Raw genomic sequence first — 43,319 nt, 5'->3', positions numbered from 1 at the left:
TTTTCTTATGTCTCATTTTGAGGGTGTAGTGCCTATTATCATAGAATTTTTATATCATTTCTTCATATATTTATTGTTTATCTTTAACAATCATATTTAGTTGTCTATTTATGACTTAACTTTCTAGTCAGAAAATCACCAGCAAACTGGATAGTAAAGATAAGAATAATGATAATCACTGTTGCTAAAATAGTGACATCATTATTATAACGATTGAAACCATAAGCAATAGCAACATTGCCAATCCCGCCGGCTCCGACAGCGCCGGCCATCGCAGTTTCACCTACGAGTGAAATGAGAGTCACAGTCGTCACACGAATCAAATCAGGCAAACCTTCACTCAGATAGACCCCAACTAGGTCACTGAAAGTCGCTCCACTAGCTTGAGCAGCTTCAATCATGCCAGCATCTAATTCGGCGAGAACAACCTGAACTTGGCGAGCAAAGAAAGCAAACACTGCAAATGAAAGAGGTACAATAGCTGCATTTGGTCCAATGCTAGTTCCTACAATCAAATGAGAAAACGGAGAAAGTACGGCTAACAAAATAATAAATGGAATTGCGCGAAAGATTGACGTGATTTTATCTAAAACCCAAAAAACTACTTTATTTTCCAAGACTCCTCCCGGAGCAGTCAAAACAAGAAAAAGCCCAGCAATTAACCCTAATAATCCACCAATAATAAAAGAAGTGACCGTCATATATAATGTCAAGTAAATAGCTGTTCCCCAGCCAGCTTGACCACTCCACCCCATTCGATAAACATTCGGCAAGTATGTTTGAATAAAGTTTTCCATTTATGCTTCTCCCTTCAATACCGTTAATTGAACACCAGCTTCACGAATAGCTGTTTTAGCTGTTACTAGATTTTTCTTTTCACCAGATAAAACAACAACCAGCTCTCCAACAGGCGTTCCACCTAAAATTTCAATATTTCCATAAAGTATGTTGGCAGTAACTTGATGATGTTTGTAAATCTCATTCAGCAAGGGTTCATCTGTAGAGGTTCCCGCGTATTTCATTTGCACCAAAAGGCTATTTGAAGCTAAATACTTTACAATCTCTTGCTGTTCAATCTTATCCATAGCGTCATCAATTCCTGTTGCAGTCGAGATAAAATCTTTGGTTAAGTCTTGCTGAGGGTTAGAAAAAATATCCAAGACAGATCCTTCTTCAATCAATTGACCATCTTGCATAACAGCAACACGATTAGCGATATCTTTGATAATTTGCATTTCATGAGTAATCAAAACAATCGTTAATCCTAGCTTTTGATTCAAATCTTGTAACAATGCTAAGATTTGTTTGGTCGTTTTGGGATCAAGTGCAGAGGTTGATTCATCCGAAATTAAGATTTTGGGATCATTGGCAAGAGCACGTGCAATTGCAACCCGTTGTTTTTGCCCTCCAGAAAGCTGAGAGGGATAATTTTCAGCGCGATCTGCTAAGCCAACGAGCTCCAACAACGTGTGTACTTTCTCTTTCTTCTCTTCTTTTGACAAACTAGAATGTTTCAACGCAAACGCAACATTTTCTTCCGCTGTTAATTGACTCATCAAATTAAAATGTTGGAAAATCATGCCAATATCTTGACGTTTACGACGCAGTTGTTCTGCTGTCAGAGTTACTTTATTGTCAAAAAGAACATTCCCATCTACAATAATTTTCCCATTCGTTGGAACTTGCAGTAGGTTAATAACACGCACCAAGGTTGATTTTCCAGCCCCAGAATAGCCAACAATTCCATAAATATCTCCTTCTTGAATATGAAGTGTCACATCTTTAACTGCTTGAATCTGACGTTTCTTTTGTTGAAAAGTTACATCAATGTGCTCTAACTGAATCATTTCTTTACTCATAACTTACAATCAGCTCCTCTACTAATTCAATATGGGTGTAATAATCTGCAATGCGTACATTCTCATCACCACCATGGTCTCGACTATTTGCATTACCAAGTCCAAAAGCGACCATCGGTACTTCAAGAGCTTCAAATACTGTATGCATGGGACCAGTTCCTGCGGTTGTAGGCAAAACAGAAACACCTTCTGGATAAAATTTCTTAGCCAGTTCAATAACCTTTAAAATTGGTGGCGCGCTCATATCACTACGATAACTCATTTCGCCCAAAGTATAGACTAATTCTACCTTATCAAAACCATTTTTATCGAGTTGTTCTCGGATTAATTCTAATACTCTATGAGGTTCTAGTCCTGGAACTAAACGAACTTCTACTTTTGCTGAGGCCTCTGCAGGAAGGATTGTCTTGACCCCTTGTCCTTGGTAACCAGAAGTAATTCCTTCAATATTAAAAGAGGGTTCAAAGAAGATTCGATTTAAAAAATCTTTTTTCTCCGTTTGTAATAAAGGTAATTTCAAACCGTAAATGGCTTCTACTTCTTCTGGACTGCGCTGAGCGTATCTCTCCACCAAAGCCAATTCTCGTTGATTGGGTGTCATTACTTGTTCATAAAGTCCCTCTACTTTAATGCGTCCATCCTTATTTCTCAAACTGGTAAGGGCATTAATCAAGTACCAAGAAGCTGAATCAATCACGCCACCAAAACTGGAGTGAATGTCCACTTCTGCACTTTTAACCTTGATATCAAATGTGACAATTCCCTTATTTCCACCAGAAATTTCAAGTTGACCTAAAGAATTTTTAATGCCTTGTTCCCAAACCAACAGGTCTGCTCCATGTAGAAGAGATTTGTGTTTCTCTAGATATTTCTCCAAATCAACTGAAGCTGATTCCTCCGCACCTTCCATGATAAAAATGACAGTAACAGGCAAGTCATCATGCGTTTGTAGGTATTTTTGAACAGCCGTCAAACGTGCAATAATATGCCCTTTGTCATCATCGACTCCACGACCATACATGCCACCATCCCGAATAGATAGAGTGAACGGATTATCTGTCCAAATTTGATCACTATCTGCCGGAACTGTATCATAATGGTTGTAAAAAATAATTGTCTTAGCTGTTGGATTCTGACTTTTAAATTTTGCTATCACAAATGGCGCTGTATAGCTTTCATCTAATTCCACCTCTGCACCGGCTTTGATAAAGATTTCTTTTAGATAAGCAGCAACTTCTTGTAGACCAACCTGTTGGGCAAAGATTGATTTTTTAGCAATCAACGCCCGTAAAACGGCAATATAGTCTTGTGCCACCATATCCTCGTCAAATCTTTTAATTTGTTCTTCTTCACTTGAAAATGTCATCTTTTTTCCTCATAGTTATGGCGACAAAACTCAGTCGGCAATTCCAACTGAGTTTTGTCAAACTGAAATACAGATAAATAGGGTGAATCTTACCAAACTGGTTGATCTAGACCATCTGATGTTTCGTCAACTACTTTTTTGACTTCATCTGTATGATAGGCTTTGATAATTTTCTTAATGGCATCTGCTTTTGGAGATTTTTCCCAATCTTTTTTAGCTGCAATGATATTAAACCATTGTTTTGAGTTTTTATCTTTTGGTTCAACAAACAGAGCTTTTTTAAAATCAATTTTTGCTTCAGTAACAAAAGTATTATTGACAACAGCTGCATCTACAGATGTCAATGAACGTGCTGTTTGACTGGCATCCAATTCTGTAATTTTCAATTTCTTTGGATTTTCTTTGATATTTGCCACAGTTGCCAATTCATTCCCAGATTTGTCTAATTTAATCAGACCTGCAGATTGCAATAGATTGAGTGCTCGACTTTCATTTGTTGCATCATTTGGAACTGCGATTTCTGCACCATTTGGAATTTGACTTACCTTCGTATATTTATTTTTCCCATTTTTTATACCAGAATAGAGGCGAATTGGGGCAATATAAGTTTCAGCTGCTGCGACTAAGTTTTGCTTGTTTTCCTTATTCCAGTTGTTCAAAAAATAGTAGTGTTGGAAAGCATTGATATCCACTTCACCATCAGCAACTGCTTTATTCGGCTGAGAGTAATCCGTAAATTCTGTAAATTGCAACTTGATGTTATCTTTTTTCAACAACTCTTGAATCTTGTTCCAACGTTTTTCTTCCGAATCACTTTTTGTCATCACACCAATTTTAACTGTCTTGGCATCAGTATTTTTATTTCCCGAACCACAAGCTGCTAAACCAATTACTGCTGTCGCTGCTAGAGCTGTTATTCCAAACCATTTTTTCAATTTCATTTTCATTCTCCTTTAAAAATCTTATGAAAATAGTATCGCACATATTTATCTGATTGACAAATTGTTATTTCATAACAAGGGTTATAGTTTTAAGCTATAACTAAATTTATTAAAAAACCAGCTGACATTTAGCATCTAGCTGGTTTTAAGTTTCTTATTTCACATCTGCTTGTGCTGGCAAGTAACTACCACCAAAGAATTTTTGAGATAATTTTTCCAGAGTCCCATCTTTGTACAAGTCCTGAATGCGCTTATTGACAAATGTTTTCAATTCATCTTGCCCCTTTGCTAAAAGTGGATAAACATAAGGTTGTTGATTGCTTGGTAAATCAATCACTTTTAGGTGATCCAGTTTCTGATTTTTAATAACTGTTTCAACACCGATTTTATCAAAAATCTTATAATCAAACTTTCCATCGTTTAAATGGTTCATAATTTGTTGAAAATCCGCTTTTGTATAGCTAATTTTCGTTGGATTGTTAGCATGTGCTTGATTGTATTTTTCTAATTGTGCAGCAGTCGTTGTTCCCTGTACTACTTCTGTTGTTTTGCCACCAATGTCATCCAGTGATTGAATACTTTTTTCACCTTTTTTCACAACTAAAACATTTGGATTTTTAGCAGTCGGAGCTGCATACAAGTATTTCCCTGCACGCTCTTTTGTATAGCTGATATTATTCACTGCCATTTGGTAGCGATCGCTATCTAGACCAGCGAAAATACCAGACCACTCTGTCGTTTCAAATTTGACCTTGTATTTATTAGAACCTTTAAAAATGGCACGAATAACTTCAATCTCATAGCCGGTTAGTTTCCCATTTTCTTCATAGTTAAATGGCTTTGGTGAAGCATTCGTTGCAACTTTGACTTCTGTTTTCCCAGATGAAGTAGGTGACTTTGAAGTAGAGCAGGCTACTAACATTCCTGCTGTTAAAAGTCCAAGAGCTGCTAAAGAAAAGTATTTCAATACTTTTTTCATATTCTTACAATACCCTCTTTCATTAAGATAAATCCTATCATATCAAATATTTTTCTTCTTGACTATTATTTGATTTTTATCCAAGTGATAGATTTTCTTTATCAAGTAGAGCTAAACGAAATCAGATTTTTACCAAACATTGATACATTTGACGAATAGTGGAAACACTCAATTACTTTTCTAAACTAGCTACGCGTGTTAAAGCGACATCAATATTAGCACAAAAGTTGTCTGCACCAACTCTTATCAATAAAGCTTGCTTTTTCCATGACATGGTAAGGTTGTTCGTTGACATTTGCCAAGGATCTCTTTAAGAACATCCAATCCCGAAATATCCATTACAGAAACACTGCGCATACGAAGAATTAAGACATTTTTACCTTGTTCAGACAAAAGAAGTCCTTGATTTGTCCAGCGATAATTCCAACGTCAATTCCAAGGGTAAAGCCAACAGTGATGGTCTTAGGAATATATTTGAACAAGTCACTGAAATGTAGCAAACCCATGCCGACGAGCATTAGACCAGCTAAGAAAGTAGCCACTGTCAGACCAGATAGACCGTACTGCGCAATAATTCCATAAATGATAACAACCAAAGCGACTGTTGGCTCACCAATATGAAAATGATTACCACGATAATCTAGCTACAAGGTCTTTGACAAATTGTGCACCCGAATAATTCTGTACCATACTAAAAACTTAGGATTGATATGCTTAAAAGCGTCCATTTTCCCCTCCCCTTTTTCCCTGTTCCCAGACGCTTGCGAGAATCTTATTACCATTGTAATATAACCACATGTAAAATCTCTAGATGACCTGAATATGAAAACTTCCCAGAAAAGGCGATAGTTATTTCACCAACGCCTTTAACAATTATTCTCATTCGTTTTTATCCTTTAGTGAGGAGATTGAAAGACTGGCTAAACCAAGTCTAAGCATTGTCAGTGCAGCCTTAGTGTCCACTTTTCCTAAAGCAGATAAAACCACTACAACAATCCCCATGCTACTCCAAGTCCTCTCAACACGGTGTCAACAATATCAGATTTTCTATTTTTCTTGTTTTCTTTCATCACTGTCTGTCCTTGCATCAGCTCATCTACCGATGTATCAAACAGGTCTGCTAATTTAGGAATGGTATTAATATCTGGATAGGATAAATCTCTTTCCCATTTTGAAACAGCCTTATCAGTGACCCCCATCTTTTCAGCCAGTTCTAATTGTGTCATCCCTTTTGCTTTCCTTAATGATGAAATCATCATACCTAGTGTTTGTTTTTTCATCAGATTTTTCCTCCCTCCATTTGCTAATTATATTGTAGCACCTTTTCTTACAAACTCAATCGACCAATAGTTTACTTCTCTCAACTTATAGTTTATCACTGATTTGTCTGCTTTTTACGCTCCTTATTTGAATTTTTAGAATAAACTAAGCTACAACAAGCAGTCTTGGAAACCAACCTCACTCTTCAACTACATATTATTAGCTAGCCACCTTTTCTACCAAACTTCATGTCTACTCTATCAAAGTAAAGAAGATACTAGCTCAACATACTTACGGTCTTATAACTAAATTTCTTAAAAAACACTGAGAGATTAGTAAGTAACAAAAAAAGAGACTGGGACAAAATTATCTCAGTCTCAATCTGTATTAGTAAAAAACTCTTGACGCAGTAGCTGTCGGACTCTTCATTTGCTTTTTAAGCTCAGAAGAGTATCTAAGCACCTCTTTCTTCACTATTAAAATCCTTCTACATTTGTATAAATCTTTTGGACATCTTCGTCATCTTCTAACACAGCATACAATTTTTCAAATGTTTCTAAGTCTTCACCTGACAAGGTCACATCAGATTGCGGAATCATTTCCAATTCGGTAACTTGGAATTCCTCCACACCAGATTCGCGGAGAGCAGTCAAGGCTTTGTGCAAATCTGTTGGTGCTGTATAAACGGTGATAGTACCGTCTTCTACTTCTACATCATCCACATCAACATCAGCTTCTAGCAGTTGTTCAAACACACTGTCCGCATCGTCTCCTGTGAATACAATCACACCTTTATTATCAAACATATAAGACACTGAGCCACTCGCTCCCATGTTTCCACCATTTTTACCAAAGGCAGAACGAACATTTGCTGCAGTACGATTGACATTTGAAGTTAGTGTATCCACAATAAGCATTGAACCATTTGGACCAAAGCCCTCATAACGTCCTTCAGTAAAGGTTTCGTCTGTATTTCCTTTTGCCTTATCTAACGCTTTGTCAATAACATGCTTCGGCACTTGCGCTTGTTTAGCACGTTCAATAACAAATTTCAAAGCTGAATTTGATTCTGGATCTGGTTCTCCTTTTTTAGCTGCTACATAGATTTCAACACCAAATTTAGCATAAACTTTTGAGTTTGCTCCATCTTTTGCTGTTTTCTTTGCCACGATATTGGCCCATTTACGTCCCATTGGATATTCTCCTTTAGATTTTCACTTTTTCAATCTTTTTTATTATAACACAAGTCAACCTGAATTTCACTAGCAAATTAGTGACAAGATGCTGGTTTATAAAACAATTTTTCATCAATCTACCATAATCGGGATTCTTCCAAAATTCTGTTCCTCTAGCTTTACATTTCCTAGTTGGTAAATACGATCAGCTTGCTGCGTTAAGGAATCCCATGGCTCTTGACCAATGCGGCTGATGACTTCGATTTCCCTTTTCATCTTTTTAAGATGTTCTTGACCTGCTTGAGTAAAACCTAATACGTGAATCCCACTAGGCAAAAGCTCATCTCTTGCACCAACCAAAATATAGGTCAAAATCCGTCTGATTCGTGCTTTCGTATATCGCTTGGTAGCCACTTGTTCAACCAACTCTTCTGTGGTATAACTGGTTTTTGCTGCTTCCCGCAAGCGCACCGCAAGTTCCTGATTAACCTGATAAAAAGTAGGCAGATCAGGATGACTAATCATCTGATAACGCAAAAAAGGATAGAGTGCTGACCAGGTTACTTTAGGAGACCGAATCAGAAGTTCATGATCTGGGGTGAATTTTGCTAGAAAACCTGAACAATTCATTCGCTTTCTCAGAGCAGTAGCCGAAGCATATTTTTCATTTTCTTCCTGCGAATGGTAGCCTGCTCCCTGACGTATGATTGGTGTCAATTGAATGTCTTTTCCAGCGCAAGCTTTGGCATAAGAAAGCCCTAAAATGTGGTTTGGCGTATCACCAGTGAAGTGCACACCAGCAAATCTCTCCCACATTTCCTGCGTTTTCTGTGGATATGACAAATCAGCTGGCAAACTTTGCAAGTAGTCCACCATGTTCTGTTGGTTATCCCCATAAATCTGTGAAAAGTGCTGATAATCCAGATTTTCTTCCGTCCCAAAAGCCAACTTATCCACACCTAGACGCTCTAAAATGTCCACCGCACCTTGTGCAAAGTAATCCGCTGACTGAACAGCCACCAAAAATGGCAATTCAACCACCAAATCAGCGCCATTTCGCAGAGCCATTTCCGCGCGTGTCCACTTATCCACAATTGCAGGCTCACCACGTTGGACAAAATTACCTGACATAGCAACAACCTTCACACCATCAGCCTGTGACAGCAAATACTTATGCCCATTATGAAAAGGATTAAATTCAGCAATAATACCTGTTACTGTCATCTCATTTCTCCGCTGCAAAAAACCAACGCTTGCTTGTTTCTATTGGCGCTTCGTCTTCAAAATCTGCATATACCTTGATATTTTTAAAACCTGCTTGCTCTAACAAAATATCATAGGTCAAAATATCATAAGTGCGTTCTTCATGAACTTCATCGTAGCGTGTGAAGCGTCCGTCCTCATCTTGTAAGAAGAAAGTCAATTCGTGCACAACAGAATGCGGTGCCTCATCAGCATAGGTATCCCAAACCATGGCAAATTCTTCTGCATTTTCATGGTAAGAATAACCAGGAAAAACGGTATCAGTTTGGTAAGTTGAGTGCACGTCAAAGATGAATACTCCGTCCTCATTCAAACAGTCGTAAACTTGTTGAAAGACATCACCAACCTCAACTTCATCAGCCATATAACAGATAGAATCTGAGTAACAAGTCACCAAATCGTATTTTCCTGCTTGCGACAAATCAAGCATATTGCCTTGTTTGAACTCGATAGCTTCGCCTGCTTCTTTAGCCCGTTTTCTTGCGATTTCAAGCATATCCTCACTCAAATCAAGTCCTGTCACATCAAAGCCAGCTTTGGCAAAACGCACTGACTGAATACCCGTTCCACAAGCTAATTCTAGCAGTTTTTTCTTATCTTTTGAAAAATGGCGGAGCGAAAAGTCAGTCCATTTATCATAAAGGGAGTCATCCATGATAGCATCATAGACTGATGCAAACGTTTCATAAGTTGTCATCTTACCTAACAGTACCAAAAACAGGTACTTTCCTTTCTCCTCGTTGAAAAGGGCTGGGACAACGTCCTCAACCCTTCATTGATATTTTTAATTACAAGGTTTGTTTCTCAAGTAATGGTGTTACATCAATACCGACCGCTTCATACCAGAGTTTTTCAAGATTGTAGTGACTCCGCATTTCCTCGGAAAAGATATGAACGACCACACCACCTAAGTCTAGAAGCACCCAGCCTCCAGCAGCATCCCCTTCTACATGACTAGCTGACAGCCCTACTTCTGTGACTTTCTCACGGATATTTTCTGCAATAGCTTCTAGTTGACGACTATTCATAGAGCTAGCAATGACAAAATAATCAGTCATCGTCGTCAATCCCTGCAAATCTAGTACGGTGATATCTTCCGCTCGTTTTTCATCTGCTGCTTTTACAACAATTTCCAATAATTCTTTTTCTTTCATTTAATCCTCTTTCAAATAGTACACATGTGCATTATAGGTCTCCAAAGTTTGGGGATAGATCGGCAAGCCCTGATGAGCCAGATATTCCACTGTACGCGCTGTTTCATAAGCCACAGCTTGGTTGAGCGAAACGTGAGCAATCTCACGCGCCCGCTCCACTCCTGGAAAGTTCCGATTAGGCTCAATATAGTCTGCTACGTAGACCACCTTATCTAAATCGGACATTTGGGCAGAACCTACGGTATGAATCTCAATAGCTCGTAGAATTTCTGGATCACTCAATCCTAAATCTTCTTGAATTTTGTAAATGCCGACCATGCCATGCCAAACATTATTTCCCCAATCTTTCAGCTTTGGATCCAGATCATACTTATCAATCAACGCCAGAAATTCTTCGTCAGAAAGCTTTTTTGCATAATCATGAAGTAGCCCTGCTAAACCAGCTTTTTCCACATCTACACCAAAACGCTCTGCCAAGTCAATCGCTGCTTGTTCCACTCCCAGACAATGTTTAAAACGTTTTTCTGGTAACAGTTGCTGCATTTTGACTAAAAGCTGATCACGAGTAATTCCCACGTAGCTTTCATATCCCATTATTGTAAAGACCTTCTTTCTCGATATAGTTTAAAACTAGCTTAGGTAAGAGAAAATTTGGTGTTCGTCCTTGAGCCAGAAAGTCCCGAACCATGCTAGAAGAAATATCCATGAGCGGCACATCTACCCAAATAACTGGATAGGACGTTCCTGCTTTATACCTAGGGCGTTGAACACCGACAAATTGAACCAAATCAACCAATTCATCAATCCGATACCATTTAGGAAGATAATCTACCATGTCCGCTCCGATAATGAAATAATAATCTGTATCTGGATGTTTCTCTGTCAAGAGCTTCATCGTATCATAGGTATAACTAATACCTTTTCTCTCAAGTTCAATGGTTTCAATTCCTAAACCTTTGATGCCTTCAATTGCCAACTCCAGCATTTTCAATCGGTGCTTCTCATCAATCGTTGTTTTCTTATCAACATGGGGCGGCTCATACTCAGGCATGAGCAAGACCTGATCTAAACATAGCTGCTGACGAACTTGATCAGCTACGACCAAATGAGCATTATGGACTGGATTGAAGTTTCCACCTAAAATCCCAACTTGCTTTCTTTTTTTTGCTTTTACTTCTGGTTCCAACTTCACCTTGGTGAAAGGAGTCAGTAATTCAATTGCCATAGGCTACTTCCTCTAAATTTCTTTTACCTTTACTGAAATTTTGCGTTTTTCCTTTTTGCTAGACTGCTTGTACAAAATCAAAATACGACCAATTTTTTGAACAGTGTCCACCCCGATTTCTTCTTCGAGAATTTCTGCTACTTCATGAATGTTCTCATCTGTATTTTGCAGAAGAGTCACTTTAATCAATTCTCTAGCATCTAGAGCTTGACGGACACTTGTTTTAATCTGGTCGTTGAGGCCGTTTTTGCCAATCTGAATAATGGGTTTGAGACTGTGAGCTTGACTATTTAAAAAAGCTCGTTGTTTGGATGTTAATGACATAGATTCCTCTTTTGTTTCTTATTTCGTTTGTCTTCTCTTTATTTTTCTAACAGCCATTTCTTCTTAGATAATGGCTTTGCGGGTCACCACTGCTACTTCCTCTGGCGCCCAAACTGCAATCTGTGCTGGTCCTATCACACGAATCCAGCCCAAACCTGAAAAGACTACATCTGTTTTGGTTTCAATTTTCAACTCATGCTTGACTAGCTGCGGAAAATCTGCCACTTCTTTTTTAGAGGGCGGTGTTAGCAAAGAACCAACATGCTTTTCATAAAATTCTCCCGCTCCTGCAAGCTTGGTGCGATGCAGCTTTAGTTCATTGTCAAAATAAGCAGTAAAACCTTGTTTGTTACCCGACACAAAATCAAAGCGTCCCAAGCCTCCTAAAAAGAGGGTTTGTTCAGGATTGAGTTGGTAAGTTTTGGGCTTGATTTCCTTTTTCGGGCTGACATATTTGAGATTTTTAGCAGATAAATAATGAGCCATTTGGTAGCGGTGGATAATTCCAGGTGTGTCGTAGATATGACTACCATCAACCAGAGGAATCTCAATCTTATCCAAAGTAGTGCCAGGAAAACGGGAAGTGGTGATAATGTCCTTATCCCCAGTAATTTCCTGAATAATAGCATTGATTAGCGTTGACTTACCAACATTAGTTACACCGACCACATAGACATCTCGGCCTTTCCGATATTGCTCAATCTTTTCAATTAGTTCTTTAATGGCTTGCTTGTTTTGAGCTGAAATCAGAACCACATCAACAGGACGCAGACCTTCCTCGTGAGCCCTCTCTGTCAACCATTGGGTCACTTTGCTAGTCTTAACAGACTTGGGAAGAATATCTTTTTTATTCCCAACTAACAGCACATCATTACCAGCCACAAAGCGTGGTAAACCTGGAATGACCGAACCATTAAAATCAAAAATATCTACGACATTGACTACGAGAGCATTACTGTCACCCACTTCGTGGAGAAGCCGAAGAAAATCATCATCTGTCAGCTGCACATCAGTAATTTCGTTGTAGTGACGGAGACGAAAACAGCGCTGGCAATACAGTTCGCCTGTCTCCATTCCCTTTTCCAAAGCAGACTGAGGAGTATAACCTAACTTGTCCTTATATTTTGTCTGAATCGATGCTCCACACCCAATACAGAAAATGTCTTCCATGTTTAAATTCCTTTTTTGTATTCAATCATTCCATATTTTTTAGTGATTTTTTTCAAAACTCTCCGCTCACGCGCCCGATTAATCTGAGTTTTTATTGAATCATGCTCAACCAGCGGCTTGACTAAAATCGAACGAATTCCGGCTCTATGAGCAGCTCGAATATCCGTCATAAGCTGATCGCCCACCATGACCACTTCGTTTTTCTCAAAACGGAATTCCTTTAACGCACGATTAATCCCCCAAGTGAATGGTTTCATGGACCAACAAACATAATCAATTCCAAATTTTTCAACTGCTCGCTTCACTCGTTTTTTGGTATTATTAGATACCACAATAATTCGAATCCCTGCATCTCGCACATCGTGAAGCCACTGCTTCATTTCTGGTGTTCCATCGGGATTGTTCCATGCGATAAGAGTATTATCTAAATCCACCAAAACAGCCTTGATACCGTGTTTTTTTAAACTTTCAACTGTCAAATCATAAACTGCCTCAATCGCAAAATCAGGCATGTAGTTTTCAATTGCCACATTTCTCTCCAAACATTATACTTCTACCTATTTTAACATAAAAAGAAAGTTTTCGCACCCTAGATCTTTTCATCGATTTTATATACAATTTGCCAAAAAATGTTTAAAAATGTTATAGTAAGAATAGAGAATTTAACACGGAGGAACTTATGGCAAATACGAGTAAGAAAATGACTGCCGTCTCCCCTCTTTTACAAAAATTTATCAACTGGGCTTCTATTGTTGGAGCAGTTGGAACAGTAATTTTCTGTATCTGGGCCTATTATACTGGCATTTTACAATCTAAAGAAACCCTGTCCGCCTTTATTAAGCAGGCTGGATTTTGGGGACCGCCACTTTTTATTTTCCTGCAAATCCTACAGACAGTTGTTCCTATTATTCCTGGAGCTTTGACTTCGGTTGCTGGTGTTTTTATTTATGGTCATATCATTGGAACCATTTATAATTATGTCGGTATCGTCATCGGCTGTGCTATTATTTTTTACCTAGCGCGTACCTACGGTTCTGCTTTTGTCCAATCGGTCGTCAGCAAACACACCTACGACAGGTATATCGGTTGGCTGGACGAGGACAATCGTTTTGAACGTTTTTTCATCTTTATGATGATTTGGCCTATCAGTCCAGCAGACTTCCTCTGTATGCTGGCTGCTCTTACGAAAATGACTTTTAAGAAATATATGATTATTATTGTCTTGTGCAAACCCATCACGCTTGTCATCTATACTTACGGTTTGACATACATCATCGACTTCTTTTGGCAATTATTTTCAAAATGAAAGACAGAGCAATGCGATTCGCTCTGCCTTTTATAAGATTCCTTTCCTTTTTTCTAATATCAAATCTTTTATAGAAATCAAGAAGACCGCCGATAAAATCATAAACATACCAGCAAAGTCTACAAGATAAAATTGCTCATGCATAATGAGAAAGGCAAAAAATACAGCCGATATGGGCTCAACAGCCGCTAACAGGCTAGATTTAACAGGTCCAACTAAACTGGTTCCTTTGAGAAATAGCGTATAAGCGAGGATTGTTCCCACTAAGATAATGCCCACCAAAGCTAGGTATACTTCCATTGACAATCGCAAATGAAAATGTAAGATACCACTAAATGGTGTTAGAGCAAGGCCTGCTAATGTCATCCCCACTCCAATCACCGGAATACTGCCCCACCTTTTTATCAATTGAATTGGGATTAAAATATATAAAGCGTAAGTGAAGGCAGCAAATAATCCCCAAAAAAGCCCTGCTGGCGTTACAGATAAGTGATCGAGCTGTCCATGAGTGGCAATCAAAAAAGTACCTCCAATAGCTAATATCATAGACAACACTTCTGTTATAGTAGGTGCAACCCAATCTTTGAAGCAAGTATAAGCAAGGATTCCAACCGGACAGACATATTGCAGAACAGTAGCTGTGCCTGCATTACTTTCATAAATAGATTTTAAATAAGCAAATTGATTGAGCAAAAGTCCTAATAAAGCAAAAAGCACTAATGACATCATCGCTTCCTGATCTTTTAGCATTTCAAATAATTTTTTGCGATTGGTTAATACCATATACGATATCAACAGAACTCCCGCAATTAAAAGTCGAACATTCGTTAAAACTAAGACGGGAAATCCATGCGCCATTAAGTATTGCCCACTCGTACCTGACAATCCCCATGCAACTCCTGCTACTAATGTTAACATTGTTCCTTTGGCTGTCTTTGACATTCCACTTCTCCCTTTCATCGTATGATTATAACACAAAAAATCAGCCGAAACGACTGATTTTTTATATTTTACAATTTTTCCAACTCTTGATTGAGCAGTTTTTGAGCTACTTGTGGATTAGCTTGGCCTTTGGTAGCTTTCATGAGCTGACCAATCAGTGACTTAGCTGCATTTTTGTTGCCGCCCTTATAGTCATTGAGAGCTTTTTCATTGTTGGCAAATACTTCTTGGATGATTGGTAATAGCTGGGCTGGGTCTGAGATTTGGACCAGACCGGCTTTTTCTACATATTCCTTAGCTGAGCCACCATTTTTCGCCAAATGAACAAAGACTTTTTTGGCAATCTTAGAAGAGATAGTGCCATCTGTAATCAGAGCAATCATTTCTGTCAGATTTTCCGGTGTCAACTCAATCTCTGCGATAGTCTTGCCCTCAGCATTGAGGTACTGAGCCACTTCACCTTGAAGCCAGTTTGACACAGATTTTGCGTCTCCGCCTGCTGCTACTGCAGCTTCAAAGAAGTCTGAGAGATTTTTCGTTGCCGTTAATTGTTTGACATCATAGTCTGATAGTCCGAAGTCAGCTTTATACTTAGCCCGACGTTCTTTTGGAAAAGCTGGTAAATCTGAGCGCACCGCCTCAATCCAGCTGTCATCAATCTCAAAGATTGGCAGGTCTGGCTCTGGGAAATAACGATAATCTGCCGAACCTTCCTTGACTCTCATCAAAAGAGTCTCACCTGTCGCTTCGTCATAACGGCGAGTTTCTTGACGAATCTGTCCACCGCTACGCAAAATCTCAGCCTGGCGTTTTTCCTCAAAAGCCAAGCCCTTGCGGACAAAGTTAAAGGAATTAAGATTTTTTAGTTCTGTCTTGGTGCCAAATTCTTCTTGGCCATAAGGTCGGATAGAAATATTTGCATCCACCCGCATGGAGCCTTCCTCCATCTTGACATCGGAAATACCCGTGTATTGGATAATTTCTTTGAGCGCTGTTAAGTAAGCGTAAGCTTCTTCTGGACTGCGCATGTCAGCTTCTGAGACAATCTCGATCAAAGGCACTCCTTGACGGTTGAGGTCCACATAAGAGTAGCCATCACTACCGTGGGTATTCTTGCCAGCATCCTCTTCCAAATGAGCCCGCTCAATGCGAATTTTCTTAGTCATGCCGTCTTCTAGCTCGATTTCAATCCAGCCATTATAGCCAATGGGCTCATCAAATTGAGAAATTTGATAGGCCTTAGGATTATCTGGATAAAAATAATTCTTGCGGTCAAAGTGCATTTTTTGATGAATGTCCATATTGAGCGCCAGAGCAGCCTTGATACCGTAATCAATAACTCCCTTATTCATTACTGGCAAGACACCTGGAAAAGACCAGTCAATGATATTGGTGTTGGTATTTGGATCTTCCCCGAAATGAGCCGGTGCTGGTGAGAAAATTTTTGAATTTGTTTTTAATTCAACATGGACTTCCAATCCAATAATCGTTTCAAAGTTCATTTAATATCCTTTCTAAATATTTATAGCCTTAACAGTTCTTTCTTTTTCAAAATAAATTCTTCATCTGTGATAATACCCTCATCTAATAACTTTTTGTATTTAAGTATCTCATCAGCAGGAGAAATAGTTGATACTGTATTTACTGGCATATGTGTTTCATTCACTTTTTCTAATATAAAGTTTTTTGCATAATTAAAACTATCTGAAACAACTTTAGATGCTATAGATATGGAATTAGGTTGTTTAGCGGCACTTTTGTCAGGATCATTAGACCAATAACTCTTTCTAGTATTTTGCATGCCTCCAGCCGAAATTTCAAAATATCCATTACCTAGAAAACCATAATTTACTTCTGCATTTGTAATATTTTTATATGGCATTGAAAATATACCGTTACCAAATGTATGTCCTGTCATATACCCTTGCTTTACTATATAAACATTTTTATCTGTACAGAAGAGAAATTCTTTAAACGTCCCCTTAAGTGCAACATAAAGTATCTCATTATCCCCTATAACTGAGTTAGCAATATTTATCAATAAATCAAGATAAGCTGGCTGATGATAAAGTTTAGACTGATAAATACGAACCATTTCTTATTCTCCAAAAATGACTGGCTTTTGCTTGTGGTAATCTGTCGTTGCCTCAAAAGCAGCTGCCACTTGGTAAATCGTTTCTTCATCAAAGTGGTTACCAATCAGCTGCAGACCAACAGGAAGACCGTCTGCAAAGCCAGCTGGGATCGAAATGCCCGGCAAGCCAGCCAGATTGACTGGAATGGTCAAAAGGTCGGCCAGATACATGGCTACCGGATCTTGGTTTTGACTGCCCAAGTCATAAGCTACCGTCGGTGCAGTTGGACCTAAGATCAAATCATATTTTTCAAAAACCTTGGCAAAATCTTGCATAATGAGCGTCCGAACTTGACCCGCCTTTTTGAAATAAGCATCATAATAACCAGACGATAAACTGAACGTTCCTAGCATAATTCGGCGCTTGACTTCCTCACCAAAACCTTGGCTGCGAGATTTGACATAGACATCCTCTAAGTTTTCAATCTCTTCTGCCCGATAGCCGTAGCGAATCCCGTCAAAACGTTGCAAGTTGGAACTGGCTTCAGAAGAAGCGATGATATAGTAGACTGCAACACCGTACTTGCTGTGCGGAAGGCTGACTTCTTCAACAATTGCTCCCAGACTTTCCAAATGCTTAGCAGCCGCTAAAATGCGTTCTTTGACTTTTTCATCAATTCCCTCACCCATGTATTCTTTGGGAAGAGCGATTTTCAATCCTTTAATCTCTTGACCAATCTTGCTAGTGAAATCAGGAACAGCTCGTTGAGAAGAAGTTGAGTCTTTTTTGTCATTACCTGCAATCACTCCCAAAAGCTGAGCATTTTCTTTAACCGTCCGAGAAAATGGTCCAATCTGATCTAGCGAGCTACCAAAAGCAATGAGACCAAACCGAGAAACTCGTCCATAAGTTGGCTTGAGACCAACCACTCCGTTAAAGGAAGCTGGCTGACGGATCGAACCTCCGGTATCAGAACCTAGAGACAGGCGAACTTGACCAGAAGCAACTGCTGTCGCTGAACCACCAGATGAACCACCTGGAACTTTTGTAGCGTCCCAAGCATTTTTCGTAGTCTTAAAATAAGAATTTTCACTGGAACCACCCATGGCAAATTCGTCCATATTGGTTTTACCAACGATAATCATGTCCTTGCTGTAGAGCTTCTCCACACTGGTCGCATCGAAAATCGGTTTGTAATTGTAGAGAATTTTTGAGGCAGCTGTCGTTAGAATCCCCTTAGTAGAAATATTGTCCTTAACAGCCAGTGGAATGCCGCTCATGAGATTATCCGCATCAATTCCCTTTGCATCTACTGCTGCTGCCTGTGCCACTGCTTCTTCTTCACTAATCGTAATAAAACTATCAACTGCACTTTCTCGACTTTTCATATCTTCCAGAGTAGCTTTCGTCAGCTCAACTGCTGAAAGTTCCTTTTTGACAAGGAGATCATGCAATTCTTCAATTGTTTTTTGGTTTAAAGTCATTAGGCATCTCCTCCGTCATCTAGGATGGCAGGAACCTTGATATAGCCCCGCTCTTTTTCAGGTACATTTTGGAAAAGTTCTTCTCGATTCCAACCTGCAACTGGTACATCTTCACGCATATAGTTGACATTTTCTGCCACGTTTGATGTAAAAGGCACTCCAGTTGTATCAACTTCGTTTAACAACTCCACCATGTCCACAATTTTTGACAAAGTTGTCGCAAATTCTGCTGTTTCTTCAGGTGAAAAAGCTAGTTTTGACAAGTGAGCAACATGCGTTACTTCCTCTTGAGTAATTTTCATCTCTGTTTCCTTTCTCTTCTTTTATTTTTCAGCATAACTGAAAAATAATCGTCTTCTTATTTTATCACAAATAGGCTTAGTTCTTCAATTCCAAATGCAGGTCTTTCAGCTGTCTTTGGTCAACCAAACTTGGACTTTCCAGCATCGGATCAAAGCCAGTACCATTCTTCGGAAAGGCGATGACTTGGCGGATATTTTCTTCCCCAGCTAAAATCATAACCAAACGATCTAAGCCTAGAGCCAAGCCGCCGTGTGGTGGGAAGCCGTATTCCAAGGCTTCCAGGAAGAAACCAAAGTCCCGCTCATAGTCTTCTCGGCTCATGCCTAATAGCTCAAACATGGCCTCCTGAGCTTTCCGGTCGTGAATACGAAGGCTTCCTCCACCAATTTCATAGCCATTCAAGACAATGTCGTAGGCATGGCTGCGAAATTGACCTGGCTCTTGCCCATCTTCAAAAATCCCCTGTGTGAAAGGATGGTGCATGGCTTGATAGCGGTTTTGGTCCTCATTCCACTCCAGCAGGGGCCAGTCCACAACCCAGAGAAAGTTCAGCAAGCTCTGGTCGATCAAATCAAGATGTTTTGCCACTTCTAAACGCAAGTACCCTAGAGCTTCTTGAGCTTGTCTTTTCTTGGCAATAACTAGCAAAAGTAAATCACCGTCTTGTGCTTTAAATCGCTCTATGAAAGCAGCTACTTCTGTTTCAAAAGTCGAAGCCAAATCCCCTTGAAGCCCACCAGCTTCTACCGTAACGCTTGCAAACCTACTAGCTCCAAATCCTTTCATTTCCTGATAGAAATGACTAAGCTGCTTTTTAGTGAATTCATTCGCAGCATTAGGAACACAGATACCCATCACTTCCTCTTGGTTATCCAAGGCTTTCTTGATGAGAAGCGATTCATTTGCTTGGCACAAATCCGTCAAACTATTCAGCTCTAAACCAAAGCGCGTATCTGGCTTATCAGAGCCGAAACGGCTCATAGCCTCTTCATAGCTAATAGTTGAAAAAGCTTCTGTTAGCTCTAAACCATGAGTTTTCTTAACAACAGCTTTGAGCATGCCTTCAACAAGTCTGCGAATGTCTTCCTCACTAACAAAACTCATTTCCATATCAACCTGAGTAAACTCAGGCTGACGATCTCCTCGTAGGTCCTCATCCCGAAAGCAGCGAACAACTTGATAGTAACGCTCCAGACCAGCTCCCATTAAGAGTTGCTTCAGCATTTGCGGACTTTGAGGCAAGGCATAAAATTGATTTTTAAAAACTCGACTAGGAACCAAAAAATCTCTAGCTCCTTCCGGTGTAGACTTTGTCAAGTAAGGAGTCTCCACTTCCATAAAATCCTTACCGTTTAAATAGTCACGAATTGTGCTGGTTACTTGATGACGAAGTTTGAGGTTCTCTGTCATCTTACTCCGACGCAAATCTAGATAGCGATATTTCTGTCGCAAGTCTTCTCCTGTATGGGCGTGCTGATCGAGTTCAAAGGGAAGAGACTTACTGTTTGCAAGGATTTGAATAGCCTCCGCTCGTAGCTCCACCTGTCCAGACTTGATAGCTTTGTTGACAAAGCGATTTTCTCGTTTGACAACCTCTCCCGTAACAGAGATAACATCTTCCTTATGTAGATGATCAATTCCCGCAAAAGCTGGGCTATCGCCTGCGACAAAAACTTGAAGTAGTCCTTCTCGGTCTCTTAGCTCTATAAAAGCTAATTTCCCATGATTTCGGATATTGGCAACCCAGCCGGTCGCTGTCATTTTCTGACCAACCTGTTCTAAACCGTAGTTTCCGATAAAAACTTCTTTCATGTTCTCTACCTCTTTCTAAATTCATGTTCAGTTTAATCACCAATTTACCACAAATTACATATAGAAATCTACGCCCATAGATCTAATGCTATAAAGCATTAAGCAATTTGGGGTTACAGATTTTGTCCAAAGGACAAAACTGCATCCACTCCTCTATGTGCTAAGAATTATAAGGAACATAGACTTTACTGCGTAAATCTATGTCCATAGCTCTAGACTCTAAAGCATTAAGAACGATGGAAAAACGGCTTTCGCCTGTAAAACAGACGAAAGCCGTGGTACCACTGTTATTCGTTGCATTGCAACCTCTGGCTCGTAACGTGAGCAGCCGTTTGTGCTTTGATTCACACAAATCATTCGCAACAATATAATAGTTTTAAACAATATTATCTTTTGTCATAAATAGCATAGAAAAAACCATTTTATCATTGACAGTATGTTCTTCGGATTTTGCTTTCTTGGTGCTGCTCTCAGCTTTCAGCACTTTCTGTGCAAGTCAGCAAGCCTACTCTACTGCTTTTTTACTTTTAAATTGTTATCTATTATAGTCGAACCTAAAACATTTTGCAAGTGATTGAGAGCAAATTTATGATTTTCTTCAGAAAGAGAAGCTACCGCAGATTCTACCACCTCAATTTGATACCCTAAATTGTAGGCATCTATTGCCGTATGCAGGACGCAAATATCCGTCAAGACTCCTGTCAGAATCACCGTGTCTACTTTTCTTTCTCGCAGACGTATATCCAAATCTGTGCCGGAAAAGGCAGAATAATGGCGCTTATCCATCCAAAAGACTCGAGAGTCCGCTTGATAGGTTTCATAAAAGTCAGCCAACGGTCCATAAAGATTGCGTCCACTAGTTCCTTTGATATTGTGTGGTGGAAAGAGTTTACTTTCTGGGTGGAAAGTATCTCCTTCGTCATGCGCATCAATTGCAAAAAAGATATAATCTCCTCGTTCAAAAGCTGCCTCGGTCACTTGGGCAATAGCTTCAGAAATTGCCTGAGCTGGATCTCCAGCTGTCAACTTGCCATCATCTGCCACAAAATCCACCGTATAATCAATCGAAATCAATGCTTTTGTCATCAGTAGTCTCTCCTTTTAATCTCTTCAAAGACATCGGGAATAAGGACTTTAAGGTAGGTTCCTTTCATTCCTAAAGAACGACTCTCAATAATGCCTGCACTCTCTAGTTTACGCAAAGCATTGACAATCACTGAGCGAGTAATCCCAATACGATCTGCAATGACCGATGCTGTCAACTGTCCTTCATTACCATTTAGTTCACCTAAAATAGCTGAAACAGCTCGTAATTCTGAATAAGATAGCGTATTTACAGCCATAGTTACGGCTGTTCGACGTCGAATATTTTTTTCATCTTCTTCTCGTTGGAAGTTGAGTAGCTGAATCCCAACTACTGTACTTGCAATTTCAACTAAGATCAAGTCATCATCATCAAATTCTTTATCATTTCGCCAAACAATCAATGTTCCTAAGCGAATCCCTGATACATGAATAGGCGAAATCGTCGTCAAGCCATCTGGAAATTCATCTTTGGTTTCGACTGGAAAAATAGATAAAGCATGATTGACAGGAAGATTAGCTTCTGTATCATACATCAAATTCGCTGTGCGAACATACTCTTCTGGGAAGATTTTTGTTTGATAAAATGCTTCCACCCGGTCATTATTCGTCTTGTAGCGCATAAAATACCCCAAAAGACGCCCCTTGCTGTTTACAATACAAGCATTGCAATCCATAATCTCAGCTAACTGCTGAGTAATAGCATTGTAGGGCAATTCTTCCTGTAAGCGCTCATCTGAACGACGCAAAATAGATGTAATTTTTCGTGTTTTTGCTAATAAGTTTGCCATAATTTACCTCGCATATAATCTTATTGATTATACCATAAAACGCTTTATTCTTCAACAATTATCTGAAAATTGTTTATTGAAACACAATTAAGTCTCATTAACTTTTTCAAAACTCCTCAATCCGCATTTCCAATACCAAAAAAGCAACCTTTCGGCTGCCTGTATGATTATCTTCGATATTGCCTTAAGAAACGCGTCATTTTTTCTTGGATCTGTGCTAATTCATCTACACGTGGCAGATAAACGATACGGAAATGATCTGGATCTTTCCAATTAAATCCGCGTCCGTGCACCAGCAAAATCTTTTCTTGCTTTAAGAAATCAAGCACGAATTGTTCGTCATCATCCACTTGATACATTTCTCTATCAATTTTTGGAAAAATATACAGTCCTGCTTTAGGTTTGGTCGCAGACAAACCTGGAATTTCATTGATAGCCTTGTAAATAAAATTCCGTTGCTCATAAATGCGACCACCAGGAAGCAACAATTCGTCTACTGACTGATAACCTCCAAGAGATGTTTGGACCACATGCTGAGATAAGACGTTTGAGCACAAACGCATATTTGACAGCATATTCAGTCCTTCGATATAATCTTTCACATGAGATTTTGGACCTGAAAGCACCATCCAGCCTACGCGAAAACCTGCGATACGGTGCGATTTAGACAAACCGTTCATGCTGACGCAGAAAAGATCCGGTGCCAGACTAGCAATCGCTGTATGTTTCTCACCATCCATCACTAAACGGTCATAAATCTCATCCGCAAAAATAATCAAGTTATTTTGTCGTGCAATTTCAACAAGGTATTCTAGAACTTCCTTAGGATACAAGGCACCAGTCGGATTGTTTGGATTGATAACGACAATAGCCTTTGTATTAGAAGTAATCTTTGATTTGATATCTTCTATATCTGGATACCAATCCGCCTGCTCATCACAAAGATAATGAACCGCATTGCCTCCTGCTAAGCTAACAGCAGCTGTCCAGAGCGGATAATCAGGCATTGGCACTAGAACTTCGTCCCCATTATCCAGCAAGCCCTGCATTGACATAACAATCAGCTCGCTAACCCCATTACCAAGATAAACGTCCTCAATATCGACATTTGGAATATTCTTCAACTGACAATACTGCATAATGGCTTTCCGAGCAGAAAAAATTCCTTTCGAGTCTGAATAGCCCTCGCTATCCCGTGCATTCATAATCAAATCATGAATCACTTCATCTGGTGCCGTAAAACCAAATTCGGCAGGATTTCCTGTATTCAAACGGAGGATCTTCTCACCATTTGCACGCATTCGCATGGCTTCTTCTAGGACTGGACCACGAATATCATAAGCTACATGTTCTAACTTTGTCGATTTATTAAATTCTTTCATCGAACTTTTCCTCATTTCAAAAGAGTCAATTTATTATAACGCAATTTTTCTAAAAAATCTAAAAAAGTTCTTGTAAAGTCTACCTGAAAATGCTTTACTTTTTTCATGTAAAGGGTTACAATATTAGTAAAGAAAGAATGGAGGTATCCCTATGCTACAAAGATATCAAAACATTATGGTCGCTGTTGATGGTTCTCACGAAGCTGAGCTTGCTTTTGAAAAAGGGGTAAATGTGGCACTAAGAAATAATTCACGTCTCACAATCGCTCACGTTATTGATACACGTGCATTGCAAAGTGTTTCCACATTCGATGCCGAAGTTTATGAAGAATTACAGGCAGATGCTAAAAAATTAATGGATGAGTATGCCCAAAAAGCAAAAGAAGCTGGCGTCACAGACGTTGTCACAATTGTTGAAATGGGTAACCCTAAAACCTTACTTGCAACAGATATTCCAGATGAACAAAAAGTCGATCTCATCATGGTCGGTGCTACTGGGCTCAATGCCTTTGAACGTTTATTGGTCGGTTCCTCATCTGAATACATCTTGCGTCATGCAAAAGTTGACTTACTTGTTGTTCGTGATAAGGAAAAAACATTATAATCCAAAGATAAAGAGAGATTGGCATAACCAGTCTCTCCTCTTTTTTTATTCTTCATTTTTTTCACAATTCCGTTGATAAGCTTGAATTTGACGTTCAAGTTCTTTTTTGATAGCAGGCTCCGGTGCATAATTTTTTTCCCAATCATCTGGTTTTAAAATTTTATGAGTAACTGGGTCAAAGTGCGCTTTACCATCTGGGAAGAGTTTCCCCATATTCGCTTGGTGTACAATTTCAAATAAGCGCTCAGGATCTACTCCCATTAAAACAAAACTACCATAAGTAAAATATAGCATATCAATCAGTGCATCTACTTGTCCAACGAGAGACATCTCTGCATTACTCTTCTGTTTAACCTTATCGGAAGCTTTATCTATCGCTTTATGCAAAGATTGAACAGACTGATTGAAAATTTCTTCTGACGGACTGGCTGCTCGTAAAAATTCCACTAGTTCTTCTACCTTGAAGCCTGCACGATGACGAGCACCTTCTGGTGTCCACAGGATGGGCTCCTCCTGCGTGCATTCATCCATTATCCCATGAAATTCTTTGACCTTATTAAAGTGGTGGTCGCTACTGACAAAGACTTTTTCACTCGCCAAAATACCAAAATGCTCCAAAGCCTTATGAATTCCGTCCTGACTATTACTGCTAGTAGTATGTTTCGCAACTTCTTTCACTCGACTAGTTCCATTTCCCATGGCGATGGACATACCAACCCCCGCTAACATTTCAACATCATTATCAGAATCACCAAAAGCCATGACTTGATTGATATCAAAGCCATATTCTTTTCCAACCAGCTTAATTCCCTCTAGCTTGGACATACCCTGATTGATAATGTCAGCCGCAAAAGGACTGCTGCGAGTAAATTTTAAATTTGGAAAATCGGCTTCTATAGATTGTGTTTCTCTCGGGGTTGCCAACATTAACACTTGATAAATCGGCTCTTGAATAGATTTAAATAAATCATTCTGTTGTTGAGGAAGCGCCTTGCTGATTACATGATTGAAACTTTTATTAACCAAGTGTGTCATCTTTTTCGGAACAAAACGACTAGTCCATTGAGAAAATTTGCTCATGCCAAAACTCATGATTTTTGAGCCAACCACTCCTGATTCTGTTCCAAATGAAATTTCTATTTTATGCTGGTGAGCATACTGAATCAAGTGACGCAAGCTAGTTTTATCAATTGGCTTAGCAGAAATGACTTTATCTTTTGAAAAAATATATTGTCCATTATAGGTCACTGCAAAATCTAAATCCAACTGTTCCATAAAGGATTGGACAAAAAAGGGGCCTCTTCCTGTTGCTAAACCAACTAAAATACCTTGCTGTTTTAAACTATGGATCGCTTGTTCTGTGGATTTCAAGACCGTCCGACTATTATTTACTAATGTCCCGTCAATATCAAAAAAGACTGCTTTGATTTCCATTCATTTCTCATCTCTTTCTTTTATGATACAATAATTATAGCATAGATTCAGGAGAAGCTCACTTATGACCAAAAGAATTCTAGTTTTACATACTGGCGGTACCATTTCCATGCAAGCTGACACCACTGGAAAAGTCGTCTCAAATGAACATAATCCCATGAACCATGTCGCAGTTCCTCTAGAAGGCATTCAAGTGACTGCTCTTGATATATTCAATATTCCTAGCCCTCACATGACACCGCAGCACATGCTACAATTGTACAAAAAAATCAAGGCAGATGGAAAGCATTTTGACGGTGTTGTGATTACTCACGGAACGGACACTCTAGAAGAAACAGCATATTTTTTGGATACGATGGAACTGCCAAATATTCCTGTTGTTTTGACTGGTGCCATGCGAAGCTCTAATGAACTAGGGAGTGATGGGGTTTACAATTACTTGTCTGCACTTCGTGTTGCAAGTGATGAAAAGGCACGCGGAAAGGGCGTTCTAGTAGTTATGAATGATGAAATCCATTCTGCAAAATACGTAACAAAAACACATACAACAAATGTCAGTACCTTTCAAACGCCAACTCATGGTCCACTTGGATTGATTATGAAAAAAGAAATTCTCTATTTTAAAACTGCCGAACCACGCGTACATTTTCATTTGAATAAGATTACTGGCTTGATTCCTATTATCCCCACCTATGCTGGAATGACAACCGAATTGCTGGATATGTTAGATTTGAAGAGAATAGACGGTCTCGTCATTGAAGCCTTCGGAGCTGGGAATCTACCACAAGAAGTGGCACAAAAGCTCAGCCGTATGACTGCTTCTGGTCTTCCAATTGCATTGGTGTCTCGTTGCTTCAATGGTATTGCAGAGCCAGTTTATGCTTATGAAGGAGGTGGCGTGATGCTTCGTGAAGCAGGAATTATGTTTGTTAAAGAATTAAATGCTCCTAAAGCTCGTATCAAACTTCTCATCGCCCTTAACGCTGGACTTCAAGGGCAGACATTAAAAAACTACATAGAAGGCTAGATTCTTATATAAATAAAAAGCCTCGATTAATTCGAAGCTTCTTAGGAGATTTATGAAAAAAAGTTTTTTAACTCGCTTGTTTTTTTAGTTATCTACCATATATTTCTAATTCCTTTCCTGTTTTTTTGAATGTCTTGTTATAATTCACTTTAATGTTTACTGTCATTGGACTTACCTCTTTCTTTTTAATGAATTTAGTATAGTCCGAAAAACTTAAAACAGGCTTATAGATTTCTTTCAGAAAACTTAATTTAAAATTTAGTTTGTAGTCTCTCCTACAAAGCTGCTCAACTGTCTCCTAGACTATTGAGGTAATGAATGAAGAAAACAAAGTTTTTGTCAACAGCACTTTTTCAAGCTTGAAAAGCAAACGAAAAGTGACTTACTTTCAAGTTTTATCTGCAACGACGCAGTGTTTTGCGTAATTAGTTACTTCGTCGTTGCTTTATTACACAGTATGCTTTGAGGCTGGATTTTGTTCCAGCCTCTTTTTCGTTTCATCTTCTAATCCAAGTAGTCCTGCTTGTCCAAATGAAGAGCTACGATATGCCAGTCTGCATGCGTTCTCCAATCAGAAATGGACACAATTTGACTAGCAACTTTTCTGGCTTCTTCTAAAATTGGATAATCCTCTACAATATCCGCCACTTGAAACTCTGGAATCCCTGATTGACGCGTGCCGAAGATTTCACCAGAGCCACGCATTTTCAAATCTTCCTCAGCCAAGACGAAACCGTTAGTCGTTTCCGTCATGATTTTCATGCGTTTCTTGCCAGATTCTATCTTAGGATTAGCCACGAGAACCGCATAAGATTGCTTGTCTCCACGTCCTACCCGACCACGTAACTGGTGGAGCTGACTGAGCCCAAATCGATCCGCATCCATGATTAGCATGACCGTAGCATTGGGGACATTGACACCGACTTCAATAACAGTCGTGGAAACCAGAATGTCAATTTTTCCTTTCTTAAAATCCTGCATAATGGTATCTTTTTCTTCGCTCTTCATTTTACCATGTAGCAGAGCTACTCGTGCTTTGTCACCGAAATAAGCCTTTAATTCCTCTTCCAAAGCAATAGCATTTTTCAGATCCAGGGCTTCCGACTCCTCAATCAAAGGAGAGATGACATAGACCTGAGCACCTCGTTGCAGCTCTTTCCTCAACCAATCCAGAACTACTTCCAGCTGCTCATGCTTGACCCAACGAGTGATAATCGGCTTACGCCCCGCTGGCATTTGGTCAATAATTGACACATCCATATCACCAAAAGCAGTAATAGCAAGCGTCCTAGGAATGGGCGTTGCAGTCATCATGAGCACATCAGGATTATTTCCTTTTTCCCGCAAAATTCGTCTCTGTCCTACTCCAAAGCGGTGCTGTTCATCAATAATCACCAAACCAAGCTGATGATATGTCACACTTTCTTGAATCAAAGCATGAGTACCGACAATCATATCTACCTGACCAGTCTCAATCGCTTCTAGTGCTTCTTTTCGTTCTGCCTGCTTCATTCCTCCTGTCAACAGAATTATCCGTAGTTCAGGAAAAAGTTGGCTCAAGCTATCAAAATGCTGCTCTGCCAAAATTTCAGTCGGTACCATAAGAGCAGATTGCAAACCAGCTGTATAGGTAGCGTACATAGCTAGACCCGCAACCACCGTCTTTCCACTACCCACATCTCCCTGCAAAAGCCGGTTCATGTGGGTTGGTGCTTGCATATCTTGTAGAATTTCATCAAGACTCCGCTTCTGGGCAGCTGTCAATTCAAAAGGTAGCAGTGTCAGCTTTTTTTCTAATAAATCACCTCGCCAAGGAATAGCTAACCCTTGACTCGCATTCTTGCTTTCGCTCTTTAGGACCTGTAACTGCATTTGAAAGTAAAAAAGCTCTTCAAACTTGACCCGACGCAAGGCTTGTTTGTATTCTGTTAAGTCTTTTGGAAAATGCATTGCTCGTACGGCCTGACTGCGTTCCACTAACTGATAGCGCTCCAGCAGAATTTGAGGCAGATTTTCTTCCAACAGAAGTTCTAAGCCTTGGTCAAAAGCTGTCTTAATGACTTTCACCAAACTAGCTTGACTAATCCCTTGTGCCACTCGATAGACAGGCTGTAAGTCATCCTCCACTTGTGCTAAGATTTTCATACCTGTCAGACTCGCTTTTGCTTTATCCCATTTCCCGAAAATAGAAATGGTTGAACCAACCTCCACTTTGTCTGCCAGATAGGGTTGGTTAAAAAAATTGACTGCAAGCACCACTTCGCCTTGTTTTATAGTAAAACGTAGACGATTACGTTTATAGCCATAATACTGCACATTGGCTGGCGTAACGACAAGTCCTGAGATAACCGCCTTTTCACCATCTTCCAGTTCTAACACATTCTTACTTTTAAAATCTTCATAGCGAAATGGAAAATAGAGTAGTAAATCCTGTAGGTTTTCAATTCCCAGCCTAGTAAACTTTTCAGCAGATTTCGGTCCTACACCCGGCAGAACCGTTAAAGGTTGGTGTAAATTCATAATTCCTCTTTCAGTTCTGTTTCTTAAGAATTTATAAAAGCAGGCTAAAACAGACACCCTCCAATAGCTCTTTGGATTGTTTCCGACTACTTTTAGATTTCAACTCATTCTTTGTAAACTCTAGGGACGCGGTCGCTGATCAAGCAAACCACCTCGTAATTGATGGTTTCCCGTTTTTCTGCCACATCTGTTGCAGAAATAACCTCTTCCCCGCTTTTTCCGATGAAAACAACTGACGTTCCAATAGGATAAAACTGAGGTAAACGAACAGTAATCTGATCCATAGATACGCGTCCAACAATGGGACAAGGATTCCCGTCAACTAAAACATTAAAGCCTTGCATATCTCGCGTCCAGCCATCAGCATAGCCCAGCGGAATCGTTCCAATAAACTGTAGACTATCACTTGTATAAGTAGCTCCGTACCCTACATCTGCCCCTACTTCTAATTGCTTGACATGAACCAATTCTGAAACCAATGAAAGAGCTGGTTTGATGTCATAAGGCAGCTCCAAAACAGTTCCACTTGGATTAAGCCCATAAATGACATCGCCCAAACGGACTGCATTCATAATCGTCTCACTATGCCACAGAGTCGTTGCCGAATTACTAGCGTGAACAATCGGTGGAATAGTTTCTAATTGCCCTAAAATTTCTTTAAAACGTGCTAACTGTGCCTCAAATTTTTGCGTATCTGCTTCATCAGCTGTCGCAAAATGGGTGAAAATTCCTTTGACCTGAGCACCTGCCTTTTCCAAACGATGAATCGCTTCTTGAGCGTCTTGGCTATTTCGAAAACCAATCCGCCCCATTCCAGAATCAATTTTTATATGAACAACCAGTCCAGTTAGGTCTATGTCTGACTTCAAAAGCAAATCAATCCATTCTAAACTAGCCACCGTATAAGTAATCTTGTATTTAATTGAAAACGGAACAGACTGGATAGTTGATACTCCCAGAACCAGAATTTTTTTTGAAATACCAGCTTCTCTCAGCTCTACCGCTTCATCAATATTGGAAACACAAAAGCCATCCACAATTGGCTCAATAGATTGCGTAACAGCAACTGCACCGTGACCATAGGCGTCTGCCTTGACAACAGCCCATTTTTCTACATTGTCTGGTATATGCTCTGCAATTTGTTTAATATTAAATTGAATAGCAGCCAAATCAACAATAGCCTTAGTAGGCCGATGATTACTCGTTTTCATGATGTTCCTCCAAAATAACACTAGCTGTGACGACATTATCTGTGTGGCTGAGTGACACCCAGACCTTGCCAGAAAAAGGTGATTTGCTAAAAATAGGCGCTCCCTTTTCATCGTTTAAAATTTCTAAATCCTGAAAAGTGACACAGCCGATACCAGTCCCCCACGCTTTAGAAAAAGCCTCTTTAGCAGACCAACGCCCCGCCAAATATTCCATTTTTCGCTTACCAGTCAGTTTTTCAAATCGGTCAAATTCTGCGGCTGTCAAAACTTTCCTAGCAAAGCGAGCATTTTTTTCATAAACTTTTTGAATAGAAGAAATTTCCTCTATATCAATACCATGTCCTTTAATCATCTTTTTAAAAAGAGTTGAGACTAGTCTCAACTCCATCCTTTTTATTTTTCATTTTTAGATAGGGTAGTGTAAATTTCCTTGACTAATCTGACTGTATTATCCCAACCCAAACAAGGGTCTGTGATGGATTTTCCGAACACCTCAGGCTCATTTTGACGGCCATCTTCTAAGTAAGACTCGATCATAAAGCCGCGTACAACTTTTTTGATTTTCTCATTCCAATCACGGTTGATTAAAGTTTGACGGACAATTCGTACCTGTTCTAAATACTGTTTTCCAGAATTATCATGGTTGGTATCAATGATGATAAAAGGATTTTCTAAGCCCATTTTTTCATATTGAGCAATCGTATCTAGTAAATTATCATAGTAATAATTTGGGATATTCTTTCCGTATTCATCAAGACCACCGCGCAAAATAGCATGCGCTAAGGGATTACCTGAAGTTTCTACTTCCTTACCAGCAAACAAGAAACTTTGTTTGTTTTGGGCTGCATAAATCCCATTAAACATAACATTAAGATTTCCAGAAGTGGGGTTTTTTAAACCAGTCGCAACGTCAGCTCCACTAGCTACAAAACGGTGTTGCTGATCTTCCACAGAACGCGCTCCAACAGCCATATAAGAAATCAAATCATCTACCAAAGGAAGATTTTCCGGATACAGCATTTCATCAGCAGTCGTCATTCCTGTTTCTGTAATCACACGATAGTGCAAATTGCGTACTGCTTTAATGCCGTTGATTAAACTTGGGGCTGCTTTCGCATTTGGTTGATGAATCAAGCCTTTATAGCCGTCACCATTGGTACGAGGTTTTGCCGTATACACACGCATCACCATAAAAATACGGTCTTTTACCTCTTCTTGAAGGGCAGATAAACGTTTTGCATATTCTAGAACAGCCGCTTCATTGTCAGAAGAACACGGACCAATGACTAGCAGAATGCGGTCATCTTCTCCGCGAATAATTGCATTTAGTTCCCGATCTCGTGCTTCTTTTTTGGCTAAAGCATCTCCTTTTAATTTCGATAGATTGCGAACCTTTGCTACGTCAATTGGCTGACTAGTTGCTTTAAATGTCATAATCTCCCCCTATACACTACTTATCTGTGGCGTCCGTGACAATTTTTGAATTTCTTCCCTGAACCACATGGACATAAGTCATTGCGCTTCACTTTTGTCAAATCGATATCACTAGGTAAGCCAGATTTTTGTGCTGCAATATTACGTGTTGCCGTTGTACTGATATGGTGTTCCGTCCGTGGACGCTCTTGCTCATGAATTTGAGCTTTCATCATCAGCCGTGTAACATCAAACTCAATCGAACCAATCATATCATTAAACATGCGGAAACTTTCTGCTTGATATTCAACAACCGGATTGTTTTGTGCATAACCTCGGAGTCCAACGGCATTACGTAATTGGTCTAAAGCATCAATATGGTCAGTCCATTTATTGTCCACTACACGCAGAATCAAAACTTTTTGGAATTCTCTGACTGATTCTTCATCTCGCAATTTTGCGACCTGATTGTCATATACTTCCAGTGCTCGTTGATACAAGTTTTCCTTTATTTCATCATCTGATAAGTCGATTAAGTCTGATATGTTGATAGAGTCTTCGGGCACCAGATTATATTTAGCAAAATTCACAATAGCTTCGATTTTTTCTTGCTGTTCGGCACGACTATTGCCATCTACAAAACGATTAATAGTCCGCTTCATCATAGCGTGAATTTCCGGTGCTAAATCACGATCAGCCGTAATGACATCATAACGTTGTGCATAGATAATCTCACGCTGCTCACGCATGACATCATCATATTGAAGGACTTGTTTACGTGTATCGTAATTGTTCCCTTCAACACGCTTTTGGGCTCCTTCCACTTGACGAGTAAACATTTTGGATTTGATAACCGACTCTTCTTCACTCATTTTGAAGCGTTCCATAACTGCTTTAATCCGCTCTGAACCAAAACGACGCATGAGCTCATCTTCAAGTGACAGATAAAATTGCGATTCCCCTGGATCTCCCTGACGTCCGGAACGACCACGAAGCTGATTATCGATACGACGACTCTCATGACGTTCTGTACCAATGACACAAAGTCCACCTAACTCGCGAACGCCTTCACCAAGTTTAATATCCGTACCACGACCAGCCATATTGGTTGCAATCGTTACAGCACCCCGCTGACCAGCATTCATAATGATTTGCGCTTCTTTATAGTGATTTTTCGCATTCAATACTTCATGAGGAACTCCAGCTTCGACTAATTTTTTAGAAATATAATCACTCGTTTCAACAGCAACCGTCCCCACAAGTACAGGTTGCCCTTTTTCATGACGAGCTTTCACATCTTGGACAACTGCTTTAAATTTTGATTCAATACTTGGATAAAGAAGGTCTGGGTGATCAATACGAGCCACCGGACGGTTTGTAGGAATCGGAATCACTCGAATATTATAAGTTTCGCGGAATTCTTCTTCTTCTGTCTTGGCCGTTCCCGTCATTCCTGACAATTTCTTATACATACGGAACAAATTTTGGTAAGTGATAGAAGCTGAGGTCTTCGTTTCATCTTGAATTGGTACACCTTCTTTAGCTTCAATTGCTTGGTGGAGTCCATCAGAATAGCGGCGACCTTCCATTGTCCGACCTGTAAATTGGTCAACAATCAAAATTTCCTGTTCTTCACTAACCACATAGTCAATGTCCAACAGCATAATATAATTTGCACGAAGAGCATTGTCAACAAAGTGAGTCAGTGCTACATTTTCAATGTCATACAGGTTTTCTAGTTTGAAATAACTTTCTGCCTTATCAATCCCCGAATCAGAAAGTCCAATAGTCTTAGACTGAACATCAATAATATAATCATCTTTGTTTAATGATTTTACAAAGCTATCCGCCATATGATAAAGCTGATTTGTATCAGACGAAGTTGGTCCGGACACAATTAAAGGGGTACGAGCTTCATCAATCAAAATGGAGTCCACTTCATCAACCAAAGCATAGTTAAGTGGGCGTTGCACCATATTTTCAGCACGCACTACCATATTGTCGCGCAAATAGTCAAACCCAATCTCTGCATTCGTTGAATAGGTAATATCACAAGCGTAGGCTTCTTTCTTTTCTGCTGATGACTTTGCGGCAAGATTAATACCAACAGAAAGTCCCAACCAAGAGTACAATTCACCCATTTCAGTTGCGTCACGTTCTGTCAGGTACTCATTTACTGTGACAACATGTACACCTTCACCAGACAAAGCATTCAGATAAACCGGCATGGTCGCAGTCAAAGTCTTTCCTTCCCCTGTGCGCATTTCTGGTACATCTCCATGGTGTAAGACAATCCCGCCCATAATCTGTACAGGATAAGGGAAGAGGCCCAACACACGTTTTGCGCCTTCGCGAACAACTGCAAAGGCCTCATAAAGCAAATCATCTAATGACTCACCATTTTGATACCGCAACTTAAATTCATCTGTCTTTGCTTTCAAAGCCTCATCTGACAAAGCAGCCATTTCATCTTCATAAGCCATGACTTTCTTCGCCATTTTTTCTAATCTTCTTAATTCGCCTTTATCATTTTCGATAATTGTTCTTAAAATATTCGCCATTTCTTTCCTTACTTGTAATAATTCTTATTTTAAAATGTTCTTTTCATTATAGCATTTTTCACTATATCTTTCAAGAAAATAAAAGGATAAAAACGGCAGTTCCATTCAAAACTACCGTTCTATGTCCTTACTCTTTTAAGTGATAAGAATAACTAGCTACAACAACATTTTCATGCCATCTGAGAAAATATTTCAATTTCAAGCTCATTTGATTGTGCAGCATATTTTGCCAGCTATGATTTGGAATGAACTGTGGCACTAATACCGTTACGGTATAACCTTTCTTCTGCGCATTACGAGCGACTTTTGTCACATACTGTACTGTTGGTCTGATGATATTACGGTAACTTGTTTCTACATTGACAAATTGGATATCTGAAAAATAGTGTTTAAATTCACTTGCTACTTCCTCATCTTTTTCTTGTGTTTCTTTAGTAGATACGTGCATAGCAATCACTTCATCACCAATACTACAAGCATAATTCATCGCACCGGCACTAACACGCGTAACATTCCCAACAAGGACCAAAACCAGATTTCCTGCATAGTCCACGCGTTCAATTTTTTCATTTAAACGCAATTGTTTAGCAACTTTGTTATAATGATTTTTAATTGTTAAGAAAATCCAAAGCAAAATAATAATAATTGGGAAGAATGGCCAGATATCTCGCAAACGGAAAAGCAACAAAATCGCCACAATCGTGTAACAAATCGCTGCACCCAGAATATTTGTTACAGAATGTTTTAAGAAATGCTTTCCGTGCTGTTTGCGCCAATGTACGACCATTCCTGTTTGAGAAAGCGCAAAAGGTACAAATACACCAATCGTATAAAGTGGAATGAGCCGCTCAGTATTTCCATTGAAAATCAACAAAAGAAAAATTGCACCAATGGCCAAGGTCAAAATCCCATTTGAATAACCAAGGCGAGCACCTTTCTCCATATACATATGTGGCATATATTTATTTTTTGCCATATTGTAAGATAGCATAGGAAAGGCCGAAAAGCCTGTATTAGCTGCTACAGCAAGAATGAGTGCTGTTGACAGTTGGAAAATATAAAAGAGAAGCCGCCCAATAGGTGAATTTCCCAAAATAGCTTGTGCCATTTGAGCAAGCGTCGTAACACCCTTTATCGGAACAATTCCAATCCAATAATTTAAAAAGGTAATACCAGCAAACATAAATCCAAGAATCGCTGCCATAATTGCCAAAGTTTTTGCCGCATTTTCAGCTTTTGGTGTTTTGAAAAATGGGACAGAATTTGAAATAGCTTCCACACCTGTCAAAGAGGCTGAACCGCTCGTAAAAGCACGTAACAGAAGCACTAAGCTAACACCTGAAATGGATTTTCCGATAGGAGCCGTTGCATGATAGGATAAATTTCCCAGCAATAATTGCAATAAGCCAAAACCAATCAAGAAAACAGTGCTTGCGATAAACAAATACACTGGAATCATAAGAGAAACTGCAGATTCCCGTAATCCGCGTAAGTTCATTAGCATTAAAGCCAGCACTAAAATAATAGAAATATGCAAATTATAAGGATGTAAAGCAGGAATTGCTGACGTAATCGCATCTGCTCCAGACGAAACAGATACCGCTACCGTCAACATATAATCAACCAGCAAACTACCACCTGAAATCAGACCAGCTTTTGGTGAAAGATTTTCCGTTGTAACCATATAAGCCCCACCACCTTGTGGATAGGCATGAATCACCTGACGATATGAAATAGTCAAACTAGCCAATAAAATCAGCACCACAATACCAATTGGCAACGACCACCAAATCGCGCCAGCAGATACAGATATCAAAACCAAAACAACTTGTTCAGGCCCATAAGCAATTGAAGACAGAGCATCACTTGATAACATGGCTAGGGCCTGTAGTTTCGTTAATAAGTTTCCTTCTTCTCCCTCATCACTTGATTTCAAAGGTCGACCAATAAAAATATTTTTCAACTTGGAAAACATATTTTTCTCCTAAATTTTTCAATATCAGCCATTATAACGCTTTTCTGAAATAGTATCAATGTTTTCTGAAAATGACATCATTTTTTAATATAACTGATAATTTCTGCATAAATAAGAGAATAAAATAGACTGCTATAATTCCTTTGAAATCATCTGTAAAAATGAGTAAACTAATGAACCACTACATCATGATGCTTTAGACTTATGCTTTTAAAGAGGTTGCGGACTTTTTCCCAACCTCTGATTTTCTATATAAAAGTTATTAAGGATGACTGACAATCATTTCAAGATCTTGTCCCTCAAAAGTCCAAGCCTCCACGTCGCTTGGTAAAATGAAATGGTCTCCTTTTGCAATCGGATAAGCTTTCTCATCTACTGTCAGCATCCCTTGTCCTGCCAACACACTCACCAATGAATAAGGGACCGTTTTCTCAATCGCAACTTTCCCTGACACTTCCCATTTGTAAACGGCAAAGAAATCACTGGCAACCAAAAGGGTTGATTGCAAATCATCTGCTTTCACAGTAACTGGTCGACTATTGGCCGGCGTACCGATATTGAGTACATCAATGGATTTTTCTAGATGAAGCTCGCGCAAATTGCCTTGAGCGTCTTTTCGGTCGAAATCATAAACACGATAGGTAGTATCACTGGACTGTTGCGTTTCTAAAATCAAGATACCTGAGCCAATGGCGTGCATGGTGCCACTTGGAACATAGAAGAAGTCCCCAGCCTTGACTGGCACCTTGGTTAAGAGCTTCTCCCATTCTTTCTTTTCAATCTGCTGGCGCAACTCTTCTCGTGACTGAGCACTGTGTCCATAGATGATTTCTGCTCCTTCATCTGCCGCGATCACATACCAGCACTCGGTCTTTCCTAATTCTCCTTCGTGCTCCATAGCATAGTGGTCATCTGGATGAACTTGAACACTAAGCCAATCATTGGCATCCAAAATTTTGGTTAAAAGCGGAAAAACAGGCTCGTTGCTATTGCCAAACAATTCACGGTGCTCAGCATAGACTTTATCCAATCCTTGTCCTGCAAATCGACCGTTTTTTATAGTAGATACTCCGTGTGGATGAGCTGAAATCGCCCAGTATTCGCCTACTTTATCACTGGGAATTTCATAGCCAAATTCATCTCGTAGCTTCGTTCCACCCCAGATTTTTTCCTGCATAACAGATTGTAAAAATAATGGTTCTGACATCATTTCCTCCTTTAATATTGTATAAACAACTTAAATATTTTTAACATCTAAAAGCGAATAGCCTCTCGTGTCAAAGCGATTGCGGCTTCTCGAGTACTCAATCGGACGCCCATTTTCGAGATAAACAACTTGTTCAACCTGCAAAAGTGGATCGTCATTTTGACAGTCCAGATACCTTTTATCATATTCATCTGGCTTTTCAGCTGTGATATGGCGATAACTTCCGGCAAATTTTAAGTTTAATTCATCCCATAAATAAGCATAGATAGACTGAAGTAAAATACTCTCATCCAATCCTGGCACCAAATCACACGGCATATAAGTGTGTTCCAACACATAAGGCTTCTCATCAAGCAGACGCAAACGTATGATTTTATAAACTGGCGTCGTCACTTCCACTTGCAGGCGCTCTGCAATCTCGGCTTCTGGGAATTCAACTGCAAACTGAATAATCTGGCTCGTTAATTTTCGGTCATCATTTTTGAAATCTTGACTCAAGCCATTGTAATTATTCAAGCGAAATTTTGAATCTTCTTTATCCCAAAAAGAGGAATTTAACACTCTTGTTCCATTTCCTTGTTTGGAAAAAATCAATCCCTCAATGGTTAGAATCTCAACAGCTTTTTTTATAGTCATTCGGCTAACACCGAACTCTTTTGATAATTCAGACTGAATAGGCAACATGGAGTCTACTGGGTAGACTCCATTTGCGATTCTATCTCGAAGTATATTTGCTATTTCTTCGTATTTAGGCATATGATAGCTCCTGCAAATCTGTCATTCATCTCATTATAATACAGAATCAGGTTGTTTGTCCAGCATACGAAGGAATGGATACCAGATAAATCCAACAATCACCATATCCACTAACTGACGGACACCACCTAAAATGGAATTGGTTGCTAGCATTCCGCTAAAGAATACGGGCACCGTCCAAGGAACTGCCACTCCTGTTGGAGCTGGAACAATTCCTACTGCCATCACAATATAGTTAAACGCAGTCACAACAATCGGTGCTAAAACCCATGGAATCAGAATAGTCGCATTCAAAACGATTGGCAAGCCAAAGATAACTGGTTCATTGACATTGAATAACCCCGCGCCAAGAGCAAGTCGTCCAACGTCCTTATACATTTTCTTTTTCAAAATAAAAGCCATAATGATAACTACAGCTAGCGTCATCCCAGAACCACCTAAACCAACAGTAAAGGTTTCCATAAATGATTTGGAAATAATGTGTGGCAAATGCTTGCCAGCCTGATAAGCCTCTAAGTTATCTAACATCAATGTATTCCAAATTGGATCCATGACAGAATTAACAAGAATTTGTCCATGAAGTCCAAAGAACCATAAAAATTGAACAAAGAAGATTGCCACTAAAGTTGCTCAGATACTACTTCCCAAGCCAACCAGCGGCGTTTGAATAACCTTATAAATAATATCATGAAGATTTGCATTGAAAAATCCTGTCAAACCAGCATTGACAAACAAGAATATGGAAAGAGTCAATACGGCAGGAATCAAAGCCGCAAACGACTTGGCTACTGCAGGCGGAACGCTGTCTGGCATTTTAATCTGCCAACCTTTTTTCGTTGCCCAGCAGTAGATTTCCGCTGCCAAAAATGCAACCAGCATTCCAAGGAACATCCCTTTTGCCCCTAAACGGTCTAAACTCAAGACGCCTGAAATTTTTTCACCTTTTTCTGACATGGTATAAAAAGGTGTCAAAAGAAGAAAACTAGAAAAGGAAACTGCTCCTCCAAAAATTCCTTCCACATCATAAGATTTTGATAAATAATAGCCAATACCAAACGTTACAAAGATTGTCATAATTGACATCGTTGCATTTTGTCCACTGCCAAACAGATTAGACAAAGTAGCTTTCGTTGCATCATGAAAAAATGGCAAATTGTTAAATACCACTACAATTGAGCCAAACATCGTTAACGGAAAGGAGAGCATAAAGGCATCTCGTAAAACAGCCAAATAACGATTGGAAGCGAGTTTGTTTGCCAATGGCAACAACTTATCACCGATTTGATCTAGAAACTTGTTCATCAATCTTCCCTCCTTTTCTTTTTTGATACTCTAACTATACTATACTTTTTATAAAATGTCTATACTTTTTATAAAAAAGATTGACTTTTTTGAAAAAAGTATAGTATTATATTGTAGACTATTTTTAAAAAGGAGAAAATATATGACATTTTTAACATTTCCAAAAGGCTTCTTTTGGGGAACTGCTTCCAGTGGACCGCAAACAGAAGGTCGATTTGACGGCGATGGAAAAGGAGAGAATATCTGGGACTATTGGTACAACAAAGAACCTGAAAAATTCTTCAACCATATTGGACCTGATAAAGCTTCCTATAATTATCAGTATTACAAAGAAGATGTGCAACTAATGAAAGCAACTGGACACAATTCTTTCCGCACTTCTATCCAATGGAGTCGGCTAATCCCAGAAGGCGTTGGTGCTGTTAATCCACAAGCCGTAGATTTTTACAATTCATTCATTGATGAACTGATTACAAATGGAATTGAACCATTTATTAACTTATACCATTTTGACATGCCAATGGCACTACAAGCAAAAGGTGGTTGGCTGAATCGGGAAACGGTTGATGCTTATGTAAACTTTGCAAAAACCTGCTTTAACCTATTTGGTGATCGCGTCAAATACTGGTTCACTCATAATGAACCTATTGTCCCTGTCGAAGGTGGTTACCTCTACAATTTCCATTATCCAAATGAAGTCAACATGAAACACGCTGTACAGGTGGCTTTTCACGAAATGCTCGCCAGCAGCTTAGCTGTCAAAGCCTATCACGAAAAGCAAGATGGTAAAATTGGGATTATCCTCAACTTAACCCCAAGCTATCCGCGTGATGAGAATAATCCTGAAGACGTCAAAGCTGCTCAAATTGCAGATGCTTTCTTTAATCGCTCTTTCTTAGATCCTGCCATCAAAGGCGAATACCCTGCTGATTTGATTGCTATCATTAAAGAATTGGATATGATTCCAGAATACACAGCTGAAGATTTGCAGACCATTAAAGAAAATACCATTGACTTGCTTGGTGTCAATTATTACCAGCCACGCCGAGTTAAAGCAAAGGAAAACCCTGCTGATAAAGACCCGCAAAATCCTATGCCAGATGATTTCTTTGACTACTACGATATGCCAGGTAAAAAAATGAACCCTTATCGCGGTTGGGAAATCTATGAAAAAGGAATCTACGACATTATGATGAATGTCCGTGATAACTATGGAAATCTTCCTTGCTATATCTCAGAAAACGGCATGGGCGTCGAAGGTGAGGAGCGCTATATCAACGCCAATGGTCAAATTGAGGACGACTACCGCATTGACTTCATCAAAGATCACCTCCGTTACCTACACCAAGCCATTGAAGAAGGAGCTAACTGCATCGGCTATCATCTTTGGACTTGTATGGACAATTGGTTCTGGTGCAATGCCTACAAAAATCGCTATGGTCTCATTGCCGTTGACCTTGATAAGAAAGGAAAACGAACCATTAAAAAATCAGGTTATTTCTTTAAAGAGTTGTCTGACAAAAACGGTTTTGAAGATTAAATGTGACAAAACTCCCCAAGGGTTCCGATACCTTGGGGAGTTTATGCTAAATAAAAGATAAAAAATAAACCTATAACATGTAACTAATTCACACAAATACTATAAGTTTATTCTTAGGAGGTTTATAAATAAATTATTTTTCTTCTAACTTTTTATATAATTCAAGCATCTCTAATGCCACTTCACGTAATGTCATTGTTGTCATCAAATGATCCTGTGCATGAACCATGATGATCTCAATCTTAATCTCAACGCCACTTGCGTAATCTTGCAACAATTTCGTCTGTGCGTGATGTGCTTCAACCAATTCTGTATTCGCGGCTTCCAATTTTTGAGAAGCTTCATCGTAGTGACCAAGTCGCATCGCTGCAAATGCTTCGTGTACTGTTGCACGCGCAGTTCCACTATGAAGAATGATTTCAAATGCTACTACTTGTAATTCTTCTGTATTCATAACATCCTCTTTATAGATTGTCTGTGACTACTTTAGCCAGAGCTGCGACTCCTGTTGGGATTGGAACATAGGCTTGAGGTGGAATTTGAACAACTGGACGTCCAACTTTTTCTCCGAGGTCAGCAAATTGTTTGAAATACATTCTTGTTTGAGGACTAATTAAATAAAGATCAAATGCGGCAGATTCAATTACTTTATTTCCTTCTGTTGCTCCAATTGCTTCAACAGTAATATCTTGTCCTTGACCTTGAAGGTATTCAGTTGTCTTTTTAGCCATGAGAGAAGAAGACATCCCTGCTGCACAGATAATTAACGCTTTTGTCATGAAATTTCTCCTTAAAATTTTGTATATGAGGTAAGTTTTTATTAACAAATTACCTATCATTGAAATTAGTATAGCACAGTTTTTATTAAATGTCTAGTCTTTTATATATAAAGATTATACTTTTTCAAAAATTTAATAACAAAAAACTCTTTCCGGTCAAAGTTTGACTAGAAAGAGTCCCTATTGTAATTTATCGTTTGTCATTTCCTTTACGCATACTCTGCCTCTTCATCGAATTGACTATTGTAAAGATCAGCATAGAAGCCATTTTCTTCCATCAATTGATCGTGATTTCCTTGTTCAATGATATTACCATTACGCATGACCAAAATCAAATCAGCATTACGAATGGTCGACAAGCGGTGAGCAATGACGAAAGAAGTCCTTCCTTCCATCAACTTATCCATCGCTTTTTGGATCAATTCTTCTGTCCGCGTATCAACAGATGAAGTCGCTTCATCCAAGATAAGTAAGGGAGCATCCTTAAGAAGTGCACGCGCGATAGTCAGCAATTGCTTTTGCCCAACAGAAAGACTGACTGTTTCATCCAACACTGTATCGTATCCTTTTGGCAAAGTCTTGATAAAGTGATGAACCCCGACAGCTTTAGTCGCTGCCACAACCGCTTCATCAGAAATATTCTTCTGATTGTAAATCAAATTTTCTTTAATCGTTCCCTCAAATAACCAAGTGTCTTGAAGGACCATTGAGAAAGCATCGTGTACCTCAGAACGTTTCATTTGCTTGGTATCAATACCATCAATAGTAATCCGCCCTTTCTCAATTTCATAAAATTTCATCAACAGATTGACAATCGTCGTTTTCCCAGCACCGGTCGGACCAACAATAGCAATCTTTTGGCCGGCTTTGGCCTTGGCAGAAAAATCATGAATAATTGTTCGATCCGGATTGTAGCCAAAGAATACATTATCAAAGGTAACATCACCCTTTAAAGTTGTGAGCTGTTGAGACTTGTGCTCATCATTTTCCATTTCCGGTTCTGCTAAAAACTCAAATACACGCCCCATAGCAGCACTAGCTTGTTGAAGAGTGGTAATCCCTTGTGCAATTTGGGACAATGGTTGAGAAAAAGTCC

The 43,319-nt window shown here is 39.3% G+C and carries 41 protein-coding genes and 3 pseudogenes (1 of these 44 only partly in view); 4 read left to right on the top strand and 40 right to left on the bottom strand.

Translation table 11 applies throughout. The features are described from left to right. Positions 1-104 precede the first annotated feature (104 nt). The 18 genes and pseudogenes from HMPREF2542_RS02600 to HMPREF2542_RS02525 all read right to left on the bottom strand — a co-directional run bounded on the left by HMPREF2542_RS02600 (position 105) and on the right by HMPREF2542_RS02525 (position 13,246). Positions 105-797: a methionine ABC transporter permease gene (locus HMPREF2542_RS02600; RefSeq protein ID WP_058669799.1), complete on the bottom strand. Its 693-nt coding sequence runs from the start codon at positions 795-797 to the stop codon at positions 105-107. Further along, a complete protein-coding gene (locus HMPREF2542_RS02595) occupies positions 798-1,859 on the bottom strand; it encodes a methionine ABC transporter ATP-binding protein (protein ID WP_058669800.1) in 1,062 nt (353 codons plus the stop codon). Continuing rightward, a complete protein-coding gene (locus HMPREF2542_RS02590) occupies positions 1,852-3,225 on the bottom strand; it encodes a M20/M25/M40 family metallo-hydrolase (RefSeq protein ID WP_058669801.1) in 1,374 nt (457 codons plus the stop codon). Before HMPREF2542_RS02590 ends, HMPREF2542_RS02595 begins: the two co-directional genes overlap by 8 nt. Before the next feature lie 89 nt (positions 3,226-3,314). After that, complete coding sequence (locus HMPREF2542_RS02585; RefSeq protein ID WP_058669802.1) at positions 3,315-4,166, bottom strand: MetQ/NlpA family ABC transporter substrate-binding protein; 852 nt, start codon at positions 4,164-4,166, stop codon at positions 3,315-3,317. A 154-nt stretch (positions 4,167-4,320) separates the two neighbouring features. Continuing rightward, positions 4,321-5,145 (bottom strand): amino acid ABC transporter substrate-binding protein, encoded by an 825-nt coding sequence (locus HMPREF2542_RS02580; RefSeq protein ID WP_058669803.1) that lies wholly within the window; start codon positions 5,143-5,145, stop codon positions 4,321-4,323. Between the two features lie 172 nt (positions 5,146-5,317). Continuing rightward, on the bottom strand, positions 5,318-5,440 hold the full coding sequence (locus HMPREF2542_RS10080) for a hypothetical protein (RefSeq protein WP_261674374.1): 123 nt from the start codon (positions 5,438-5,440) through the stop codon (positions 5,318-5,320). After that, the gene (locus tag HMPREF2542_RS10270) at positions 5,392-5,502 is read right to left on the bottom strand and encodes an STAS domain-containing protein (protein WP_119056564.1); all 111 of its coding nucleotides are present in this window, start codon (positions 5,500-5,502) and stop codon (positions 5,392-5,394) included. The genes HMPREF2542_RS10080 and HMPREF2542_RS10270 overlap by 49 nt, the downstream gene beginning before the upstream one ends. 26 nt (positions 5,503-5,528) lie before the next feature. Next, positions 5,529-5,873 (bottom strand): annotated as a pseudogene (locus HMPREF2542_RS02575) (SulP family inorganic anion transporter); the annotation flags it as partial. Positions 5,874-6,024: 151 nt separating this feature from the next. Then, positions 6,025-6,425 (bottom strand): annotated as a pseudogene (locus HMPREF2542_RS02570) (helix-turn-helix domain-containing protein). A gap of 456 nt (positions 6,426-6,881) precedes the next feature. Continuing rightward, positions 6,882-7,598, bottom strand: coding sequence for a YebC/PmpR family DNA-binding transcriptional regulator (locus HMPREF2542_RS02565; RefSeq protein WP_048784779.1), 717 nt, complete (start codon positions 7,596-7,598; stop codon positions 6,882-6,884). Between the two features lie 114 nt (positions 7,599-7,712). Then, entirely contained in the window at positions 7,713-8,804 is a 1,092-nt protein-coding gene (locus HMPREF2542_RS02560) for a nucleotidyltransferase (RefSeq protein ID WP_070484279.1), read from the bottom strand. A gap of 1 nt (position 8,805) precedes the next feature. Further along, complete coding sequence (locus HMPREF2542_RS02555; protein WP_070484276.1) at positions 8,806-9,540, bottom strand: class I SAM-dependent DNA methyltransferase; 735 nt, start codon at positions 9,538-9,540, stop codon at positions 8,806-8,808. Positions 9,541-9,631: 91 nt separating this feature from the next. Then, entirely contained in the window at positions 9,632-9,997 is a 366-nt protein-coding gene (gene rsfS / locus HMPREF2542_RS02550) for a ribosome silencing factor (RefSeq protein ID WP_003070487.1), read from the bottom strand. Continuing rightward, the gene (yqeK, locus tag HMPREF2542_RS02545; RefSeq protein ID WP_070484273.1) at positions 9,998-10,591 is read right to left on the bottom strand and encodes a bis(5'-nucleosyl)-tetraphosphatase (symmetrical) YqeK; all 594 of its coding nucleotides are present in this window, start codon (positions 10,589-10,591) and stop codon (positions 9,998-10,000) included. Further along, a complete protein-coding gene (locus HMPREF2542_RS02540) occupies positions 10,581-11,222 on the bottom strand; it encodes a nicotinate-nucleotide adenylyltransferase (RefSeq protein WP_020998008.1) in 642 nt (213 codons plus the stop codon). The genes yqeK and HMPREF2542_RS02540 overlap by 11 nt, the downstream gene beginning before the upstream one ends. A 12-nt stretch (positions 11,223-11,234) precedes the next feature. After that, a complete protein-coding gene (gene yhbY / locus HMPREF2542_RS02535) occupies positions 11,235-11,546 on the bottom strand; it encodes a ribosome assembly RNA-binding protein YhbY (protein ID WP_006270302.1) in 312 nt (103 codons plus the stop codon). A 63-nt stretch (positions 11,547-11,609) separates the two neighbouring features. Further along, a complete protein-coding gene (yqeH, locus tag HMPREF2542_RS02530) occupies positions 11,610-12,716 on the bottom strand; it encodes a ribosome biogenesis GTPase YqeH (protein ID WP_070484270.1) in 1,107 nt (368 codons plus the stop codon). Between the two features lie 2 nt (positions 12,717-12,718). Continuing rightward, positions 12,719-13,246 (bottom strand): YqeG family HAD IIIA-type phosphatase, encoded by a 528-nt coding sequence (locus HMPREF2542_RS02525; protein ID WP_006270212.1) that lies wholly within the window; start codon positions 13,244-13,246, stop codon positions 12,719-12,721. A gap of 149 nt (positions 13,247-13,395) precedes the next feature. On the opposite strand from HMPREF2542_RS02525, the gene HMPREF2542_RS02520 reads away from it, so the two are divergent. Then, a complete protein-coding gene (locus HMPREF2542_RS02520) occupies positions 13,396-14,022 on the top strand; it encodes a TVP38/TMEM64 family protein (RefSeq protein WP_003070495.1) in 627 nt (208 codons plus the stop codon). 30 nt (positions 14,023-14,052) lie between these two features. Here the strand turns inward: HMPREF2542_RS02520 and HMPREF2542_RS02515 are convergent, their stop codons facing one another. The 9 genes from HMPREF2542_RS02515 to HMPREF2542_RS02475 form a co-directional block, all read right to left on the bottom strand. Next, positions 14,053-14,964, bottom strand: a complete 912-nt coding sequence (locus HMPREF2542_RS02515; protein WP_070484267.1) for a DMT family transporter — start codon at positions 14,962-14,964, stop codon at positions 14,053-14,055. A gap of 68 nt (positions 14,965-15,032) precedes the next feature. Beyond that, positions 15,033-16,466: an Asp-tRNA(Asn)/Glu-tRNA(Gln) amidotransferase subunit GatB gene (gene gatB / locus HMPREF2542_RS02510; protein WP_070484264.1), complete on the bottom strand. Its 1,434-nt coding sequence runs from the start codon at positions 16,464-16,466 to the stop codon at positions 15,033-15,035. Between the two features lie 20 nt (positions 16,467-16,486). After that, complete coding sequence (locus tag HMPREF2542_RS10075) at positions 16,487-17,059, bottom strand: SHOCT domain-containing protein (RefSeq protein WP_058669814.1); 573 nt, start codon at positions 17,057-17,059, stop codon at positions 16,487-16,489. Between the two features lie 3 nt (positions 17,060-17,062). Next, positions 17,063-18,523, bottom strand: a complete 1,461-nt coding sequence (gene gatA / locus HMPREF2542_RS02500; RefSeq protein WP_070484261.1) for an Asp-tRNA(Asn)/Glu-tRNA(Gln) amidotransferase subunit GatA — start codon at positions 18,521-18,523, stop codon at positions 17,063-17,065. Continuing rightward, positions 18,523-18,825, bottom strand: coding sequence for an Asp-tRNA(Asn)/Glu-tRNA(Gln) amidotransferase subunit GatC (gene gatC, locus HMPREF2542_RS02495; RefSeq protein WP_070484258.1), 303 nt, complete (start codon positions 18,823-18,825; stop codon positions 18,523-18,525). The genes gatA and gatC overlap by 1 nt, the downstream gene beginning before the upstream one ends. 76 nt (positions 18,826-18,901) lie before the next feature. Next, positions 18,902-20,638 carry an aspartate--tRNA ligase gene (gene aspS / locus HMPREF2542_RS02490; protein WP_049481668.1) on the bottom strand — a complete coding sequence of 579 codons (1,737 nt, stop codon included), beginning with the start codon at positions 20,636-20,638 and terminating at the stop codon, positions 18,902-18,904. A gap of 510 nt (positions 20,639-21,148) precedes the next feature. Further along, the gene (locus HMPREF2542_RS02485) at positions 21,149-21,724 is read right to left on the bottom strand and encodes a cysteine hydrolase family protein (RefSeq protein WP_058669815.1); all 576 of its coding nucleotides are present in this window, start codon (positions 21,722-21,724) and stop codon (positions 21,149-21,151) included. Beyond that, positions 21,724-22,512: a GTP-sensing pleiotropic transcriptional regulator CodY gene (codY, locus tag HMPREF2542_RS02480; protein ID WP_003070508.1), complete on the bottom strand. Its 789-nt coding sequence runs from the start codon at positions 22,510-22,512 to the stop codon at positions 21,724-21,726. The genes HMPREF2542_RS02485 and codY overlap by 1 nt, the downstream gene beginning before the upstream one ends. Positions 22,513-22,679: 167 nt before the next feature. Then, the gene (locus HMPREF2542_RS02475) at positions 22,680-23,894 is read right to left on the bottom strand and encodes a pyridoxal phosphate-dependent aminotransferase (protein ID WP_003070510.1); all 1,215 of its coding nucleotides are present in this window, start codon (positions 23,892-23,894) and stop codon (positions 22,680-22,682) included. A gap of 151 nt (positions 23,895-24,045) precedes the next feature. Here HMPREF2542_RS02475 and HMPREF2542_RS02470 point away from each other — a divergent pair, with 151 nt between their 5' ends. Continuing rightward, complete coding sequence (locus HMPREF2542_RS02470; protein WP_048801206.1) at positions 24,046-24,498, top strand: universal stress protein; 453 nt, start codon at positions 24,046-24,048, stop codon at positions 24,496-24,498. Positions 24,499-24,543: 45 nt separating this feature from the next. Here HMPREF2542_RS02470 and HMPREF2542_RS02465 read toward each other — a convergent pair whose 3' ends face one another. Continuing rightward, complete coding sequence (locus tag HMPREF2542_RS02465; RefSeq protein WP_058669816.1) at positions 24,544-25,932, bottom strand: Cof-type HAD-IIB family hydrolase; 1,389 nt, start codon at positions 25,930-25,932, stop codon at positions 24,544-24,546. Positions 25,933-25,996: 64 nt separating this feature from the next. Here HMPREF2542_RS02465 and HMPREF2542_RS02460 point away from each other — a divergent pair, with 64 nt between their 5' ends. Further along, complete coding sequence (locus HMPREF2542_RS02460; RefSeq protein ID WP_058669817.1) at positions 25,997-26,959, top strand: asparaginase; 963 nt, start codon at positions 25,997-25,999, stop codon at positions 26,957-26,959. A gap of 504 nt (positions 26,960-27,463) precedes the next feature. Here the strand turns inward: HMPREF2542_RS02460 and recG are convergent. The 9 genes and pseudogenes from recG to celB form a co-directional block, all read right to left on the bottom strand. Continuing rightward, complete coding sequence (gene recG / locus HMPREF2542_RS02455; protein ID WP_058669818.1) at positions 27,464-29,479, bottom strand: ATP-dependent DNA helicase RecG; 2,016 nt, start codon at positions 29,477-29,479, stop codon at positions 27,464-27,466. Between the two features lie 104 nt (positions 29,480-29,583). Next, complete coding sequence (alr, locus tag HMPREF2542_RS02450) at positions 29,584-30,690, bottom strand: alanine racemase (RefSeq protein WP_058669819.1); 1,107 nt, start codon at positions 30,688-30,690, stop codon at positions 29,584-29,586. Beyond that, a complete protein-coding gene (acpS, locus tag HMPREF2542_RS02445) occupies positions 30,677-31,042 on the bottom strand; it encodes a holo-ACP synthase (RefSeq protein WP_037565938.1) in 366 nt (121 codons plus the stop codon). The genes alr and acpS overlap by 14 nt, the downstream gene beginning before the upstream one ends. Positions 31,043-31,083: 41 nt before the next feature. Continuing rightward, entirely contained in the window at positions 31,084-32,124 is a 1,041-nt protein-coding gene (locus tag HMPREF2542_RS02440; protein ID WP_003070524.1) for a 3-deoxy-7-phosphoheptulonate synthase, read from the bottom strand. 20 nt (positions 32,125-32,144) lie between these two features. Continuing rightward, on the bottom strand, positions 32,145-34,664 hold the full coding sequence (gene secA, locus HMPREF2542_RS02435; protein WP_006267982.1) for a preprotein translocase subunit SecA: 2,520 nt from the start codon (positions 34,662-34,664) through the stop codon (positions 32,145-32,147). 127 nt (positions 34,665-34,791) lie between these two features. Beyond that, positions 34,792-36,639: an APC family permease gene (locus HMPREF2542_RS02430; RefSeq protein WP_058669820.1), complete on the bottom strand. Its 1,848-nt coding sequence runs from the start codon at positions 36,637-36,639 to the stop codon at positions 34,792-34,794. 262 nt (positions 36,640-36,901) lie between these two features. Continuing rightward, positions 36,902-37,846 (bottom strand): mannose-6-phosphate isomerase, class I, encoded by a 945-nt coding sequence (manA, locus tag HMPREF2542_RS02425; protein ID WP_070484254.1) that lies wholly within the window; start codon positions 37,844-37,846, stop codon positions 36,902-36,904. A 30-nt stretch (positions 37,847-37,876) separates the two neighbouring features. Next, the gene (locus tag HMPREF2542_RS02420) at positions 37,877-38,602 is read right to left on the bottom strand and encodes a GntR family transcriptional regulator (RefSeq protein WP_058669822.1); all 726 of its coding nucleotides are present in this window, start codon (positions 38,600-38,602) and stop codon (positions 37,877-37,879) included. A gap of 33 nt (positions 38,603-38,635) precedes the next feature. Further along, positions 38,636-39,904: pseudogene (gene celB, locus HMPREF2542_RS02415) on the bottom strand (PTS cellobiose transporter subunit IIC). Positions 39,905-40,046: 142 nt separating this feature from the next. On the opposite strand from celB, the gene HMPREF2542_RS02410 reads away from it, so the two are divergent. Continuing rightward, positions 40,047-41,444, top strand: coding sequence for a glycoside hydrolase family 1 protein (locus HMPREF2542_RS02410; RefSeq protein WP_058669823.1), 1,398 nt, complete (start codon positions 40,047-40,049; stop codon positions 41,442-41,444). A 133-nt stretch (positions 41,445-41,577) separates the two neighbouring features. On the opposite strand, the gene HMPREF2542_RS02405 is transcribed toward HMPREF2542_RS02410, so the two are convergent. From HMPREF2542_RS02405 to HMPREF2542_RS02395, 3 genes are all read right to left on the bottom strand, one after another. After that, positions 41,578-41,898 (bottom strand): PTS cellobiose transporter subunit IIA, encoded by a 321-nt coding sequence (locus tag HMPREF2542_RS02405; protein ID WP_003031767.1) that lies wholly within the window; start codon positions 41,896-41,898, stop codon positions 41,578-41,580. A gap of 10 nt (positions 41,899-41,908) precedes the next feature. Then, a complete protein-coding gene (locus HMPREF2542_RS02400; protein WP_020999794.1) occupies positions 41,909-42,223 on the bottom strand; it encodes a PTS cellobiose transporter subunit IIB in 315 nt (104 codons plus the stop codon). Positions 42,224-42,432: 209 nt separating this feature from the next. Further along, positions 42,433-43,319: the 3' portion of an ABC transporter ATP-binding protein gene (locus tag HMPREF2542_RS02395; protein WP_058669824.1), read on the bottom strand. It continues 874 nt past the right edge of the window; the window shows 887 of its 1,761 coding nt (coding positions 875-1,761); the start codon falls outside the window, past its right edge; its stop codon occupies positions 42,433-42,435.

It is taken from the genome of Streptococcus sp. HMSC034B05 (assembly GCF_001809055.1).
GTDB classification, from domain to species: domain Bacteria; phylum Bacillota; class Bacilli; order Lactobacillales; family Streptococcaceae; genus Streptococcus; species Streptococcus constellatus.
This window is presented reverse-complemented; position numbering and strand designations above follow the sequence as displayed.

Bases quoted from the DNA above. Each gene is read 5' to 3' on its own strand.
- HMPREF2542_RS02600 (WP_058669799.1), bottom strand. From the start codon at position 797: ATGGAAAACTTTATTCAAACATACTTGCCGAATGTTTATCGAATGGGG.
- HMPREF2542_RS02595 (WP_058669800.1), bottom strand. From the start codon at position 1,859: ATGAGTAAAGAAATGATTCAGTTAGAGCACATTGATGTAACTTTTCAA.
- HMPREF2542_RS02590 (WP_058669801.1), bottom strand. From the start codon at position 3,225: ATGACATTTTCAAGTGAAGAAGAACAAATTAAAAGATTTGACGAGGAT.
- HMPREF2542_RS02585 (WP_058669802.1), bottom strand. From the start codon at position 4,166: ATGAAATTGAAAAAATGGTTTGGAATAACAGCTCTAGCAGCGACAGCA.
- HMPREF2542_RS02580 (WP_058669803.1), bottom strand. From the start codon at position 5,145: ATGAAAAAAGTATTGAAATACTTTTCTTTAGCAGCTCTTGGACTTTTA.
- HMPREF2542_RS10080 (WP_261674374.1), bottom strand. From the start codon at position 5,440: ATGTCAACGAACAACCTTACCATGTCATGGAAAAAGCAAGCTTTATTG.
- HMPREF2542_RS10270 (WP_119056564.1), bottom strand. From the start codon at position 5,502: ATGCGCAGTGTTTCTGTAATGGATATTTCGGGATTGGATGTTCTTAAA.
- HMPREF2542_RS02565 (WP_048784779.1), bottom strand. From the start codon at position 7,598: ATGGGACGTAAATGGGCCAATATCGTGGCAAAGAAAACAGCAAAAGAT.
- HMPREF2542_RS02560 (WP_070484279.1), bottom strand. From the start codon at position 8,804: ATGACAGTAACAGGTATTATTGCTGAATTTAATCCTTTTCATAATGGG.
- HMPREF2542_RS02555 (WP_070484276.1), bottom strand. From the start codon at position 9,540: ATGACAACTTATGAAACGTTTGCATCAGTCTATGATGCTATCATGGAT.
- rsfS (WP_003070487.1), bottom strand. From the start codon at position 9,997: ATGAAAGAAAAAGAATTATTGGAAATTGTTGTAAAAGCAGCAGATGAA.
- yqeK (WP_070484273.1), bottom strand. From the start codon at position 10,591: ATGGGATATGAAAGCTACGTGGGAATTACTCGTGATCAGCTTTTAGTC.
- HMPREF2542_RS02540 (WP_020998008.1), bottom strand. From the start codon at position 11,222: ATGGCAATTGAATTACTGACTCCTTTCACCAAGGTGAAGTTGGAACCA.
- yhbY (WP_006270302.1), bottom strand. From the start codon at position 11,546: ATGTCATTAACATCCAAACAACGAGCTTTTTTAAATAGTCAAGCTCAC.
- yqeH (WP_070484270.1), bottom strand. From the start codon at position 12,716: ATGGAAGACATTTTCTGTATTGGGTGTGGAGCATCGATTCAGACAAAA.
- HMPREF2542_RS02520 (WP_003070495.1), top strand. From the start codon at position 13,396: ATGGCAAATACGAGTAAGAAAATGACTGCCGTCTCCCCTCTTTTACAA.
- HMPREF2542_RS02515 (WP_070484267.1), bottom strand. From the start codon at position 14,964: ATGTCAAAGACAGCCAAAGGAACAATGTTAACATTAGTAGCAGGAGTT.
- gatB (WP_070484264.1), bottom strand. From the start codon at position 16,466: ATGAACTTTGAAACGATTATTGGATTGGAAGTCCATGTTGAATTAAAA.
- HMPREF2542_RS10075 (WP_058669814.1), bottom strand. From the start codon at position 17,059: ATGGTTCGTATTTATCAGTCTAAACTTTATCATCAGCCAGCTTATCTT.
- gatA (WP_070484261.1), bottom strand. From the start codon at position 18,523: ATGACTTTAAACCAAAAAACAATTGAAGAATTGCATGATCTCCTTGTC.
- gatC (WP_070484258.1), bottom strand. From the start codon at position 18,825: ATGAAAATTACTCAAGAGGAAGTAACGCATGTTGCTCACTTGTCAAAA.
- aspS (WP_049481668.1), bottom strand. From the start codon at position 20,638: ATGAAAGAAGTTTTTATCGGAAACTACGGTTTAGAACAGGTTGGTCAG.
- HMPREF2542_RS02485 (WP_058669815.1), bottom strand. From the start codon at position 21,724: ATGACAAAAGCATTGATTTCGATTGATTATACGGTGGATTTTGTGGCA.
- codY (WP_003070508.1), bottom strand. From the start codon at position 22,512: ATGGCAAACTTATTAGCAAAAACACGAAAAATTACATCTATTTTGCGT.
- HMPREF2542_RS02475 (WP_003070510.1), bottom strand. From the start codon at position 23,894: ATGAAAGAATTTAATAAATCGACAAAGTTAGAACATGTAGCTTATGAT.
- HMPREF2542_RS02470 (WP_048801206.1), top strand. From the start codon at position 24,046: ATGCTACAAAGATATCAAAACATTATGGTCGCTGTTGATGGTTCTCAC.
- HMPREF2542_RS02465 (WP_058669816.1), bottom strand. From the start codon at position 25,932: ATGGAAATCAAAGCAGTCTTTTTTGATATTGACGGGACATTAGTAAAT.
- HMPREF2542_RS02460 (WP_058669817.1), top strand. From the start codon at position 25,997: ATGACCAAAAGAATTCTAGTTTTACATACTGGCGGTACCATTTCCATG.
- recG (WP_058669818.1), bottom strand. From the start codon at position 29,479: ATGAATTTACACCAACCTTTAACGGTTCTGCCGGGTGTAGGACCGAAA.
- alr (WP_058669819.1), bottom strand. From the start codon at position 30,690: ATGAAAACGAGTAATCATCGGCCTACTAAGGCTATTGTTGATTTGGCT.
- acpS (WP_037565938.1), bottom strand. From the start codon at position 31,042: ATGATTAAAGGACATGGTATTGATATAGAGGAAATTTCTTCTATTCAA.
- HMPREF2542_RS02440 (WP_003070524.1), bottom strand. From the start codon at position 32,124: ATGACATTTAAAGCAACTAGTCAGCCAATTGACGTAGCAAAGGTTCGC.
- secA (WP_006267982.1), bottom strand. From the start codon at position 34,664: ATGGCGAATATTTTAAGAACAATTATCGAAAATGATAAAGGCGAATTA.
- HMPREF2542_RS02430 (WP_058669820.1), bottom strand. From the start codon at position 36,639: ATGTTTTCCAAGTTGAAAAATATTTTTATTGGTCGACCTTTGAAATCA.
- manA (WP_070484254.1), bottom strand. From the start codon at position 37,846: ATGTCAGAACCATTATTTTTACAATCTGTTATGCAGGAAAAAATCTGG.
- HMPREF2542_RS02420 (WP_058669822.1), bottom strand. From the start codon at position 38,602: ATGCCTAAATACGAAGAAATAGCAAATATACTTCGAGATAGAATCGCA.
- HMPREF2542_RS02410 (WP_058669823.1), top strand. From the start codon at position 40,047: ATGACATTTTTAACATTTCCAAAAGGCTTCTTTTGGGGAACTGCTTCC.
- HMPREF2542_RS02405 (WP_003031767.1), bottom strand. From the start codon at position 41,898: ATGAATACAGAAGAATTACAAGTAGTAGCATTTGAAATCATTCTTCAT.
- HMPREF2542_RS02400 (WP_020999794.1), bottom strand. From the start codon at position 42,223: ATGACAAAAGCGTTAATTATCTGTGCAGCAGGGATGTCTTCTTCTCTC.